The organism is Acidovorax sp. FHTAMBA (genome assembly GCF_038958875.1).
Classification (GTDB): domain Bacteria; phylum Pseudomonadota; class Gammaproteobacteria; order Burkholderiales; family Burkholderiaceae_C; genus Acidovorax.
On the sequence record NZ_CP152407.1, the window covers coordinates 4342501 to 4398713 of the forward strand.

Annotated in this window: 56 protein-coding genes (1 of these 56 running past the window's edge); 29 read left to right on the forward strand and 27 right to left on the reverse strand. The window is 63.5% G+C overall.

What is annotated here, in order from left to right; genetic code table 11:
- Positions 1 to 196: 196 nt before the first annotated feature.
- Complete coding sequence (locus AAFF19_RS20245) at positions 197 to 2095, forward strand: ATP-binding cassette domain-containing protein (RefSeq protein WP_342720888.1); 1899 nt, start codon at positions 197 to 199, stop codon at positions 2093 to 2095.
- An 83-nt stretch (positions 2096 to 2178) separates the two neighbouring features.
- On the opposite strand, the gene AAFF19_RS20250 is transcribed toward AAFF19_RS20245, so the two are convergent.
- The 7 genes from AAFF19_RS20250 to AAFF19_RS20280 all read right to left on the reverse strand — a co-directional run bounded on the left by AAFF19_RS20250 (position 2179) and on the right by AAFF19_RS20280 (position 8679).
- Positions 2179 to 3276 (reverse strand): chemotaxis response regulator protein-glutamate methylesterase, encoded by a 1098-nt coding sequence (locus tag AAFF19_RS20250; RefSeq protein ID WP_342720889.1) that lies wholly within the window; start codon positions 3274 to 3276, stop codon positions 2179 to 2181.
- Positions 3277 to 3295: 19 nt separating this feature from the next.
- On the reverse strand, positions 3296 to 4045 hold the full coding sequence (gene cheD / locus AAFF19_RS20255) for a chemoreceptor glutamine deamidase CheD (RefSeq protein ID WP_342720890.1): 750 nt from the start codon (positions 4043 to 4045) through the stop codon (positions 3296 to 3298).
- 29 nt (positions 4046 to 4074) lie between these two features.
- Positions 4075 to 4971, reverse strand: a complete 897-nt coding sequence (locus AAFF19_RS20260; protein ID WP_008904370.1) for a CheR family methyltransferase — start codon at positions 4969 to 4971, stop codon at positions 4075 to 4077.
- Positions 4972 to 5070: 99 nt separating this feature from the next.
- Complete coding sequence (locus tag AAFF19_RS20265) at positions 5071 to 5559, reverse strand: chemotaxis protein CheW (RefSeq protein WP_008904371.1); 489 nt, start codon at positions 5557 to 5559, stop codon at positions 5071 to 5073.
- Between the two features lie 53 nt (positions 5560 to 5612).
- Complete coding sequence (locus tag AAFF19_RS20270; protein ID WP_182120209.1) at positions 5613 to 7781, reverse strand: chemotaxis protein CheW; 2169 nt, start codon at positions 7779 to 7781, stop codon at positions 5613 to 5615.
- Positions 7782 to 7820: 39 nt separating this feature from the next.
- Positions 7821 to 8183, reverse strand: a complete 363-nt coding sequence (locus AAFF19_RS20275; RefSeq protein ID WP_008904373.1) for a response regulator — start codon at positions 8181 to 8183, stop codon at positions 7821 to 7823.
- 49 nt (positions 8184 to 8232) lie between these two features.
- Positions 8233 to 8679 carry a hypothetical protein gene (locus tag AAFF19_RS20280; protein WP_008904374.1) on the reverse strand — a complete coding sequence of 149 codons (447 nt, stop codon included), beginning with the start codon at positions 8677 to 8679 and terminating at the stop codon, positions 8233 to 8235.
- 170 nt (positions 8680 to 8849) lie between these two features.
- Between AAFF19_RS20280 and AAFF19_RS20285 the strand changes: the two genes are divergently transcribed.
- Positions 8850 to 9962, forward strand: a complete 1113-nt coding sequence (locus tag AAFF19_RS20285; RefSeq protein WP_008904375.1) for an ATP-binding protein — start codon at positions 8850 to 8852, stop codon at positions 9960 to 9962.
- Positions 9959 to 10588, forward strand: a complete 630-nt coding sequence (locus AAFF19_RS20290) for a response regulator transcription factor (protein ID WP_008904376.1) — start codon at positions 9959 to 9961, stop codon at positions 10586 to 10588. The genes AAFF19_RS20285 and AAFF19_RS20290 overlap by 4 nt, the downstream gene beginning before the upstream one ends.
- Before the next feature lie 25 nt (positions 10589 to 10613).
- On the opposite strand, the gene fliR is transcribed toward AAFF19_RS20290, so the two are convergent.
- From fliR to fliF, 13 genes are all read right to left on the reverse strand, one after another.
- A complete protein-coding gene (fliR, locus tag AAFF19_RS20295; protein WP_008904377.1) occupies positions 10614 to 11384 on the reverse strand; it encodes a flagellar biosynthetic protein FliR in 771 nt (256 codons plus the stop codon).
- 77 nt (positions 11385 to 11461) lie between these two features.
- The gene (fliQ, locus tag AAFF19_RS20300) at positions 11462 to 11731 is read right to left on the reverse strand and encodes a flagellar biosynthesis protein FliQ (RefSeq protein WP_008904378.1); all 270 of its coding nucleotides are present in this window, start codon (positions 11729 to 11731) and stop codon (positions 11462 to 11464) included.
- Between the two features lie 11 nt (positions 11732 to 11742).
- Entirely contained in the window at positions 11743 to 12513 is a 771-nt protein-coding gene (fliP, locus tag AAFF19_RS20305; protein ID WP_008904379.1) for a flagellar type III secretion system pore protein FliP, read from the reverse strand.
- Positions 12506 to 12868: a flagellar biosynthetic protein FliO gene (locus AAFF19_RS20310; protein WP_182120208.1), complete on the reverse strand. Its 363-nt coding sequence runs from the start codon at positions 12866 to 12868 to the stop codon at positions 12506 to 12508. The genes fliP and AAFF19_RS20310 overlap by 8 nt, the downstream gene beginning before the upstream one ends.
- A 7-nt stretch (positions 12869 to 12875) precedes the next feature.
- Positions 12876 to 13313, reverse strand: a complete 438-nt coding sequence (gene fliN / locus AAFF19_RS20315; protein ID WP_008904381.1) for a flagellar motor switch protein FliN — start codon at positions 13311 to 13313, stop codon at positions 12876 to 12878.
- Positions 13303 to 14307 (reverse strand): flagellar motor switch protein FliM, encoded by a 1005-nt coding sequence (fliM, locus tag AAFF19_RS20320; protein ID WP_008904382.1) that lies wholly within the window; start codon positions 14305 to 14307, stop codon positions 13303 to 13305. The genes fliN and fliM overlap by 11 nt, the downstream gene beginning before the upstream one ends.
- 18 nt (positions 14308 to 14325) lie before the next feature.
- Complete coding sequence (locus AAFF19_RS20325) at positions 14326 to 14895, reverse strand: flagellar basal body-associated FliL family protein (RefSeq protein ID WP_342720891.1); 570 nt, start codon at positions 14893 to 14895, stop codon at positions 14326 to 14328.
- A 199-nt stretch (positions 14896 to 15094) separates the two neighbouring features.
- Positions 15095 to 16285 carry a flagellar hook-length control protein FliK gene (locus AAFF19_RS20330; RefSeq protein WP_342720892.1) on the reverse strand — a complete coding sequence of 397 codons (1191 nt, stop codon included), beginning with the start codon at positions 16283 to 16285 and terminating at the stop codon, positions 15095 to 15097.
- Between the two features lie 119 nt (positions 16286 to 16404).
- Positions 16405 to 16869, reverse strand: coding sequence for a flagellar export protein FliJ (fliJ, locus tag AAFF19_RS20335; RefSeq protein WP_182120206.1), 465 nt, complete (start codon positions 16867 to 16869; stop codon positions 16405 to 16407).
- Between the two features lie 17 nt (positions 16870 to 16886).
- Entirely contained in the window at positions 16887 to 18281 is a 1395-nt protein-coding gene (gene fliI, locus AAFF19_RS20340; protein WP_008904387.1) for a flagellar protein export ATPase FliI, read from the reverse strand.
- The gene (locus tag AAFF19_RS20345) at positions 18271 to 18993 is read right to left on the reverse strand and encodes a flagellar assembly protein FliH (RefSeq protein WP_182120205.1); all 723 of its coding nucleotides are present in this window, start codon (positions 18991 to 18993) and stop codon (positions 18271 to 18273) included. The genes fliI and AAFF19_RS20345 overlap by 11 nt, the downstream gene beginning before the upstream one ends.
- A complete protein-coding gene (gene fliG / locus AAFF19_RS20350) occupies positions 18977 to 19972 on the reverse strand; it encodes a flagellar motor switch protein FliG (protein ID WP_008904389.1) in 996 nt (331 codons plus the stop codon). The genes AAFF19_RS20345 and fliG overlap by 17 nt, the downstream gene beginning before the upstream one ends.
- Before the next feature lie 24 nt (positions 19973 to 19996).
- Positions 19997 to 21688: a flagellar basal-body MS-ring/collar protein FliF gene (fliF, locus tag AAFF19_RS20355; protein WP_342720893.1), complete on the reverse strand. Its 1692-nt coding sequence runs from the start codon at positions 21686 to 21688 to the stop codon at positions 19997 to 19999.
- A 172-nt stretch (positions 21689 to 21860) separates the two neighbouring features.
- Here fliF and fliE point away from each other — a divergent pair, with 172 nt between their 5' ends.
- Complete coding sequence (gene fliE / locus AAFF19_RS20360) at positions 21861 to 22172, forward strand: flagellar hook-basal body complex protein FliE (protein WP_008904391.1); 312 nt, start codon at positions 21861 to 21863, stop codon at positions 22170 to 22172.
- 192 nt (positions 22173 to 22364) lie between these two features.
- On the opposite strand, the gene AAFF19_RS20365 is transcribed toward fliE, so the two are convergent.
- The 4 genes from AAFF19_RS20365 to AAFF19_RS20380 all read right to left on the reverse strand — a co-directional run bounded on the left by AAFF19_RS20365 (position 22365) and on the right by AAFF19_RS20380 (position 26293).
- On the reverse strand, positions 22365 to 22664 hold the full coding sequence (locus AAFF19_RS20365; protein WP_008904392.1) for a flagellar protein FliT: 300 nt from the start codon (positions 22662 to 22664) through the stop codon (positions 22365 to 22367).
- Positions 22665 to 22666: 2 nt separating this feature from the next.
- Positions 22667 to 23122 carry a flagellar export chaperone FliS gene (gene fliS, locus AAFF19_RS20370; RefSeq protein ID WP_008904393.1) on the reverse strand — a complete coding sequence of 152 codons (456 nt, stop codon included), beginning with the start codon at positions 23120 to 23122 and terminating at the stop codon, positions 22667 to 22669.
- A gap of 61 nt (positions 23123 to 23183) precedes the next feature.
- Entirely contained in the window at positions 23184 to 24620 is a 1437-nt protein-coding gene (fliD, locus tag AAFF19_RS20375; protein ID WP_182120203.1) for a flagellar filament capping protein FliD, read from the reverse strand.
- 197 nt (positions 24621 to 24817) lie between these two features.
- On the reverse strand, positions 24818 to 26293 hold the full coding sequence (locus tag AAFF19_RS20380) for a flagellin (protein WP_008904395.1): 1476 nt from the start codon (positions 26291 to 26293) through the stop codon (positions 24818 to 24820).
- Positions 26294 to 26615: 322 nt separating this feature from the next.
- Here AAFF19_RS20380 and AAFF19_RS20385 point away from each other — a divergent pair, with 322 nt between their 5' ends.
- The 17 genes from AAFF19_RS20385 (at position 26616) to AAFF19_RS20465 (ending at position 49004) form a co-directional block, all read left to right on the forward strand.
- On the forward strand, positions 26616 to 28094 hold the full coding sequence (locus tag AAFF19_RS20385; RefSeq protein ID WP_182120202.1) for a flagellin: 1479 nt from the start codon (positions 26616 to 26618) through the stop codon (positions 28092 to 28094).
- A gap of 97 nt (positions 28095 to 28191) precedes the next feature.
- A complete protein-coding gene (locus tag AAFF19_RS20390) occupies positions 28192 to 28902 on the forward strand; it encodes a WbqC family protein (RefSeq protein ID WP_008904397.1) in 711 nt (236 codons plus the stop codon).
- Positions 28899 to 29549 (forward strand): class I SAM-dependent methyltransferase, encoded by a 651-nt coding sequence (locus AAFF19_RS20395; RefSeq protein WP_008904398.1) that lies wholly within the window; start codon positions 28899 to 28901, stop codon positions 29547 to 29549. The genes AAFF19_RS20390 and AAFF19_RS20395 overlap by 4 nt, the downstream gene beginning before the upstream one ends.
- Positions 29550 to 29560: 11 nt before the next feature.
- Complete coding sequence (locus AAFF19_RS20400; protein ID WP_008904399.1) at positions 29561 to 30340, forward strand: class I SAM-dependent methyltransferase; 780 nt, start codon at positions 29561 to 29563, stop codon at positions 30338 to 30340.
- A gap of 13 nt (positions 30341 to 30353) precedes the next feature.
- Positions 30354 to 31145, forward strand: coding sequence for a TylF/MycF/NovP-related O-methyltransferase (locus tag AAFF19_RS20405; RefSeq protein ID WP_008904400.1), 792 nt, complete (start codon positions 30354 to 30356; stop codon positions 31143 to 31145).
- A gap of 10 nt (positions 31146 to 31155) precedes the next feature.
- A complete protein-coding gene (locus AAFF19_RS20410; RefSeq protein ID WP_008904401.1) occupies positions 31156 to 32622 on the forward strand; it encodes an FAD-dependent oxidoreductase in 1467 nt (488 codons plus the stop codon).
- A gap of 13 nt (positions 32623 to 32635) precedes the next feature.
- A complete protein-coding gene (gene rffA / locus AAFF19_RS20415) occupies positions 32636 to 33790 on the forward strand; it encodes a dTDP-4-amino-4,6-dideoxygalactose transaminase (protein WP_034693786.1) in 1155 nt (384 codons plus the stop codon).
- Positions 33774 to 39038 carry a glycoside hydrolase family 99-like domain-containing protein gene (locus AAFF19_RS20420; protein ID WP_182120201.1) on the forward strand — a complete coding sequence of 1755 codons (5265 nt, stop codon included), beginning with the start codon at positions 33774 to 33776 and terminating at the stop codon, positions 39036 to 39038. The genes rffA and AAFF19_RS20420 overlap by 17 nt, the downstream gene beginning before the upstream one ends.
- 265 nt (positions 39039 to 39303) lie before the next feature.
- Positions 39304 to 40164, forward strand: a complete 861-nt coding sequence (gene motA / locus AAFF19_RS20425; protein WP_182120200.1) for a flagellar motor stator protein MotA — start codon at positions 39304 to 39306, stop codon at positions 40162 to 40164.
- Between the two features lie 33 nt (positions 40165 to 40197).
- A complete protein-coding gene (gene motB / locus AAFF19_RS20430; RefSeq protein ID WP_342720894.1) occupies positions 40198 to 41130 on the forward strand; it encodes a flagellar motor protein MotB in 933 nt (310 codons plus the stop codon).
- A 72-nt stretch (positions 41131 to 41202) separates the two neighbouring features.
- The gene (gene cheY, locus AAFF19_RS20435) at positions 41203 to 41589 is read left to right on the forward strand and encodes a chemotaxis response regulator CheY (protein WP_008904405.1); all 387 of its coding nucleotides are present in this window, start codon (positions 41203 to 41205) and stop codon (positions 41587 to 41589) included.
- Positions 41590 to 41593: 4 nt separating this feature from the next.
- Positions 41594 to 42217: a protein phosphatase CheZ gene (locus AAFF19_RS20440; protein WP_008904406.1), complete on the forward strand. Its 624-nt coding sequence runs from the start codon at positions 41594 to 41596 to the stop codon at positions 42215 to 42217.
- A 236-nt stretch (positions 42218 to 42453) separates the two neighbouring features.
- A complete protein-coding gene (locus tag AAFF19_RS20445) occupies positions 42454 to 43608 on the forward strand; it encodes an EscU/YscU/HrcU family type III secretion system export apparatus switch protein (RefSeq protein WP_008904407.1) in 1155 nt (384 codons plus the stop codon).
- Positions 43605 to 45686 (forward strand): flagellar biosynthesis protein FlhA, encoded by a 2082-nt coding sequence (gene flhA, locus AAFF19_RS20450; RefSeq protein ID WP_008904408.1) that lies wholly within the window; start codon positions 43605 to 43607, stop codon positions 45684 to 45686. The genes AAFF19_RS20445 and flhA overlap by 4 nt, the downstream gene beginning before the upstream one ends.
- On the forward strand, positions 45683 to 47194 hold the full coding sequence (gene flhF, locus AAFF19_RS20455) for a flagellar biosynthesis protein FlhF (protein WP_342720895.1): 1512 nt from the start codon (positions 45683 to 45685) through the stop codon (positions 47192 to 47194). Before flhA ends, flhF begins: the two co-directional genes overlap by 4 nt.
- Positions 47187 to 47993 (forward strand): hypothetical protein, encoded by an 807-nt coding sequence (locus tag AAFF19_RS20460; RefSeq protein ID WP_342720896.1) that lies wholly within the window; start codon positions 47187 to 47189, stop codon positions 47991 to 47993. The genes flhF and AAFF19_RS20460 overlap by 8 nt, the downstream gene beginning before the upstream one ends.
- A gap of 294 nt (positions 47994 to 48287) precedes the next feature.
- Positions 48288 to 49004: an RNA polymerase sigma factor FliA gene (locus AAFF19_RS20465; protein ID WP_342720897.1), complete on the forward strand. Its 717-nt coding sequence runs from the start codon at positions 48288 to 48290 to the stop codon at positions 49002 to 49004.
- Between the two features lie 226 nt (positions 49005 to 49230).
- Here the strand turns inward: AAFF19_RS20465 and AAFF19_RS20470 are convergent, their stop codons facing one another.
- From AAFF19_RS20470 to flgA, 3 genes are all read right to left on the reverse strand, one after another.
- A complete protein-coding gene (locus AAFF19_RS20470) occupies positions 49231 to 49605 on the reverse strand; it encodes a hypothetical protein (protein WP_008904412.1) in 375 nt (124 codons plus the stop codon).
- A 62-nt stretch (positions 49606 to 49667) separates the two neighbouring features.
- Entirely contained in the window at positions 49668 to 49988 is a 321-nt protein-coding gene (gene flgM, locus AAFF19_RS20475) for a flagellar biosynthesis anti-sigma factor FlgM (protein WP_342720898.1), read from the reverse strand.
- Positions 49989 to 50081: 93 nt separating this feature from the next.
- Positions 50082 to 50813, reverse strand: coding sequence for a flagellar basal body P-ring formation chaperone FlgA (flgA, locus tag AAFF19_RS20480; protein WP_182120215.1), 732 nt, complete (start codon positions 50811 to 50813; stop codon positions 50082 to 50084).
- Positions 50814 to 51054: 241 nt separating this feature from the next.
- Here flgA and flgB point away from each other — a divergent pair, with 241 nt between their 5' ends.
- The 8 genes in view from flgB to AAFF19_RS20520 are tightly spaced (at most 34 nt apart) and all read left to right on the forward strand, a layout consistent with a single transcriptional unit that may run on beyond the window.
- Complete coding sequence (gene flgB, locus AAFF19_RS20485) at positions 51055 to 51489, forward strand: flagellar basal body rod protein FlgB (RefSeq protein ID WP_342720899.1); 435 nt, start codon at positions 51055 to 51057, stop codon at positions 51487 to 51489.
- Positions 51490 to 51523: 34 nt separating this feature from the next.
- Positions 51524 to 51928, forward strand: coding sequence for a flagellar basal body rod protein FlgC (gene flgC, locus AAFF19_RS20490; protein ID WP_008904416.1), 405 nt, complete (start codon positions 51524 to 51526; stop codon positions 51926 to 51928).
- Between the two features lie 15 nt (positions 51929 to 51943).
- Complete coding sequence (locus AAFF19_RS20495) at positions 51944 to 52603, forward strand: flagellar hook capping FlgD N-terminal domain-containing protein (protein ID WP_182120190.1); 660 nt, start codon at positions 51944 to 51946, stop codon at positions 52601 to 52603.
- A 24-nt stretch (positions 52604 to 52627) separates the two neighbouring features.
- Positions 52628 to 53887 carry a flagellar hook protein FlgE gene (flgE, locus tag AAFF19_RS20500; protein ID WP_342720900.1) on the forward strand — a complete coding sequence of 420 codons (1260 nt, stop codon included), beginning with the start codon at positions 52628 to 52630 and terminating at the stop codon, positions 53885 to 53887.
- Positions 53884 to 54057, forward strand: a complete 174-nt coding sequence (locus AAFF19_RS20505) for a hypothetical protein (protein ID WP_342720901.1) — start codon at positions 53884 to 53886, stop codon at positions 54055 to 54057. The genes flgE and AAFF19_RS20505 overlap by 4 nt, the downstream gene beginning before the upstream one ends.
- A gap of 15 nt (positions 54058 to 54072) precedes the next feature.
- On the forward strand, positions 54073 to 54813 hold the full coding sequence (gene flgF, locus AAFF19_RS20510; RefSeq protein ID WP_342720902.1) for a flagellar basal-body rod protein FlgF: 741 nt from the start codon (positions 54073 to 54075) through the stop codon (positions 54811 to 54813).
- A gap of 18 nt (positions 54814 to 54831) precedes the next feature.
- A complete protein-coding gene (gene flgG / locus AAFF19_RS20515) occupies positions 54832 to 55605 on the forward strand; it encodes a flagellar basal-body rod protein FlgG (protein WP_008904421.1) in 774 nt (257 codons plus the stop codon).
- Between the two features lie 11 nt (positions 55606 to 55616).
- Positions 55617 to 56213, forward strand: the 5' portion of a protein-coding gene (locus AAFF19_RS20520; RefSeq protein WP_342720903.1) for a flagellar basal body L-ring protein FlgH. The gene runs 117 nt beyond the window's last position; the window shows 597 of its 714 coding nt (coding positions 1-597); the start codon lies at positions 55617 to 55619; its stop codon lies off the right edge, out of view.

Here is a 56213-nt window from a genome sequence, read left to right on the forward strand (position 1 = left end):
CTGCAGCATCGCATCGGTAGCGAAGCCCTCGACTATAGCACTGTTTTGGTGACAAGAAGGACGACCTCGCAGAAAAATCAAGGACGCCGCTGCCCTGACATGTACCCCATCAGCAGTACCCCATCAGCACGCTGCGTACTCTCACAGCGAGTGTAGTCGCAGCTTGCCCCCCGGGGCGACTGATAATTCAGCCCCTATGGCACTTATCACCTTACTGGACGCCCAACTCGCATTTGGGCATGTTGCATTGCTGGACCACGCCGGCTTTTCTCTGGAATCTGCAGAACGTGTGGGTCTCATCGGCCGCAACGGAGCAGGCAAATCCTCGCTACTCAGGATTCTCGGCGGCCTTGCGAAGCCGGACGATGGTTCACTGCAGGTTCAACAAGGGGTGCGGATCGCTTTTGTGGCCCAGGAGCCTTCTCTGGACCCGGACTCGACCATATTCAAAGCGGCCTCGGAAGGACTGCAAAGGGTGATTGCGATCCGTGACCAGTACCTGTCGGGTGATGAAGGGCTCGACCTGAATGCGCTGCAGTCAGAGATTGAAGCCTACGATGCATGGAACTGGGAGCAAAGGGTTGAGGAGACGCTGCAGCGACTGCACCTCGACCCGGACGCGGTGGTAGGCACGCTCTCGGGCGGGACCAAGAAACGCGTAGCTTTGGCACAGGCCCTGGTGGCCCGCCCCGATGTGCTGCTGCTGGATGAGCCCACCAACCATCTGGATCTGGATTCCATCGAATGGCTGGAGGACCTCTTGCTCGACTTCCCTGGCAGTGTGGTCACCATCACCCATGACCGCTCGTTCCTCGACCGGGTGGCCACGCGCATTGTGGAACTCGATCGGGGGCAACTGCGCTCGTACCCGGGCAATTTTGCGCAATACCAGATCCAGAAAGAAGAACAGCTGGCACAGGAAGCCGTCATATCGGCCAAGGCCGATAAGCTTCTCGCGCAAGAAGAAGTCTGGATCCGGCGCGGCGTCGAAGCGCGACGCACCCGCAGTCAAAGCCGCATCACCCGCCTTGAGCATTTGCGGGCGCGGCGCGAAGCGCGGCGAGAGGTGGTCGGCAGCGTTCGCATGGATGTAGCAACCGGCGGCTCCAATGGCTATCAGGGCAAGATCGTGGCCGAGCTGACAGGCGTTGGCAAAACGTTCGGAGACAAGACCATTGTCCGTAACTTCACCGGAACCATCCTGCGCGGGGACAAGGTGGGCCTGATCGGCCCCAACGGGGCGGGCAAGACGACGCTGCTCAAGATGATTCTTGGTGAACTGGCGTCTGACGAGGGCACCATCCGCCAGGGAGCGAACCTGCAGGTTGCATATTTCGACCAGATGCGCCACGCCGTCAATCTGGATGCAACGCTGGAGGACTTCATCAGTCCAGGCAGCGAATGGATTGAAATCGGCAACCAGCGCAAGCATGTCAAAAGCTACCTCAGCGATTTCCTCTTTTCGCCGGCTCGTGCGCACTCTCCCGTGCGTTCGCTGTCTGGCGGGGAGCGCAACCGGCTGCTGCTGGCACGCCTTTTCGCACGCCCGGCCAATGTGCTGGTGCTGGATGAACCCACCAACGATCTGGACATTGATACGCTGGATCTCCTGGAAGAACTGCTGGAAAACTATGAAGGCACCGTCTTCCTGGTAAGCCATGACCGCACGTTCCTCGACAACGTGGTTACCAGCACCATTGCGTTCGAAGGTGATGGGCTGTGGCGCGAGTACGAGGGTGGCGTACAGGACTGGTTGCTGCAGTCGAAACGCAGCCGCACCCTCGGCGCATCCGCAGGCACTCCCAAGAAAGCGGAGTCGGATAATGGCAACAAAAAAGCCCCTCAGGGCTTATCTAGCAAGCGCGAGCAGCTATCAAAAAAGAAGCTTAGCTACAAGGAGCAGCGCGAGCTGGAGCAATTGCCCGTGCAGATCGCCGCATTGGAGACCGAGCAACAGGCGCTGCAGGACGCGCTGGCTGATGGGAGCCTCTACAGCACCGACCCTGCCCGCGCCGCCGCCATGACAGCACGGGCGGGAGCGATCGAAGACGAGCTCATGACGGCCCTGGAGCGCTGGACAGCCCTCTCCGCCTGACCGACCGGGCCACGCGGTGAACTCCCTGCAGCCTGCCTTCGTCATGGAGTACCCGCTGGCTTGGCATGCTGAACCGCCGTGCGTCAGATGCGGTGGTGCAGGCGGTCTGTCGCACCGCGCAGGCGCGCTATCAAAGCGGGCGCAATCTGACCCAGAGGCAGTACTTCATCCGCGGCGCCATGGGCAATGGCCTCGCGCGGCATGCCAAAGACAATGCAGGATGCTTCGTCCTGCACGTAGTTGTAGCTGCCCGCATCTTTCATCTCCCGCATCGCAGCCGCGCCATCGTTGCCCATCCCGGTGAGCATGATGCCGAAGGCATTGCGCCCCACCACAGCAGCAGCGGACTTGAAGAGCACTTCCACCGAAGGTTTGTGGCGATTCACAGCTGGACTATCGTCGACCACCGCCACATAGTTCGCCCCACTGCGTGCGACCCGAAACTGGGTGCCTCCCGGTGCAATGTAGGCGTGGCCCGGCAGAATCCGCTCGCCATTGGCCGCTTCCTTGACCGTGATCTGGCACAGCCCGTTCAACCGCGCGGCAAAGCTGGTGGTGAAACCTGGGGGCATGTGCTGGGTGATGACAATGGCCGGCGAATCCGCGGGCATGTGCACGAGCACTTCCTTGATTGCCTCAGTGCCACCCGTCGAAGCCCCGATACAGATCAATTTTTCGGTAGACAAGCGCCCCAGGAGGGCTGAGGCAGGCGGGGCCACCGCCACGCCCGCGGCACTCGCGCCAGCGGTGGCCTCGCGTGAAGGCGCACGGCGCACCTGGGCCACAGCGGCCACCCGTATCTTCTCCACAATCTGCGTCGCAAGCTCGTTCAGACCGCTGGCCAGACCCACCCGAGGCTTGGCCACGAAATCCACCGCACCCAGTTCCAGCGCCTTCATGGTCACTTCAGCGCCGCGCTCCGTCAGGGTGGAAATCATCACCACAGGCATAGGACGCAGCCGCATCAGCCGCCCCAGAAAGTCGATCCCGTCCATGCGCGGCATCTCCACATCGAGGGTGATGACGTCGGGATTGAGCTCGCGAATCATTTCGCGCGCCACCAGCGGATCATTGGCCGTGCCGATGCACTCCATGTCCCGCTGCCGGTTGATGATCTCGGACAGCAGACTTCGGACCAATGCCGAATCGTCCACCACGATCACCCGGATTTTCCTGCTCATTTTTTAACCCACGCTTTCCTCAAAACAGATCCACAGAGCCGCCCGAGGTGGTTTTTGCCACGGTCACCGCATTGCCCCGCACCTCCTGGGCCACCAGGGCTTCGGGGTGCGCGTGGGCAAGCCGCTTGACCATGGCCTTGCCGGTTACCGGGAAGAACACCACCTTGCGCGGATAGATGTCCAGCACGTCCTCGGAAACGATAGGGATGCGCTCCGTGTGCAGGTAGTTCAGTACAAAGTTGGTATTGCGCTCGCCCACGTTCATCGTGGTGAAGTTGTGCATGACCTGCGCTCCACCAAAAATCTTGGCCTGCATCGTCTCGCGCCGAGCCCCCAGCTTGAGCATTTCATTGATCAACAACTCCATGGCGTACGAGCCATAGCGCCCCGATGCATCCGCCATATCGCCATCGGGAAGCATGAAATGGTTCATGCCACCTATTCGCGCACGGCTGTCCCACAGGCAGGCCGCAATGCACGACCCCAGCACGGTCATGATGATCATGTTCTCGTTGGCAACAAAGTACTCGCCAGGAAGCACCTTGACCGCGTTGTGCTGGAAGTGGTGGTCCAGATAGAAGAACGCAGCTTCTCCAGGCTTTCTGCTCCCGGCCTTGAGCTCCTGCAAGGAAGAATCGCGCGCGGGTCCGGGGCCGACAGCATAGATGTCTGCACTCAAGGGGGCGATGCGCGGCGCTCGGCGGCGCTCGGGCGTGCCTGGCGAGGCATTGTCTTTGGGCGGGAAGGAGCCTGGAGGAGTTTGCGTCATGGATGCTAGGTGCTATGCGACATGGCAACTCAGCGGCGCTCGTAGACCGTTTTGCCGCGCAAGGTAAACAAGTCTCTGGATTCGCTAAAGTTTTCGGCATGACCCACAAACAGCATGCCGCCTGGCTTGAGGACTCGATGAATCCTTTCCAGCACGCGCCGCTGTGTGGGTGCGTCAAAGTAGATCATCACGTTGCGGCAGAACACAACGTCGAAAGGCTCCTTGAACGGCCAGTCGTCACGGATGAGATTCACACTCATGAAATCAATCACCCGGCGCAGCTCGGGTTTGACCCGCACCATGCCCAGGTTACCGGCTTTCCCACGCAGAAAAAACTTCTGGAGGCGTTCCGGACTCAGACCCTTGAGACTGTCCAGGCGATACACCCCCTGTGCCGCCGTCGCCAACACCCGGGAATCAATATCACTGGCCGTCAGCTTGAAAGACGTATTGGGGCCGAGGGCCTCGAACGCTGTCATGACAATGGAATAGGGCTCTTCCCCCGTCGACGCAGCGTTGCACCACACCCGCCAGCTGGCCGATGGCTTCGTTCGAAGATGCGACGCAAAGATCTCGAAGTGGTGCTGCTCCCGGAAAAAGGCCGTGAGGTTGGTGGTCAGTGCGTTGACAAACTCCTGCCACTCCGGGCCGTCATGTGTCTCCAGCCACCCCAGGTAGTCATGAAAACTGTTGTGCCCGGTGTCTCGCAGCCGACGGGACAGGCGGCTGTACACCATCGCATGCTTGCCATCGTGCAGGCTGATGCCCGCGCGCTGATAGATCAGCGCCTGAACGCGGGCGAAATCCGCATTGGTCCAGACGAACTCGCGCCCCTGCGCCAGTGGCCCGGGGGGCGTGGGGCCATCCGCATCCGCACGCGAAGCGGAATTCCTGACAGTAGTTGATGCACTCGGGGGTTGGGCCATATTGATCGTACGACGGGATATCCTGTTCGCTCCTAGAGATCTTCAAGCCACACCTGCATATCTGCAGGCCGTGAATCCACCACGGTCGTCAAACAGGCCCTATTCGTTCGACGCCACCAATCCCATGTCGAGACCGGACATGAGTTTCTCGATGTCGAGCAGGATCAGCATGCGCTCGCCCACCGAACCCAGCCCCAAAATGCAGCTGTTATCAATGGCGCTTTCAATGTCGGGGGCGGAACGAATGCTTTCCGGCGTGAGCTCCATTACGTCACTGACGGAGTCCACCACGATGCCGACCACACGATTGCGAAGGTTCAGGATGATGACCACCGTAAAGCTGTTGTAGTCAGCCTGCGCACAGTTGAATTTGAGGCGCATATCCACAATGGGCACGATCGTTCCACGCAGATTGACCACCCCTTTGATGAAAGGAGGGGCGTTCGCAATCCGTGTAGGAGGCTCGTACCCCCGGATCTCCTGCACTTTCAGTATGTCGATCCCGTACTCTTCCTGATCGAGACGGAATGTCAGATATTCACGGGTGCCCGTGGGTACCGCTGCTGCGGTGTTGGCCATCACACTCATGGTGCATCTCCTTTCATGACAGCGCTGCGCTATGGAGCCGCAGGCGCCTAAACTCAATGGCGCGCACGACGCACCAGCCCGCCCGTATCGAGAATCAGCGCCACGGTCCCATCACCCAGTATGGTGGCGCCTGATACGTTGGGAACCTTGCGGTAATTCGACTCCAGGTTCTTGACCACCACCTGGTGCTGGCCCAGCAACTCATCGACCAGCAGCGCAACGCGGCTACCGTCGGCCTCCACCACCACCATGATGTTGCTGGACTTGTTGGGATCGAAGCGCGGCACCTGAAAAATCTTCTCCAGCGCAATCACCGGCATGTACTCGTCGCGGACTTTGACGAGCTGCGAGCCCTGCGCCACCGTGCTGACATCGTCGGCATTGACCTGGAACGACTCCACCACCGAAGACAGCGGAAGAATGTAGACCTCGTCACTGACGCCTACTGACATGCCGTCCATGATGGCCAGTGTCAGCGGCAGCCTGACGGACACTTTCATTCCGTAACCTTCCGCCGAATCTATCTCCACGGTGCCGTTCAGGGCAGCGATGTTGCGCTTGACGACGTCCATGCCGACGCCGCGTCCGGAAACATCGGTCACTTCGTCCGCCGTGGAGAAGCCCGGCGCAAAGATCAGCTGCCAGACTTCCGCATCGGTCATCTGCTCGGACACTTCGATGCCGCGCTCCTGCGCCTTGCTGAGAATTTTCTCGCGCGACAACCCCCGGCCGTCGTCGCGCACCTCGATCACGATGGAGCCGCCCTGGTGGGAGGCAGACAGTGTGATGGTTCCATGCTCGGATTTACCCTTGGCCAGTCGGTCCGCAGGCATTTCAATTCCGTGGTCGCAGCTGTTGCGCACGAGATGGGTAAGCGGGTCGGTGATTTTTTCAACCAGGCCCTTGTCGAGTTCGGTTGCTTCACCCAACGTCACGAGTTCCACCTTTTTGCCCAACTTGTTGGCCAGATCCCGCAGCATCCGAGGGAAGCGGCTGAAAACGATGGACATGGGGATCATGCGGATCGACATGACCGATTCCTGGAGGTCGCGGGTATTGCGATCGAGGTCGGCAAGCCCGGCCAGCAGCTGCTGGTAGGCGCCCGCGTCCAGGCCTCTGCTGTTCTGCGCCAGCATGGCCTGGGTGATGACCAGTTCACCCACCAGGTTGATGAGCTGATCCACTTTCTTGACGTCCACACGAATCGTCGTGGATTCCATCTGCGCCTGCATCGCGACCTTGGGCTCACCGGCCTTGGGTGCACTGGCGGTTTTCACCGCCTGGGCCGGGGCGTTGCCTGCGCCTTGCGGCCCGCCTGCACGTGGCGCACCCGGCGCCTCGCTGAAGAAGCCGTAAGCTTCTCCTTCAGGCACCACGGCGGTGGCGATACCCTCTTCCGGATCCACCGAAGCGCTTACAGCGTTTGCCGTGTCGCGGATGCGCACTTGCTCCTTGGATACGTGGAATGCAAACAGATCCAGCAGGTCATCGTCAGTAGATGTTGTTTCGACCCCAAACAGCCGGGTGTCCGGTTGCGCACACTCCATGTCCCGGATGGTGCCAAGGCCAGGGATATCGCGAAACAGTTCCTTGATGGCATCCGCCTGCGCAGGCCGCTCCAAAGGACCAATCTGGATCTCCAGCGTACGGGGCTGTCCCGCCACCGGTTTGGGTGTTGAAGGGGATGGCTGAATTGCCGGTGCCACTGCTGCCTGAGGGACTGGTGCAGATGGCGCGGGAGCCGGAGCCGGAGCCGGGGGCGGCGTTGACGCCGCAGCCTGATCTTCACCAGGTACACGCCCCGCGGCAAGTTCACTGATACGACGAACCAGCGAGGCAGTGGAGACAGCCTCGCCCTGACCGCCCGCCTGATGGCGCGCCAGCAAGCTGCGGGAAGCGTCTGCGGACTCCAGCAGCACGTCGACCATCTGAGGGATAGGTTGCAGCTCGTGGCGGCGCAGGCGGTCCAGCAGCGACTCCATCTGGTGCGTGAGTTCCGCAACATCCGCGAATCCGAAAGTCGCTGATCCGCCCTTGATCGAGTGCGCGCACCGGAAAATTCCGTTGAGCTCCTCGTCGTTGGCACTGCTCAAATCAAGATCCAGAAGCATTTGCTCCATCTGGTCCAGATTTTCGCCCGCTTCCTCGAAAAAGATCTGATAGAACTGGCTCAGGTCGAAGTCAGCGCCTGCACCTGATCCTTCTTGGTAGGTTTCCGCCATCGTGGGCTCCTGTGTATTGGTGGTCCCGAACAACCCGACTCAGCGGATCACTTTCTGGATGACTTCAATAAGCCGGTTGGGATCGAAAGGCTTGACCAGCCAGCCCGTCGCCCCTGCAGTTCGACCCGCCTGCTTCATCTGATCACTGGACTCGGTTGTGAGGATCAGGATGGGAATGGTCTTGAATTTGGGGTTTTCTCTCAGCTTGCGGGTGAGGCCGATACCATCGAGACGCGGCATGTTCTGGTCCGCCAGCACAAGATGGATCTCATGGCTCTCGGCCTTTTCCAGGGCGTCCTGCCCGTCCACCGCCTCCACCACGTGGTATCCGGCACCCGTGAGAGTGAATGACACCATTTTTCGCATGGACGGTGAATCATCTACGGCAAGGATCGATTGCATGTAAGGCTCCAACTGACTTGAATAGAGAGGTTAACCAGTTACTTGATGTTCAAAACAGGTCGATAGAGCCTGCATCCATCTCGCTTTGAGTGACGGGATTGGGCCGGTCGGGGGCCATTTCTGCAAATGGCGCGGCCTCTTCGCCATCTTCATTACCCATGGCCTCGGAGGCCAGCCGGAACGCGCACCCCTGCAATACCTTGGTGGTGTGCCATATCAACTGCGACGCCATGTCCTGGAACTGCAGTTCGGTCACCGCACTGCGCAGAGCCGCACGGGCGGCAATCAACTCGGGAGAATCGGCGACAACGGTATCAGTCAGCACGGCATTGGCTTCGCCAAAACGCTCCAGCAGATTGTCTGTAGCGTGGTTGAGCAAACCCTCGAGGCGATGCAGATCATGCATGACAACCAGCAATGAATCCTGCAGTTCTGCCGCCACCATGACAGGAACCTGGACAGCAGGTCCTCCAGATGTTGTTAGCGTAGATTGCATCGTTTCTCCATCGCAGCACGCAGCAGCAAAGCACGCAAAATTGACCCGCCCAAGATCCCCAGGCCCGTGTGCACCGTGGTGTCACCATCCATTGGACGCCGACGCCGAAACCCTCCCAATCGGACAAACACCCTTGTTTGTTCCAATTTGTATCCTATGATAGCGCTCCTATGGTCACCATAGCACCAGACCGGCATCTGAGAGTTCTGCATCTTGAAGATTCACCGGCAGACCACGAGCTGACCACACTGGTTCTCCGCAGGGCCGACCTGCGGTGTGATTTACGGCGTGTAGACACGCTCGCCGAGTTCCAGCATCTCATCGACGCTCATATTTTTGATGTCATCCTGGCAGACTACCGGCTGCCAGGCTTCACCGCGCTGGACGCTTGGGCGTATGTAGCGCAAAAGCCGCAACACCCACCCTTTATCCTGCTTTCGGGCGCGATCGGCGAAGCCGCAGCCGTTGATGCGATTCGCTTGGGTATTGCCGACTATCTGCTCAAAGACAACCTTCAGCGCCTGCCGCACGTAGTCGCGCGCGCGCTGGAGGTGCATGAGGCACGCCAGGCGCGGGAGCAAGCCTCGGCCGAGCTGGAGGCTTCCCAGCGCTGCCTGGCGGAACTGACGGAACACCTGCAAACATCGATTGAGCAGGAACGTGCATCCATCGCCCGCGAGATCCATGACGACATTGGAGGCGCGTTGACTGCCGTGAGGTTCGATGTAGCCTGGATCGGCCGTCACAGCACCGACCCGGAAATGCGGGAACACGCCGCTTCGGCGGCCGAGATGTTGCAACACGCCATTGGCGCCAGCCAGCGCATCATGATGAACCTGCGCCCCCCGATCCTGGAGCAAGGGCTGGTGGCAGCAGTGCAGTGGCTTGCTGCAGGATTCGAGCGCCGCTCGGGGGTCGCTGCACGCGTTATCAGTAGCAGCGAAACCATTGAAGCCACCGCCGCTGTCCAGCTCGTCGCGTACCGAACGGCGCAAGAGGCCCTGACCAACATTTCCAAGCACGCAGAATCGAGCGCGGTGCGCATTGATCTCTCGGACAGGGAGGGCGTGCTGACACTGGAAATTACCGATGACGGCAAGGGTATTGATCCCGCAATGCTCAATAAGCCCAAGGCCTTCGGGCTGAAGGGCCTGCAAGAGCGCGCCCGTACCGTCGGAGGCTGGCTCGATATCAGCAGCCGGCCCGGCCAAGGCACCTCCGTCATCCTTTCCATACCGCTAACATCAGCACCCACCCAACCCGTCTCTGGAGATGCACATTGATACATGTGGTCCTGTGCGATGACCATGCCGTGTTGCGGCGCGGGATACGCGACACGCTGGCCGACGCGCCTGATATCCAGGTGACCGGCGAGGCCGGGGGCTATTCCGAGCTGCGCGAAGTGCTGCGCTCTGCGCCGTGCGACGTCCTCCTCCTGGACCTGAACATGCCGGGCCGAAGCGGCCTGGAGGTGCTGACCAGCCTGCGCGAAACCCACTCGGCCATCAAGGTGCTCGTAGTATCGATGTACCCGGAAGACCAATACGCCTTGCGGTGCCTGAAGGCTGGTGCCCAAGGGTATGCCAACAAGGCGGGCGATCCCGTCGAGCTGATCTCCGCCGTGCGCACGGTCATGCAAGGGCGCAAGTACCTCACGGCGGAGGTGGCACAAATGCTGGCCGACAGCCTCGCGCAACCTGCGCTGGAGGCTCCACACACCGCCCTGTCCGAGCGGGAGCTTCAGACACTGGTGAAAATTGCGTCCGGACGCAGGTTGTCGGATATCGCGGAGGAGTTGATGCTCAGCCCCAAGACGGTCAGCGTGTACCGCGCGCGCGTTCTGGAAAAGCTCAAGCTCTCCAACAACGCAGAACTCACCGTTTACGCCATTCGCAACCAATTGGTCTGACTGCGCACCCTGATCCAGTCCCGGCTCAACGCTGGGCGGCAAACAGGTCAACGGCCTGCTGCATCAGCGCCAGCACCGGCTGTTCAAGCAAAGGCAGTGTGGCCGCAATGCCAAGCATTCCCACCGTCAGCGTCACCGGGAAGCCCACGGCATAGATGTTCATTTGTGGCGCTACGCGCGAAATGATGCCAAGGGTCAAATTGACAAACAGCAGCAAGGCAATCATCGGCAAGGCAATCCACAATGCACTGGAGAACAGTGACGAGCCCAGCTCGTGCAGACGCATTTGCCCAAGGGATTGTAAAAAGTTACCGTCGACCGGAAAACGATCAAAGCTCTTTACCACGGCCATCAGAATCAACAGGTGGCCATTGATCACGATGAACAGCAGCATGGCCATGTGCCCGAAAAATCGTGCGACCGCACTGATCTGGGCATTGGAGGATGGGTCGAAAAAGGACGCGAAGTTCAGGCCCATCTGCAAACCGATGATTTCCCCCGCCAGCTCCACCGCCGCGAACACAAGCCGGACAGAAAAGCCGATCGCAAGCCCCACTGCGACCTGCTGGGCCACCGCCCCGAACGCCTCGCGCCCATTGACACTGATCACAGGCTGGTCACCCAGAACCCCTTGCGCGCAAAGCGCCACCAGGAATGCCAAGCCGATCTTGAGGCGCATCGGGATGGTCCGCATGGAGAAGATCGGAGCGACCGAGAACACGGCGAGCACGCGCAAAAACGGCCAAAGGATGGGAGACAGCCAAGCCATGAGCTGGGCCTCAGAAAACGTGATCACGTCATCCTCACAGGTGCGCGGAATCCAAGCCGAGGGACCATCCGGCTGTAAAAACCCGTTGCTCCCCAGTCACGGTGCTAGCCGATCATCGAAGGGATGGATTCGATGGTCCTGCGGATGAAGTCCACCAGGGTACTGAGCATCCATGGCCCTGCAATGGCAAACACGACCATGGCAGCAATCAGCTTGGGGACAAAGGCAAGCGTCGCTTCATGGATCTGGGTGACGGCTTGAAATATGCTCACCAGCAACCCCACCGCCATGACAACCCCCAGCACGGGCATGGCGATCATTAGAAGCAATGTGAGCGCATCGCGCCCGATGGTCAGCACCATTTGTGCAGTCATTGACAGCTCCTTCAGGGTACAAAACTGGCCGCCAGCGAGCCGATCAACAAATTCCAGCCGTCTGCCAGCACAAAAAGCATGAGTTTGAACGGAAGTGCCACCAGCACAGGAGACAACATCATCATGCCCAGCGACATGAGAATGCTCGACACCACCATGTCGATCACCAGAAACGGAATGAAAATCATGAAGCCGATCTGAAATGCAGACTTCAGCTCGCTCGTGACAAATGCAGGCACCAGAACCCTCAGGGGTGCGGTTTCCGCAGTCACACTGGCATCCAGCCGGGCCAGTCTGGAGAAGAGTGCAAAGTCCGATTGGCGGGTCTGCTTGAGCATGAAGCTGCGCATCGGCGCCTCGGCCTTGTCCAGCGCCTCTTCAAAACTGATGGCGTTGTTGGTGTAAGGCACATACGCATCCTGGTACACACGGTCCAGGGTCGGGCCCATCACAAAAAAAGTGAGAAACAGCGACAGCCCGATGATGACCTGATTGGGGGGCGCTGACTGGGTGCCCAGCGCCTGGCGCAACAAGGACAAAACAATCACGATGCGGGTAAAGCCCGTCATCATGAGCAGCACTGCCGGGAGGAAAGAAAGCGCCGTGAAAAACAGCAGCGTCTGGATAGGCACCGAATAGCTGTTGCCCGAAGGCCCGCTCCCCACCACCAGTGGCAGGGTCCCCCCCGAGGCCTGCGCGATAGCGGGCCCATGCGCGGTGAAGCCAACAGCAGCCAGCACCCCCAGCAACGCCCAACGACGGATGAGCATCCATTCACCCATTGGCACGGCTTCCTGGGGCCCCCACAGCAGAGGCGATCTCCTGCGCAAAAGAAGGTGCAGTATCCAATTTGGGCACTGCAAGCGAAGCACCTGAAGGACTTGCAGGCAGCACATGCAGACAACTGACCTGCTGTGCCGTAACGCCCAATACCAGCCATGTGCGCGCGTGCTCAGGCCCCACCTCCACCGTCACCACGCGCTGGTGCGGGCCCACCGCCACCGCAGACAAAACCTTGGACGCTCCCCCCACTCCCGCACCACCTGCTGCCTGACGCTGCTGCAAGCGGCGAACGAGCCATGGCAGCAGAGCCATGGCCCCCACAAACAGGACCACGACGACCAAGGTCTGGGTCATGCTGCCACTATCCACGGCTGACCCGCCGCAGGCGCTCCGAGGGCGTGACCACATCGGTGAGGCGAATACCAAATTTGTCGTTCACCACCACCACCTCACCTTGGGCAATGAGATATCCGTTCACCAGAACGTCCATGGGCTCCCCCGCAAGCGCGTCCAGCTCGACCACAGAGCCCTGGGCCAGTTGAAGGATGTATTTGATCGGCACCTTGGTGCGTCCCAGCTCCACGGACAACTGGACGGGAATGTCCAGCACCATATTGATGTCGTTGACCGTTCCGTCACTCCCGCCAGAGAAAGGTCGTACGGGCTCGCCGGACAGCGGCCCGCCCTGCTCCGCATCGCCAGGCTTCTCGTCGGTGCGTTTTTGCTCCTCCAGAGCCTCAGCCCAACCTGCAAACGGGTCATCCGCGCCGGCATCCTTGTTATCTTCTTCAGTTGACATCTTTTTCTCCCAGCCAGCTCATGTCGGCATTGCGCAGGCATTCTTCGATACGAATGGCGTACTTGGAATTGTGCGTTCCGTACTGGCATTCAAAAATGGGGACCCCTCCGATCGAGGCGCGAATCCGGGGCTCGCGGTCAAGTTCGATGAAGTCGCCGGGCTTCATGGCCAGCAATTGCTCCACGGTAGCATCAGCGCGCGCAAGCTCGGCCACCAGAGTCACTTCAGCAGCCTGGATCTCACGGGTGAGCACGCGGACCCAGCGCCGGTCCACCTCAATGGAATCGCCCTGGGTGGACGAATACAGCACATCACGAATGGGTTCCAGCGTCGCATACGGCATGCAGATGTGGATAGCACCCGACAGATCGCCGATTTCGAGTTGAAACGCGGTGGAAACCACAATCTCGCTGGGTGTGGCGATGTTGGCAAACTGGGGTTGCATCTCCGAGCGCTGGTACTCGAGTTCCAGCGGGTAGATCCCTTGCCACGCTTTTTTGTATTCGGCGCAGATGACATCCACCATGCGGTTGATGACCCTTTGCTCCGTGGGCGAGAAATCCCGCCCTTCAATTCGCGTCTGGAATTTTCCGACTCCGCCATACAGGGTGTCGATGATGCCGAACACCAACGAGGGTTCGCACACGATCAGTCCGCTGCCGCGCAGCGGGCGAATGGCCACAATGTTGAAGTTCGTAGGCACCGCCAGCTCGCGCAGAAAGGCGCTATAGCGCTGCACAGACACAGTCCCCACCGAAATTTCGGGGCTGCGTCGGATAAAGTTGAAAAGCCCGATCCGGAAATTGCGCGCAAACCGCTCGTTGACGATTTCCATGGTCGGCATGCGCCCACGGACGATGCGTTCCTGGCTGGAAATGTCATAGTTGCGTACCGAACCCGCCTCCGCCACTTCCTCGACAGATTTCTGGCTCTCGCCCGTCACACCCTCCAGGAGGGCATCGACTTCTTCCTGGGAAAGAAATGAATCACTCATGATGGATCCTTGCCCGGGTCACTGAATGATGAAGCTTGAAAAAAGCACACGGCGCACCGGGTTGCGCTCTGCGCGCCGATGCGACGGGCGATCTTGCGCGTCATCGTCCGCATCATCGGCAGCGGCGGGTGCGCGCTGCGCAGGGACTGCGTAACCCAAGGGGCGGGACACCTCCCTGAGGATGTCGGTCGCCAGTTTCTCCTTCCCCTCCCTCTGCAGAAGTTCGGTGGAAGTGCGCTGGGAAATCAGCATCAGTATGCCGCTGCGTATCGCCGGCAGATACGGCTTGACCTGATCGGCCGTCTTTGCATCTTCCAGCTCCAGGGTGATTCCTACCTGTGCAAACCGGTCACCGCCAGGGTCCGCCAGATTCACCACCATGTTTTCCATCGGCAGGAAGGTAGGAACCACCTTCACCGCCTCTTTGCGTGCCGGGGCCCCATCCTCGTCGTCCGCCTGAGCGCGGCTGGAAATGAGCCACGCCGCTGCGCCGCCGCCGATCACCAGCACTGCCAGCACAATGCCGACGACGATGATGAGCATCTTCTTGCTCTTGGCCGGGGCCGCTGCGGGGGTATTGGCTGACACGTTGCGGATCCTTGGGAATGGAGCGGGCGGTGTCCGCACAGTTCAAGGACTGGCAACACCGGAGAACCCATTATTGGGCGAAGTCGAAATCAATAATAGCCAGAATAAAAGCCCAAAACCATGGCATTCAGCAAGCTCGTCGGAGTATGGGCGCACTTGCAAAAAAGTGCCGCGCTTGCGACTGCAGTGCCGCGCAGGCTCACACGAAAACGTCAATTGCGCGGTCTGATGCATGTCCACGTGGCACGGAGGCCGAACCGGCAGGAGCCGAGACGGCCACCTGCGCCTGTCGGGAGCCCTCGCGCTGTCCCTGGCGCTCGGTGTCTTTCGGGCTTGGGTGCTGGCCTCCCGATGTGCTGACCGACATGCCCGAAAGGACGAGTCCTTCATTCTGGAGCAATTCGCGCAACTGCTCCATGCTGCGGTCCAGCAGCTCACGGGTCTGCAGTTGATCACTGCGGAACGTCACATGCGCCTCGTTGCCGGACAGGGAAACCAGAACCTCCACCGGCTGCCCGTCCCGGTTGATCGATAGTTCCGCGTTCTGTGTCTTCTGATTCACCCAGTACGCCACCTGCTCGGCAATCTGCTCTTCGGCTCCCGCAGGGGCGGACTCGGCATACATCGTGGCCCCATCCAGTGCGCCCGGTTCCACCGGAGCTGCGGCACTGCCGCTATCCAGCGCAGCTACCGTGGCAAAGCGGCCCTCCCCCGAGCTGCTGCCGCCAAAAGCCCCGCCAGCCTGGCGGGCATCCCCCCCAGATGACAGCAGTTGCTCTGTCCCCGTAGCGATAGCGCCACCCGCTTCCAACCCGGGTACTTCTCCTGCCACACGGCTCGGGGTGCCCATGGCCGTTGAACCAGCTGCAGCCGGAGCGCCCAGCGCCTGAAAGGCCGCGGCCGATCCAGCCTGAGGGCTCGCCGACGCCAGGCTCGCAACGCTGCTCTGGGAACGCGCAGAAGACGATTCGACGACATCTGCCTTCTGGGTCAACGCATTGTGCAAGCGGGAAAATGTCCGGCCAAAGGCCGTGCCCCCGCTTTGCAGCGCCCCCGGCCTCAGGTCAGCGGAGGTATCCAGCATCGCCGTTTCAGCCACGAGCCCGCCGGGCAAAACATTCGCGCCGTTCAGCATGGCGGTGGCAAGTTCTCCGCCCATCTGGATACCCAAGGCGCCCTGCGCACCAGCACCAGCCACGTCAACTGGTTGCGGTGCAGCTGCCACCGCGGGCGCCAAAAGGCCCTGCCATGCGGCCAGCTCCGAAACCTCCAAGGCCTCTTTCGCTGCATCGGTCGGGGCCAACAAATTCGGGTCGCCGGCACTACCGGCCTGGTCAAACGGAGCGCCGCCATCCTGACCCTCGGTCATGTCGCCCAGCGCAGCCAACAATGCGAGAAATCCACCCGCACCAGCATCGGCGGCCTCAGGTGCCTGCGACGCGGCACGGGACCGCACGGAATGGCTTGGCGGAGTGCCCTGGGGCGAAGAAATTTTCGGGGATTCCATCATCAATACTCCCGGCCTGCTGAGCCATCCATTGCACTGCGGTACTGCAAGGCAGCCCGCTCGTCCGTTTGTTTCTGATCTCTTCGCATCTGGACCAAGTCCAGATCTGCCTTGCGCTTGTCCATCACCTTGCGCAGACTGGCCAGGCGCAGCTCGGCTTCCAGCAAGGTTCGCCTGGCCCTGTCCACGCGGCCGGCATGGTCGCCAACCACCGTGGTTTGAACACCTGCCGCATGACCGAGACGATCCATGAACTGGTAGTGGTGGTACATCACCTCAGGCTTCATGGTGGTATCGGCCTTTGCGCCCCACCGCGCCTGAATCTCGTCCGCATAGTCTTGCAGTTGGTCCAGCTGGGCCCGCGCTGCCTGTTGCGCTGCCAAGACGTCCTGCAACACCTTGCGTGCATCGTCACGTTTGCGCGACGCGGCCTCCACGGCAACGGCAAGAGAGTTCAGGCTGGACATGACACGTTACCCATCACTCAGTGGTCAAGCACAGCTGCCATGTGCGCCACGCTGTCATCAAGGGACGCGGCCTCAAACATGTCCTGCTGCAAATACGCAGCCATCTGGGGCTGCAGCCGGATCGCTTCATCCAGGGCAGGGTCCGAGCCGCTCATGTACGCGCCCACCTGCACCAGGTCCCGGCTCTTCTGGTAGCGCGAATACACCGCCCGGAACCGCCGCGCCAGGTCAAAGTGCTCGCGCGCAACCACGTTGTGCATCACGCGGGATGCCGACTGTTCGATATCGATGGCCGGAAAGTGCCCTGTTTCGGCCAGAGCGCGGGACAGAACGATGTGCCCATCCAGAATGGCGCGCGCGGCATCGGCGATAGGGTCCTGCTGATCGTCGCCTTCCGACAACACGGTGTAAAAAGCAGTGATCGAGCCCACACCGTGAAGCCCGTTGCCACTGCGTTCCACCAACTGGGGGAGCTTGGCAAAGCACGATGGCGGGTAACCCTTGGTGGCGGGCGGCTCACCAATGGCCAGCGCGATTTCCCGTTGTGCCATGGCGTAGCGGGTCAGTGAATCCATGAGCAACAGCACATGCTTGCCCTTGTCCCGAAAATGCTCGGCCACGGCGGTGGCATAGGCAGCCCCCTGCATGCGCAGAAGCGGCGGCGCATCAGCGGGTGCCGCCACCACCACCGAGCGTGCGCGGCCATCTTCACCCAGGATGTCTTCCACAAACTCCTTGACCTCACGCCCCCGCTCTCCGATGAGCCCCACCACGATCACATCGGCCCGTGTGTAGCGCGCCATCATGCCCAGCAAGACGCTCTTGCCCACACCCGAACCGGCGAACAGGCCCAGCCGCTGGCCCCGCCCCACCGTGAGCAAGGCATTGATGGCACGTACCCCGGTGTCCAGTGGTTCGCGCACAGGATCACGGTCCATGGCATTGATCTGGCTGCGCCCCATGGGCTCCGACACCACGTCCTGCACCGGCCCGCCATGGTCCAGCGGAAACCCCTGCGCATCCACCACCCGCCCGAGCAGGCCTTCGCCCATGGGCAGACGCAGTACTCCAGCTCGCTGAAGGGGCCGAGGCGGCTCGCCAAGGCGCGGAACCGGAATGTAAGGCGCTGCGGGCACCACGCTGGCACCGCTGGACAGACCATGGATGTCCCCTGCCGGCATCAGAAACGCGCGGTCTGCGGAGAACCCGACCACTTCCGCCAGCACCGGTGCATGGCCCGGCATCTGCACCATGCACTGCGATCCCACCGGGACGCGAATGCCCACAGCCTCCAGCACCAGACCGGTGAGCCGCGTCAGCGTGCCTCGCGTCTCCAGGGGCGTGCCCTCAGCCACACGCGCACGCGCATCGTCCATCAGGCGTGTCCAGGCAGAAGGGGCGTCAATGCTCATCGCCACCCTCCTCGTCCCACGGAGACTGCAGTCCAAGGGCTGCGATGGCGCGCTGCCAACGCTTGTCCAGACTGCCATCCACCACGGTACCGGCAGACTCCACCAGGCACCCGCCCGGCGGCACGGACGCATCGGCCATCCATTGCACCCCGGGGGAGTCCATTTCTTCCCGCAGAGGCTGGGCCATCGCCTCCATGTCGTCGGGGTGAAGACGCACCAGCGCCGGGCGCCCTTCTGTCACGAGCATGCCCACCGCTTCCCGTACCACGGGTTGCAACGCGTTGGGGTTGACGGACAGCTCCTGCCGCACCACCTGGCGCGCTATATCGCAGGCCAGCTCCAGCAGCTGCTGGGCCATGTCCTGCTGCATGTCTATCAGGCTTGCATCCAGCGTCTGCACCACACCTTGCAGGCGCTGTGCCATCTCACGCCCTTGCTGGGCGATGTACGCGTCCAGGCGCTGCTGCCACTCAAGGGCCGTCTGGGCCTGGCCTTGGGCAAAACCCTCGGCATAGGCATCGTCACACGCCTGCTGAACCAACGCCTGCTGCGCGGCCTCGTCCACCTCAACCGGAATCTCGACCTCGGGCTCCGGCTCGGGTTCGATCAGATCGGAGCCGTCTACCGCGCCAAACTTCCACTGTGTGAAGTCACCCACTTCCTCACTGGGAATGAAGCGCGAATACGAACGCTGGCTAGACGAAGGCATCATCACCGCCAGATCCAATCACGATCTGCCCCTCGTCGGACAGGCGCCGTACCGTCTTCAGGATTTCCTTCTGCTGCGCCTCCACCTCGGACAGACGCATCGGCCCGCGCGATTCCAGATCCTCGCGCAGGGCCTCTGCCGCGCGCGAAGACATGTTGGACAGGAACTTCTCGCGCAGTTCCGGCACCGCGCCCTTGAGCGCCACGATGAGCGTCTCGGACGCAACCTCCTTGAGCACCGTCTGGATGGCCTTGTCGTCGAGCTTGAGGACATCCTCAAACACGAACATCTTGTCCATGATCTTTTGTGCCAGATCGGGGTCGTAGCCACGGATGGACTCCAGCACCACCGTATCCATGTTGCCGCCCAGCAAATTGATGATTTCCGCCGCAGCCTTGACACCGCCCAGCGAGCTCTTGCGGATCTTGTCTCCGCCCGCCAGCACCTTGAACAGCACCTCGTTCAGGTCCTTGAGCGCCGTGGGCTGGATGCCCTCCAGCGTGGCCACGCGCAGCAGGATTTCGCTGCGCTGGCGGTCGGTCAGGTGCATCAGGATGCCTGAGGCCTGGTCTGCGTCCAGATGCACCAGGATGGCAGCCACGATCTGCGGGTGTTCGTTGCGCAAGAGCTCTGCCACCGACAACGGGTCCATCCACTTGAGACTCTCGATACCCGATACATCCCCGCCCTGCAGGATGCGATCAATCAGCAGCCCGGCCTTGTCATCGCCCAGCGCACGCCGCAGCACTGCCCGCACGTAGTTGCCGGTGTCCGACACCAGCAGGCTCTGCGCTGCGGCGGCATTGGAGAACTTGTTGATGACCTGGTCCACCTTGTCGCGCGACACCGAGCGCATGCGCGCAATGGTCTCGCCCAGCTTTTGCACCTCTTTGGGCGAAAAATGCTTGAAGACTTCGGCTGCCTCTTCCTCGCCGAGGGACATCAGCATGATGGCTGCGTCGTTGAGTCCTTGGTCGTCCATGGTTGTCGTCCGGGGTGTCGGTGATCAGACGGGGTCGCCGTTCAGCCAGGTTTTCAGGATGTTGGCCACAGCCACGGGGTTCTCCTTGGCCAGCACGCGCGCTTCTTCCAGGCGCAGTTGCTCTGGCGTGGCGGGCAACACTTCGTCCTTCTTGGAGGGCGCTGGCAGCGCAGGGCGCTCGGGGGTTTCCGACTCCAGGGCGTCCAGCTGGCCGCCCGCCACCGGGATGGCGCGGGGCTTGGGCGCAGCGCCACCCTTCAGGGCAGGCCGCACCATGAAGATCAGCACCAGCGCGGCGAAGAGCACCGCCCCCACAGGCCATGCAAAGGTCTTCGCCAGCTCGATCATTTCAGGCTGCTTCCACAGCGGCACCTCCGTGTTGGGCGCCACGTCCACCTGGAAGGGGGTGTTCATCAGATTGACAGAGTCACCGCGCTCACGGTTGAAGCCGATGGTTTCGCGCACCAGCGCGGTCATCTGCTCCAGCTGCTCCGGCGTGAGTGCCTTGGACACGGTCTTGCCCTTGTCTTCGGCAGACTGGTAGTTCACCACCACCGCAGCGCTGACCCGCTTGAGGCTTCCGCTCCCACCCCGCGTCACGCGTACCGTCTTGTCCACCTCGTAGTTGGTGATGGACTCGCGCTTGCCGCCCGCGGCCAGCGCGCCCTGGGCCTGCTGTCCGGCTGCCGTGGGCGCAGGGTTGGCGCCATTGACCGGTGCTGCCGCCGCAGCGGGAGGCTGGTTGGTGGTGGCACCCGGCACCCCGGTGGGCAGGGCGCTACCTTGGGCGCCCATGCTTTCCACCACCTGCTGGCTGCGGATGGCGCTGGCGTCGGCCGCCAGGTTGGGGCGGTGCTGCTCGGACGTGGACTCGGTCTGGGTAAAGTCCACCTCGGCGGTCACCTGGGCCTTGACGTTGTTGCGGCCGACCACAGGCTCCAGAATGTCCAGAATCCGGCGGGTGTACTGCTGCTCGATCTGCTGCACATACAAGAGTTGTTGCGCGTCTACACCGGCTCCAGCCGCGGTATCGGGCGACTGGGACAGCAGCTTGCCCGTGTCATCCAGCACGCTCACGGCAGAAGGCGCGAGCTCTGGCACGCTGGAGGCCACCAGATGCACAATGCCCGCAAGTTGCGAGCGATCAAGAATACGGCCGGGGTGCAGGCTCACCAGCACGGATGCCGAAGGCTTTTGCTGTTCGCGGAAAAAACCGTTCTGGTTGGGCAGCGCCAGATGCACACGCGCCCCCTGCACCGACGACAGCGCCTGGATCGAGCGGGTGAGCTCCCCCTCCAGCCCGCGCTGGAAATTAAGCCGCTCCTGGAACTGCGTCATCCCGAATTTGCTGGCTTCCATCAGCTCAAACCCTGCCACCGAACCCTTGGGCAGGCCCTGGGTGGCCAGGCGCAGGCGCACGTCATGCACCCGGTCTGCAGGAATCAATATGGCGCCACCGCCGTCGGCATGCTTGTAGGGCACGTTCATCTGCGACAGCTGGGCCACGATGGCACCGCCATCCTTGTCGTTCAGATTGGCGAACAGCACCCGGTAGTCCGGCTGGCGCCCCAGCACAATGGCCGCAATGGCCACCGCCACCAGCAGCGCCACGCCCACACCCAGCCGCATGCGCTGCGCCCTGTCGAGGGCAGACAGCCGCTGCAGCCAGTTCGGGCTGGCAGGGGGAGTGAGAGGAATTTCGGCAACTGCAGACATCTTGCTTTCCAGTAGGGTGGCCCGGCAAGGACCACAGCGTGGGGTCGATTATTCGGTCACGCCCCCGAAATGTTCGCTGGATAAGCCGCGCGTTTGGCCATCAATTCAGGGGGATGAACCGCGGCGCGATGGCTAGGATACGCAGCATACCGCCATTCCCACGGACACCGCCATGGACCTTCGCATCTCAAGCTCTACCACCCCGCTCACGGGTGCCGGCCTGGCGCGCCGTGCTGCAGCGCCGCAAAACGACGCCAATGAAGTGGGATTCTCGGGCGCGCTCAAAGGCGCGCTGCAGTCCGTGAGCGCCGCGCAGAACCGCTCCACCAACCTGCAAAACGAAGTACAGATGGAAAACCCTTCTGTGAGCCTGGAAGAAACCATGGTGGCCATCCAGAAGGCCCAGATCGGGTTTCAGGCCACGCTGCACGTGCGCAACCGCATGGTGCAGGCCTATACCGACATCATGAACATGCAGGTGTAGGGGTAATGCCACCAGCCTGAGCGGCGCCGCCCCATCTGCCCCTTCTACGGCCTGTCACTCCAGTCGACGCCAGGGCGCTTTTACTCCTGATTTTGTAGCTACTCGCGCTTTATGGATAAGCGCTAGAGGCATTTTTGATCATAAAAAAACCGACCCCATGGGTCGGCTTTTTTTGCGTGCCTGGTCCCGCCCTCAGTGCACCATCTGCGGCTGGCCATCGAACATGTGCTCAAACTGCGCCAGCCAGGGCTCGGCCAGGCAACGGATCTGGGCATCGTTGCGCAGAATGCGCTGCATGATGCGGGTCTTCTCGCGTTTGTGCTCGGGCAGCAACTCGTGCTCTTGCGACTTGAAACGCAACTGCTCGATCAGCACCGCGCAGGCGCCTTCGTAGCGCACCACACCATCCCAGTCTTTCAGGCGTGCAGCCTCCAGCATTTTCGAGCTGCTGTCTTCAATGGCTTTGTAGTAGTCAATCAACATGTGGGACATGGTTATGCCTCCACCAGCACAGGCTGGCCAGTGGTGGCTGGCACAGCGGCAGATGCCGCAGCGCCGTTTTTCTTGATTTCATTCCAGCCCTGTGCCACGGGCTCAATCAATCGCATGACTTCCTGCATCATGGCGTCATCGTTGCGGGCGTTGGCCAGAATCAGGCGACGCATGCAGTAGTCGTACAGGGCGCCCAGGTTTTGGGCCAGCTCGCCGCCATCCACCTTGTCCAGCGAAGTGCTTAAACCCTCTTCCAGGATTCGAATGGCCTTGGAAATGGCGTTGACCTTGCCCAACACGTCGCCACGTGCCATGGCGCCGCGGGCTGTGGCGATGGAATTGAGCACACCCTCATACAACAGATTCACCAGCTGGTGCTGGTCAATCGTGTGCATGCTGGTTTCAACATTGATGCGCTGGTAAGCGTTGGCTGCACGGGGGCTGTAGGCGCTGAACATGCTGACAATCCTTCCGAGGTATTACTTAAGTTATCGGCTGGCGCCAGAAAAACTGAAGCCCTTATCCACCCGTCGATTTGTTCCACGCAGACACCTGCTGCGAAATATAGGCATTCAGTCCGTTCAAGCTACTCAACTGCGTATCCAGAGCGTTGTACCGTCTGGTGATCCGCTTTTCAAAGGCATCCACCTTCTCGTTGACCCGCATCTGGTCCTGGCTGTTGCGTTTCAGACTCAGCTGCAAGGAATCGTCCTTGGACTTGAAGAATCCATCATTCGACAGAAGGTTGGTGGCAAGCGCCTTGATCTTGACTGCGACCCCGTCTGCGGCACCTCCGCCGGTACTGCGAAAGAAGTTCTTCACATCTTCTGGGTTTTCGGTGAGCGCCTTGTTCAGCTTTGCACTGTCGACTGCCAGATCGCCGCCCCGCTGCTGGGTGATCCCAAGATCCACCAAGCGCTGAAATGGCCCCCCGGAGGAGGTAACCGACTGGATCGCGTTGCGCAGAGAGTTCTGAAGGGCCACAGTCGTGGAGTCACCTTGAAACAGACCGGCAGAGTTCGTTTTGGGGTCGAACTTCGTGGCCTCTTGCAACAGTTGGTTGATGTCGTTGTAAGCCTTCACAAACGCATCGATATTGGCCTTGATAGCCGAATCGTCTTTGCTGACAGTGATATCCACAGCCGCAGTCGTAACCTGCTCGGCCTTGAAGGTAACGCCCGAAATCGTGGAGGCAAACGTGTTGGTGGCAGACGTGACGGCAATGCCATTGACGGTTGCCTTGGCGTTGGCCGCCACCTGGGTCATGGTGCTACCAGCTACCAAACGCGACAAACCTGAAGCATCTGTGTTACCAGGACTGGTGATATCTGTATCACCGCCTTCCATGACACTGAGACGAAAGCCAAACTCCTCGCCGGTGGATTTGCTGCGCAGCAACAGGCGCTCTCCGGAGGCATCCGACAAGATCGAAGCAGTCACCCCGGCATTGGCGCCGTTGATTTTGCTGGCCACATCCGACAGCTTGTCAGTGGCGGTGATGGCAATGTCCACGGGCTGGCCGCTGCTGGGGGTGAACGAAGCGGGTGCCACACTCCACTTGCCCAGCTCAAGGCGCAGTGTGCCTGCGCCCAGTGCACCACCTACCGGTAGCAGCGCCGCAGAGGCTGTTGCCTGGGCCTTGGCCAAGCCCTGCACCTCCACACTGAAAGTGGTGGGCAACGTGCCCCCAATAGCGGTGGCCGATACAAACTTAGAGTCTGAAGACGTAGTTGAAACGCCGTTCCAGCCCGTCAGGCTGGCCAGTTTTCCAGCAGCGTCTGAGAAGGCGGAGACCAGCGACTTGATCTGACCAAAGGCAGAAATTTTGGTGCTAACCGTGGCAGCCTGGAGTTTCAGTGTGTCCAGGGGCTTTTTTTCCAGAGCGACCAGCTGGGTGATGATGCTTTTGACATCAAGCCCGTTTGTGCCTACGCCTGGGGATGAAATGGTTGCCATACAAACCTCCTGAACTGGTTCAACGGAAATTATGGCGCCGAATGGCGTCAACGAACATCCGTAACACGCCAGGAAAACCTGTCTTATCCAGCGGTCCTGGCGCCCGCCTTCCAAAAAGCCAAATGGCGGCGACAGAAATCTGCCGCCGCCTGAGGTTCGCCAGGGCGCTGCAACGCCCTGGCTGCCATGCCCGCCGCTTAACGCAGCAGGGCCAACACACCTTGGGGCAGCTGGTTGGCCTGGGCCACCATTGCCGTACCGGCCTGTTGCAGGATCTGCGAGCGCGAAAGGTTGGCGGTTTCTGCAGCGAAATCAGCATCCAAGATGCGGCTGCGCGAAGCAGCAAGGTTTTCAGAGGTCACTTGCAAATTGGCAATCGACGTTTCGAAGCGCGACTGTAGGGCGCCAAGCTTGGCGCGCTCGCTGCTCACATACGAAAGCGCCGAATCCACGGTCTTGAGCGCCTCTGTAGCTTTCTTGAAGGTGGTGACGTCCAGGTCGGAGACCTTCTGCAGCGACGAGCCCGCATCCGTGAACGCGTTGGAAGTGGTCACGTCCGTCGAGAAGGACTTTGCCGAATCCAGTACCACATAACCGCTGGTGAGCGAGTTATTGGCGACGGTGTCGGCTGCCAGGACGACATCACCCGCTACAGCGGTGCCGTCGGCCTGAAGCTTGGTGACCGTCACAGCGCCAGCGTTTTGGACTGCGGTATCTGCCACACGGATGTCATTGCCGGTCGCGTTCGTCAGCTCGATCGCGGTTCCTGCGGCATTCACCGTAGCCGTCACGCCGGTCTTCGACGACTGCTCGTTGATCGCCGAGACCGCAGCAGTAAGCCCCTCGGAAGTATTGGACGCCGAAAGCGTGAACGACACGTTCAGGTCAGCACTGTTGTCCGAGCGCAGTGCCAGGGTATAAGAGCCAGCAGCGCCGAAGCTCACTTGCGCAGTCGTGCGCGCGGTGGCGCTCACCCCGGTGTCTGCCTGGACGGCATTAATGTTGCCGGCGATGGTCTTGGCCGTAGCGTTGTCCGCGATGTTCACCGTCTTGCTGCCGAGGGAGCCGTTGATAGCCACCGTGCCCGACGTCGTGCTGTTGGCACCCCACGCCGCGCCCGAGGCGGCACCGCCCGCACCGTTGACTGACGTATTCTGGTTGTTACCGTACGTGGTGGTGCGCATGTTCGCAGTAGCAGCCGTGATGGTCTGGTTGGCATTGGCGCCGACCTGGAACTGCTGGGTGCCGAAGCTGCCGTCCAGCAGCTTGGAGCCGTTGAATTCGGTGGTCTGCGAAATGCGGTCCAGTTCGGATACGAGTTGCGAGACTTCCTGCTGCAGGGCTTGGCGGTCGCTGGCGCTGTTGGAGGCGTTGGCCGATTGCACCGCCAGCTCACGCACGCGCTGCAAGATGTCGCCGGACGCCTTCATTGCACCTTCTGCCGTCTGGGCCAGCGAAATTCCATCGTTGGCATTGCGCACAGCTTGGTTCATGCCACGGATCTGGCCCGTGAAACGTTCAGAGATGGCCAGGCCTGCCGCGTCGTCCTTGGCGCTGTTGATGCGCAGCCCCGAAGACAGGCGCTGGATGGATGTATTGAGCGAAGACTGGCTGGTGCCGAGGTTGCGCTGGGCGGTAAGCGATGCGACGTTGGTATTGATGGTGGAAGCCATTGCAAATCTCCTGAAAGAACTGACTGAATATGGCGTTGCCGCCAGCCGGGGCGCCAGCACCACGCTGGCCTCCTGGGTTCGCCGGTGCCTTCAAGCAACCTGGTGAACGGCGGGCCACTGAGGGACCGTTGCAATTGTTTTCGGACCACATCCGGAAAACTTGAGGGGCAAACGCACAAGTTGCGCGACTTTTTTGCCGCTTATCTCCCCTACACCAGAAATCGGCGTCTCCACAATCCAACCATCGTTCCCCCATTGACAGCCGGACGGGTGCGCTTGAACCGGCAAACAGATCCGTCTCGCGACGTTAAGGAGTTTCGCCATGGCCGCAACTATCAACACCAATGTCAGTTCGCTCACCGCGCAGCGCAACCTCGGCACCAGCCAGTCTTCGCTCAATACATCCATCCAGCGCCTGTCTTCGGGCCTGCGCATCAACAGCGCCAAGGACGACGCGGCAGGCCTGGCCATCTCCGAGCGATTTACCAGCCAGATCCGCGGCCTGAACCAGGCGGCCCGCAATGCCAACGACGGGATCTCCCTGGCCCAGGTGACGGAAGGCGCCATGAAGTCCGCCGGCGACATCCTGCAGCGCGTGCGTGAGCTGGCGGTGCAATCGGCCAACGCCTCCAACAGCGCCAGCGACCGCCAAGCCTTGCAGCAGGAGGTCGGCCAATTGGTGGCAGAGCTTGACCGGATTTCGCAAACCACCGAGTTCAACGGCCAGAAATTGCTGGATGGCACCTTTGGTACTGCTCAGTTCCAAGTGGGCGCCAATGCCAACCAGACCATCATCGCCGCCACTGCCAACTTGCGCACCAATACCTACGGCAACAACCAGAACACCTCGGCCAACGGCGCGGGCGCTCCGACCTCGGGCGCGGCCTGGGGCGCCAACAGCACCACCTCTGGAAGCGTGGTCATCAATGGCTCACGGGGTTCGGCCACGGTGAACATTGCGGCAAACCAGACAGCCAAGACCATTGCCGACAATATCAACCTGGTGGGCGCCACCACCGGCGTGAATGCCACTGCCCGTACTGAGACGGAAGTAGCATTTGTTGCCGCCGGGTCGTACACCCTGGCGTTGCGCTCCGACAACGGTGCAGACCAGACCGTGTCTTTCACACTGTCGGCCGCTACTGGCGCCGATGGACTCTCGGCGGGTATTGCCTCCATCAACGAACAGTCCTCCAAGACCGGCGTGACCGCTTCGCTCAACGCGGCGGGCACGGCGATTGTGCTGACCAACGCCACAGGCAACGACATCCGGGTGGGCGACACGACGGTGACCAACGCCGGCGACGTTTCTGTGACCAAGCTGCAGGCCGACGGCACCGCCGTGACTGGCACCGTTACCCTGACGGCAGACACCACTGCCGACAACTCTCTGACCAGCGGCTACGTGGTGCTGGACTCCGACAAGTCCTTCTCCACGGATGTGACCACCTCCAACGCGTTTACGGACGCCGGCTCCTCGCTGCAAAAAGTCTCCGACCTGGACGTGACTACCTTCAAGAAGGCGACCGAAGCGCTCAAGACCGTGGACTCTGCCCTGTCTTTTGTCAGCAGCGAGCGCGCCAAGCTCGGTGCACTTCAATCACGCTTCGAAACCAGCATTGCGGCTCTGAACATCACCTCCGAGAATCTGTCGGCCTCGCGTTCGCGCATCCTGGATGCCGACTTCGCAGCCGAGACGGCCAACCTGTCGCGCGCGCAGATCCTGCAACAAGCCGGCACGGCAATGGTGGCCCAGGCCAACCAGATTCCGCAGGGCGTGCTAGCACTCCTGAACGGCTAAGCCGCGCGGCGGCCGGCGCGGATACCGCACAATAGACGGCTTCACAGGCCAGCCCAGCTTATTCCGGCAGTGCGCGCCCGCCAGTAGAACACCGACCATGCCGCTCACCGTCGCCATCGTTCAGTCGAACTACATTCCTTGGAAGGGGTATTTCGACCTCATGCGCGCGGTAGACATCTTCGTTCTCTACGACGACGTGCAATACACCAAGCGCGACTGGCGCAACCGCAACCGCATCAAGACCTCCCAGGGCGTGCAATGGCTGACCCTGCCCGTGCGAGTCAAGAGCCGCTATCTGCAGCAGATCCGCGAGGTGGAAATTGCAGAGCCGCTCTGGCATGAGCGGCACTGGGCCAGCTTGCATGCAAACTACCGCGCGGCGGCGCACTACGACACCGTGGGCCCGCCGCTCGCAGAGCTGTATGCCCGCTGCGCTGGCCTTACGCACTTGTCTCAGGTCAACGCCTTGCTGCTGCGCGGCATGGCCGACCTGCTGGGTGTGCATACTCCGTTGGTGAACTCATCCACCCTGGGCCGCTGCCCGGGCCGCACGGAAAATCTGGTGCACCTGTGCCAGGCCCTGGGGGCGACCACGTATCTCACCGGCCCCGCTGCACGAAGCTACCTGGACCAGCACCTTTTTGAAGAGGCCGGTATCGCGGTGCAAGAGTTTGACTACACAGGCTACCCCCCGTATCCCCAGCTCCACGGCCCGTTCGATCACCACGTGAGCGCGGTGGATCTGCTGATGAACACTGGCGCCCAGGCAGTACGCTACCTGGATCGACCAGCGCCCGCAGCCCCATGAACAGTCCCATCGCCGCTACCCGCACTTATTACGAGGACAAGTTCCGCGCCCACGGCCCCGTTCCGAACGGCGTCGATTGGGGCCACGCGCGCGCCCAGGCATTGCGCTTTGAACAACTGTGCAAACTCCTGCCTCAGAGCCGCGCCCGTGCATCGCCCCCCTCGCTGAACGACTTGGGTTGCGGGTACGGGGCCCTGCTGGACCACCTGGGTGCTGCGGGTGAGCTGGTCGACTACCTGGGCATCGACCTGGTGCCGGACATGGTGGACGCGGCCAGGCAGCGCCATGGCGCGCAGGGCGCGTTCGCTGTAGGCAGCGGATGCCCCCGCGTGGCGGACTACGCGGTCGCCAGCGGCCTCTTCAACGTGCGCGGCCAGGTGCCCGAGGCGGCGTGGCAGGAATTCATCCTCGGTGTGCTGGACGACCTGAACACGCACAGCCGGCTGGGCTTTGCCTTCAATGCGCTGACCCGGTATTCAGATCCCGACCGCATGCGGCCCGACCTGTACTACGCCGATCCGCTGTGGCTCTTTGACTGGTGCAAACGGAAATACGCCCGGAATGTCGCGCTTTTGCATGACTATGATCTTTATGATTTCACGATCATCGTGCGCAAGGATGCGGCTTTTTCCGAGCCCGCAGATTGAGAAGGAAACGCATGAAAGTCTGCGACATCGATCGCAACCTGATGTACTCGGTGCTGCAGCATGGTTTCCGCGCCCTGCAGGTACAGCCCCATGTGGTGGAGTTGGGGGTGTGCAAGGGCGACAACGCCCAGCAGTTGCTGCAGCGCCTGAACCCCGCGCAGTTGGTGCTGGTGGACAGCTGGAGCACGGCGTCGAACCGCGACTATTGTCCCTTCGACCCCCTGCCCTCCTGGATCGACCCGCCTGAGGCCTACGACTTTTATTTTGGTGGCCCCACCTGGGAGCAAGCTACCTGGGACCGGCTGCACGATGGGTGCCAGCAGCGTTTTGCCGCAGAACCCCGCGTGTCCATCGTGCGCTCGCCCACGGCAGATGCCCTGCCCGCCGTACGCCAGCTCAACCAGGGTGCGCCCTACGACCTGATTTACGTCGATGCCAGCCACCAATATGAATATGTGCTGCGCGACCTGATGCTTTACCAGGAGCTGGTGGGCGCCAACGGCGCTTTCATGCTCAATGACTGCTGCTTCAGCGACGCTGGCCTGCGCCAGAACCTCGGCGTGCTGGAGGCGGTGGGAAACTTTCTCAAGCGCAGCGATTTCACACCCGTGGCCATCACCAGCACCGATTGGTCCGACGTCATCCTCGCGCGCAAAGGCAGCCTGCTGGAGCAGGCACTGCACTGGAGCCTGGTGAATTCCGACGTCGCGTTTGTCGATATTCCCGCCCAGCTGCTGCCCGCCGCCCGTCTGGTGCACGGCGACCAGCGCGCCCACCTGAGCTTTGTCTGAGCCTTCGCCCGCTATGCCCTCTCCCACCTCCACTGCCAGCCACGCGACCCACGAGTCGTCGGCGCTCACATACTCCAACAGCGACAGCCTGGCGGCGCGCGAGCAACTCTTCGGCATGCTGCAAGACTACCGCGCCACGCCCGAGGAAAAAGAGCGCTCGCTCGGCCTGTTCCTGCGCGGATCGCTGCTGGCGCGCATCCTCGCCATCGATGGGATCTACCGGCAGATCGTGGACATTCCGGGCTGCATTCTGGACATAGGCACCTGGCGCGGGCAGACCGCCGTGCTGTGCGAGAACCTGCGCGCCATCCACGAGCCCCTGCACTTCACGCGGCGCATCGTGTGCTTCGACACCTTTGAGGGCTATGCCGGCTTCTCCGACTCCGACCGAGCCAGCACCACCCATACGGAGGGCACCTACGCCGTGGGCGGGGACTATGCCCAATACCTGACCGAGTTGCTGACGGTGCACGAGCGCTGCAATGCCATGGGGCAGAACCATGGCAAGCACCGCGTGATCGCTGGCGACTGCCGGCAGACCCTGCCGGACTTCTTTGCCCAGCATCCCAACGAGTTCGTGGCCCTGGCGTTCTTCGACGTGAACGCGTACGACCCCACCCGCCAGGGCCTCGCACAGGTTTGGGACCGCCTGGTGCCCGGCGGCATCGTCGCCTTCTGGCAGCTGACGCGCGATGCCATCGTGGCCGAAGGGCGCGCGTATGCCGAGCAGTTCCTGCACGGGCGAGCCCACACGCTGCATCGCGCCGCCACCTACCCTGGCCTGTGCTACGCACGCAAGGCCTGAGCCACGCCCCATGCACACCGTCGTCCTCGGCAATGGCATCGTCGCGCTGAGCACCGCCTTCCGGCTGGTGCAGCGCTGGACCGCACAATCCACCGACACGCTGACCATCGTGGGCCGCTTCGCAAGGCCTGGCTCCGCCACGCTGGCCGCCGCGGCCATGTTCAATTCCTTTGCCGAAATCGAGGCCGGATCGCTGGACCACCCCCTGGACCTGTACCGCTTCGAACTCAGCCACCTCGCTACACAGATGTGGCCGGATTTCGAGCGCGCTCTGATCGCGGCTGCTGGCGAGGCCCTGCCGGCCGGCTGCCAGGGTTGCCAGGGCTTCAACTGCGGTGGATGCATCACCAGCGGCACCTATGTGGTCAACAACAACGCCGCCGACGACCTGGACGACGAGAACTTCGACGCCATCGTGCAGGCGCTGCGCGACTTCAACGAACCGCACTCGCTGGTGTCGCCGCGCGACATCCCCAACTACGCACCCGAACAGCGCCAGCGTGCCACCCGGGCGGTGTACATCCCTGGCGAAGGCTGGGCCAATCCCCGCCTCATGCTGGAGAAAATCGACGCCATTCTGCGGCGCGATGCACGGGTGCGCTTCCTGGATACCAGCGTCGACCGGCTGGAGGCCAGCGCCCCGGGTGCGGCCATCGCGGCCGCCGTGCTGGCCGACGGTACGCGCGTGGAAGGCGACCGGTTCCTGCTGGCCACCGGCGCCAGCGCCACGGATGTGCTTGCGCGCAGCCAGCTGGGCCTGCCCGTGCAGCGCATCTTCTATGGTGTGGGGGTGTCGCTGGAACTGGACAGCCCCGAGCACCCGCACACGCACTGCATCCGAACGCCCAACCGGGGCCTGGCCTGCGGCGTGTACAGCGTGCCCTACTACACCGGCCCCGAGGTTCCCCGCGGGTCGCGCATCCTCGTCGGCGCCAGCAACTTCACCTCGCCCACGCCCGTGCACCACGGTCGTGTCGGCAGCGTGGAAGCCCTGCTCAAGGCGAGCATGGAGCAGATCAACCGCAATTTCTATCGCGCCGGCCTGGTCCGCGTGAACGTGGGCTGGCGCCCTACCAGCCAGGACACCTACCCGCTGCTGGGGCGCACATCACTGCCCAACCTGCTGGTCGCCACCGGCACCAAACGCGACGGCTTTCATCTGGCGCCCGTTATTTCGCAGTACATGGCGGCACTGCTGCATGGCGAGGCCGTGGACGAGCGCTTCGCAAGCTTCGCGCCGGAACGCGCTCCCCTGCGCCTGCTCACGCGCGAGCAGGCGGTGGACAAAGCCGTGCGGCACCAGTTGAGCGCCGCGTACCAGCATGGCTTTTCGCCCGCGAAGAGCCGCATGCCCGAACAGGTGGCCCAGATGCTGCGCGACCAGGTAGAGAGGTTGCACGACGAGGTCGGTGCCATAGACTGGGGCATTCCCCCTGAAATGCTGGACATGTACCGCTACGGCCATGCCCGCGCCTGAACCGACATACCTCATGCAGCCACACGACCACGCGCCCATCCCCTTTGGCAAGCCCTTCATCGTCGGCAAGGAGCTGTTCTATATTGCCCAGGCCGTCATGAACGGCTCCATCGCGGGCGACGGCGCTTTCACCCGGCGCTGCCAGGAATGGCTGGAGGAGCACCTCGGCTGCTACAAGGCCTTGCTGACCACTTCGTGCACCACGGCCCTGGAGATGGCGGCCATCCTGGCCGACATCGGCGCGGGCGACGAAGTGGTGATGCCTTCGTTCACGTTTGTGTCCACCGCCAACGCCTTTGTGCTGCGCGGCGGGGTGCCGGTCTTCGTGGACGTCCGGCGCGACACGCTGAACATCGACGAGACACTGATCGAGCAGGCCATCACACCGAGCACCAGGGCCATCGTGGCGGTGCACTACGCGGGCGTTCCGTGCGCCATGGCGGTGATCAAGACCATTTGCCAGCGGCACGGCCTGCTGCTCATCGAGGATGCCGCCCAGGCGATCCTCGCCCACGACGAAGGCACGGCGCTGGGCACCATTGGTGACCTGGGCTGCCTGAGTTTCCACGAAACCAAGAACGTGATCAGCGGCGAGGGCGGCGCGCTGCTCGTCAACAACCCTGCGTTGGCCGAGCGCGCCGAAGTCATCTGGCAAAAGGGCACGAACCGCAAAGCGTTCTACCGCGGCGAGGTGGACAAGTACTCCTGGGTGGACGTGGGCTCGTCTTTCCTGCCCAACGAGCTGACGGCGGCCTTCCTGTATGCCCAGCTGGAACACGCCAAGCGCATCAACGCCCACCGGCGCGCGTTGTACGAAAAATATGTGCAGCTGCTGCGCCCGCTCGAAGAAGAGCACCTCGCCATGCTGCCCGCGGCCACATCCCAGCGGGCCAACGGACACATCTTCTACATGCTGTGCCGCTCTGCCGAAGAGCGCGCCGCCCTCATGGCGCATCTGCGCGCGCACCAGATCCATGCGGTCTTCCACTATGTGCCATTGCACGACGCGCCCGCAGGCCGCCGCTTCGGTCGCGCGCACGCCGAACTGCCCGTCACGGTGGACATCTCCGCACGGCTGCTGCGCCTGCCCATGTATTCGAGCATGGGCAATGAGGATGTGCGGGTGGTGGCAACGGCCGTGAAGCAGTTCTATGGCCTCCACAAGTAACGCGACCGACCTCCTCCCCGGCTCCGCCCCGGCCGACGGGGCCCAAGCCCACCCTCTGGCAACACGGGTTGCCGCGAACCACGACGCCTTTGCCGCGGCCCTGGACCAGGTGCGCCAGCGCATCGCCGAGGGCGACCTTGAGGCCGCTTTGCAAGCTGCCAGCGACTGCGCCCACGGCGCCTGGATGCGGCACAGCGGCCTGTTCGCTTCGCCCGCCCTGGAGTCGCTGCTGGCGCAGGTCGGGCAGGCGTTACCGGCGAGCGAACACGCACCGCCGCCAGGGGCAACCGCCACGCCACGCCGCGTGTTGACCGTGCTCACCAGCGTGCACGCCGTGGGCGGCCACAGCCGCATTGCCTGGCGCTGGATTGGCATCGACACGGGTTCGCAGCATACGCTGGTGCTCACGCAGCAGGAAGGCCGCCCGCTGCCCGAACCGCTGCAGGCGCTGGCGCAGGCCGGACGGGTGCGCATCGTGCAACTCGACGCTCCCTCCTGGCTGGGGCGGGCCGTGGCGCTGCGGGATCTGGTGACCCAGGCAGACCAGGTGGTGTTGCTCACCCACCCGCACGACGTGCTGCCCTGCACCGCTGTGCCCGCCGTGCGCAACGCACCACCGGTGCTGGCCATGGACCATGCCTCGCACGTGTTCTGGCTGGGTGTGGGCATTTCCACACTAGCCATCAACACGGCCACCATGGTGCTGGAGCACCGCCGGGGCATTGCGCGCGCGCACATCGGCTGGGCCTTGCTGCCCATGGACTTCTCGCGGCTCGAACACCCCTCAGGGCTCGACGTTCGCGCGGCCTTCGGCATTCCGGCCGAGGCGCCGCTGCTGCTGTCGGCGGGCTCCCCGTTCAAATACTGGCCCATTGAGGGCACCGATCTGGCGGCACTGCTCACGCCCGTGCTGGAACAACACCCCGACGCCCATCTGCTGGTAGTGGGGGTGGCCGAAGCACCCTTCTGGCAGTCCTTCCTGCAACACTTTGCCGGGCGCGTGCACCTGTCGGGCTACTTGCCGGAGTCCGACCTGGCCGCCTGCTACCACGCCTGCGACGTATATGTAGACTCGGTCCCGCTGTCTTCGCCCACCACCGTGCTGGAGGCCGCAGCGCTGGGCAAGCCCATCGTCCGCTATGCACCCGCCGATTGGCGCGGCACGGGCTTCTCGCTGGAGTTCGACTGCATTCCGGCGGATTTCTACCTCTGGTCCACACCCGAGGCCTACGCGGCAGACATCCACCGCCTGCTAAGCGACGCCGAACTGCGCAGCTGGCGCGGCAGTTTCGGCCGCGCCGCCGTGCGGCTGTATTACTCCGACGACACCTTCCGCCACAGCATCGAAGCACTGTACGCCAAGGCGGCCACTTTGCCGCGCATCGCCCCCGACGCGCAGGCTACTGCGGCACGCTGCGAGCGCATCGACACCCTGCTGGTGCAGCTGGCCGACAACATGGCGGCACAGCAGGCGCTCGAGGCCGCCCGCCCGCGGCCCAGCCAGCGCCCCCGCGTGCTGGCCTTCCACTTGCCGCAGTTCCACGCCATTCCCGAGAACGACGCCTGGTGGGGCGCCGGCTTCACCGAATGGGACAACGTGCGCGCCGGGCAACCATTGTTTGACGGCCATGCCCAGCCCTTTGTGCCCACGGAACTCGGCTACTACGACCTGTCCTCGGTCGATGTGCTGGCGGCCCAGGCGCGCCTGGCACGCGAGCACGGCCTGCATGGGTTCTGTTTCCACTACTACTGGTTCGACGGCCGCCGCCTGCTGGAAAAGCCAGTGGACCAGCTGCTGGCCCACCCCGAGATCGACCTCCCCTTCTGCCTGTGCTGGGCCAACGAGAACTGGACGCGCCGCTGGGACGGCGGGGAGCACGACGTTCTCATGCAGCAGTCCTACGCCCCTGGCCTGCACGGGCGCTTCGCCAGCGATTTGGCGCGCTACTTCGCCGATCCCCGCTATGTCCGCATCGGCGGCCGGCCGGTGCTGCTGGTCTACCGCACGGACGTGATTCCCGATCTGGCCGAAACCACCGCCGCCTGGCGCGACGCCTGGCGCGAGCTGGGCGTGGGCGAGGTGTACCTGGTGGCGGTGGAGAGCTTTGTGCCCATCGACCCCACGGAGCACGGTTTTGACGCAGCCGCAGAGTTTCCACCGCACCAGGTCCATGCCGCCACCCTGCCGCCCAACAGCCCGCCCAATCTGCTGGCCGACCCGGATGCCCGCGTGGGCGACTACGGCAAACTGGCCCACACCTGGCTGACGCGGCCGCGCCCGAACTACAAGCGCTTCCATGGCCTGCTGCCGGGCTGGGACAACAGCGCCCGCCGCCGGCGCGGCGGTGCCACCCTGTTTGTGGGGGCAAATCCAGACGCTTATGAAGACTGGCTGGGCCAGGCCGTAGGCCGCACGCTGGACGAGTTTGAGGGCGATGAGCGCCTGGTCTTCGTGAACGCCTGGAACGAGTGGGGCGAGGGCTGCACCCTGGAGCCCGACGCCCGCTGGGGCCGCGCCTACCTGGAGGCGACCCGCCGCGTGCTGCAGCGGCCGGAAAACGAGCTGCGCGCGCTGGCACGGGAGAGCGCACCGCCTTCGGAATACGTGCGCTGGCTGGAAGGCGCCTCTGCGGCATCGGATGATGCGCTGCTGCCCGCCCTAAGGGCTGCAAGCGCCGGCGTGGTGCTGGCCGTGGCGGTGAGCGATAGTGCCGATGGCCCGGCCGGCATGGCCACTACCCGCGCGTCGCTGGCCGCACAACTGCGGCCGGCCAACCGGATTGCGACCCCAACCGCGGGCGAACCGCTGCCTGCACTCCTAGATGGGCTGGAGGGAAGCGACTGGGCGCTGTGCCTGTGCGCTGGCGACACGCTGGCGCACGATGCATTGGCCCAGCTCGCCCGCGCGCTGGCGGCAGCGCCAGACACCGCGCTCATTGCCTACCTGGACCACGATGAGCGCGACGCAGGTGGCCACCTGGGCGCACCCTGCCTGAAGCCCGCCTTCAACCAGGACCTGCTGCTCTCCTGCGCCTACATGGGCCGGGCGCTAGCGGTGCGCACGGGCTGGCTGGCAGAACATCTGGCGCAGGCGCCAGGCGCAACCCGCTTCGGTCTGGCCTTTGCCTATGGACTGGCGCTGGCTGCGTTGCGGGAACGGGGCGCCGCCGCCTTCCTCCCCGTGCCTGTGCCGGCCCTGCACCTCACGACCGCCGAGCCCGCAGTCTTCGCCACCGACAGCGCCACGTGGCAGGCCATGGCCCAGCAACTGGCCGAACATGCCGCGCAGGCAGAGCCCGGCAGCCAGGTGCTCGAAGGCCCGCTGCCCGGCAGTTTCCACCTGCTGCCGCCGCTGCCCCGCACGCCGCTGGTGAGCATCATCATCCCCACGCGGGACCAGCTGCCCTTTCTCAGCCGCTGCATCGAGTCGCTGCTCGCCAAGACAGCCTACCCCGCGTTCGAGTTGCTGGTGGTGGACAACGACAGCCAGACGGCCGAAGCGCGCGAGTTCCTGGCCGGCCTCGAAGGCGTGATGCCCGACCGCATCCGCGTGCTGCGCGCCCCGGGCCCGTTCAACTTCTCGCGCATGAACAACCTGGCGGCGCGGGAAGCGCGGGGCGAATACCTGCTGCTGCTCAACAACGATACGGCCGCGCTCCAGGCCGACTGGCTCACGCACCTGGTACGCCAGGGACTGCGGCCAGGCGTGGGCGCCGTGGGCGCGCGGCTGCTGTTCCCGGATGGGCGCGTGCAGCACGCTGGGGTGGTGCTGGGCCTGTGCGGCCCGGCGGACCACCCCCTTTTGGGGCTGCCCGGGGACCAGCCGGGCTACCAGGGGCGCGCCCAGCTCACGCAGGACTTCTCGGCCGTCACTGCAGCCTGCCTGCTGGTGTCCCGGGCCGTGTACGACGAAGTGGGCGGGCTGGACGAGGCGCAGTTCGGCGTGAGCTACAACGACGTGGACTTCTGCCTGCGCATTGGCGCCACGGGCCGGCGCATTGTCTGGACGCCCCTGGCCACCCTGCTGCACGAGGGCAGCGCCAGCCAGCGCGCCGCCGTGGAGGGCAAGACCCAGCAGCAAAAGCAGGAGCGCTTTTCTGCCGAGCAGGCGGCCTTCTATGCCCGCTGGCCCGCATGGGTGGCACACGACCCGCACTACAGCCCCCACCTTTCGCTGTCGGAGCGCAATTACGAGATCGAAACCCGCACCGTGCTGCGGCCCGACCCGCTGCAGGGCCTGACGCCGCACCATATCGCCGTCTTCGCGGCCGATGCCACCGGGTGCGGCCAGTACCGCATCCTGCAGCCCTTGGCGGCCATGCGCGATGCCGGCCTGTGCACCGGTGCGCCCTCACCCGAGTTGCTGCCCACCCACCTGCTGCTGCGCACTGGGGCGGATACGCTGGTCTTCCAGCGCCCCTACACCGAAGCCGGCCTGGCCGCCCTTGCAGCCGCCCGTGCCGTACCCGGGGTGCGCACCATCTACGAGGTGGACGACCACATGGCCCAGGTGCCCGTGAAGAGCATCCATCACCAGGACATGCCCAAGGACCTGCGCGGGCGCATTCTCAAGGGCATCGGCCTGTGCGACCGGCTTGTGGTGTCCACCGAACCGCTGGCACAGGCGCTCGGCCCCCACGCCGCAGAGGTGCGCGTGGCCCCCAACCGGCTGCCCCCGCGCATGTGGGGCAGCGCGCCGCCCGTGCGCCCGCCCGTGGACGGCGCCCTGCCCCGCAAGCCGCGCATTGGCTGGGCCGGGGGGGCGGGGCACCTGGGGGACCTGGAGATGGTTGCCGACGTGGTGCGCGAACTGGCCGACGAAGTGGAGTGGGTGTTCTTTGGCATGTGCCCCCCCACGCTGCGCCGCTACGTGAGCACCTACTACGCGGGCGTGCCCACGCTGGAGTACCCACGCCAGCTCATGGCGGTGACCCAAGGATGGGACCTGGCGATTGCCCCCCTGGAGGCCAACGCCTTCAACGAGTGCAAATCCAACCTTCGGCTGCTCGAATACGGCTGGTGCGGCGTGCCCGTAGTCTGCTCCGACGTGCTGCCCTACCAGGACGGCGGCCTGCCCGTGCGGCGTGTGCGGAACCGGTTCAAGGACTGGGTGGCGGCACTGCGCGAGCGGCTGGCCGATTTGCCCGCGGCTCGCCAAGAGGGTGCGGCGCTGCAGCAGCAGGTGGCCGCACACTGGTTGCTGCGCGGTGCTCCGCTCCAGGATTGGTACCGCGCCTGGACAGACTGAAAAGCTCTTTGTGTATGGAATTGCCCGTTTGCCCAAGTATTTCTTGACTGGCAGCTATTACTAGAGGAGCAGCCTCAAAGATGAAGGCACTGAATGATTAGACTGACCACGCCGCCAACGCTCCCTCAGACGGGCCGGAAAAGCTGGTTGTTGGCTGCTAAATGGCGCCATCGACGCCAGAGGGGCTGAAGTACATTTAAGCCATCCTTGCCCGTCGACTGCGGACCGTACCGAGAACCCAGTCTGAACCCACTCCTTTTCAACCATGCTCGTCATCATCGGTTACATCGTCGTCTTCGGGTGCATCTTTGGTGTGTACGTTCTGCACGGCGGCAACATTGCCGTGATCTTGAAGGCGCTGCCCTTCGAGATCGTCACGATTCTGGGCGGTGCGCTGGGCGCGTTTGTGGTCAACAACCAGCCCAAGGTGCTCAAGGCCACCATGGCTGCCATCCCCATGGCGCTCAAGGGCTCCAAGTACACCAAGGCGCGTTACATGGAGCTGATGGCGATGCTCTATGACATCTTGCAAAAGGCCCGCAAAGAAGGGCTGATGGCCATCGAGAAAGATGTGGATACGCCCGCCGAGTCGGAAATCTTCAAGAAATACCCGACAGTGGGCAGCGATCACCACGTGATCGAGTTCCTCACGGACTACCTGCGGATGATGGTGTCGGGCAACCTCAATTCGCACGAAATCGAAGCGCTGATGGACAGCGAAATAGAAACCCATCACCAGGAGGCCCATGCCCCGGTGGCAGCCCTTGCCCGGCTGGCGGGTGCGCTGCCGGCCTTCGGCATCATTGCTGCGGTGCTGGGTGTGGTGAACACCATGGGCTCGGTGGGGCAGCCGCCGTCGGTGCTGGGCGGCATGATCGGCTCGGCGCTGGTGGGGACTTTTCTGGGCATTTTGCTGGCCTACGGGGTGGTGGAGCCCCTGGGCGGGCTGGTGGAGCAAAAGACCGAAGATGCGGCGAAGGAGCTGCAGTGCATCAAATCGACCCTGCTGGCCAGCATGCAGGGCTACAACCCTGCTACCGCCATCGAATTTGGCCGCAAGGTCCTCTTCTCGACAGACCGGCCCTCGTTTATTGAACTGGAAGGGCATGTAAAGGGCAAGAAGTAGCGCCAGCGCAGCTTCCTGCACGGGCCCCACACCATGGCAGAAAAGAAACTCCAGCCGATCATCGTCAAGCGCATCAAGAAGGGCGGGCACAAGCCGCATGGCGGCGCCTGGAAGATTGCCTATGCCGACTTCGTGACGGCGATGATGGCGTTTTTCCTGCTGATGTGGCTGCTCGGCTCCACCGCCAAGGGGGAGCTGCAGGGGATTGCGGCGTATTTCGCATCGCCACTCAAGGTGGCGATGGTGGGCGGCGACGGTGCGGGCAACAGCTCCAGCGTGATTCCGGGCGGGGGCAATGATTTGTCGAAGGTGCACGGCCAGGTGCGGCGCTCAGACCAGGAAGAGGCCCAGCAGCGGCGCATGAGCATCGACGCGGCGCGTGCCGAGCGTGCCAGGGAGGACCTGGCCCGCATCAAGGCGCTGGAGGCCAAGATCGACGCGCTCATCACCGAAAACCCGCGCCTGAACGAATACAAGTCGCAGATCCGCATCGACATCACGCCGGACGGCCTTCAGATCCAGATCATTGATGACCAGAACCGCCCCATGTTCGACAGCGGCAGCGCGCTGGTAAAGCCCTACATGCGCGACATCCTGCGCGAGATTGGCGCCGCCTTGGGCGGGGTGGAAAACCGCATCAGCCTGGCCGGGCACACCGATGCCGTGCCATATGGCAACAGCGACCGGGGCTACAGCAACTGGGAGCTGTCGGCCGACCGGGCCAATGCCTCGCGCCGCGAACTGGTCTCGGCCGGCATGCCAGACGCTAAACTGGGCCGTGTGGTGGGCCTGGCGGCCAGCGATCTGCTGGAGCCAGACAACCCGCGCTCACCCTCCAACCGGCGCATCACCATCACGGTGCTGACCCGCGAGGCGGAAGAACGACTCATGGGCAAGGGGATTCCCGAAATCACATCCACAGAACTTCTGCAAGATTCGCGGGAGAATCCCCCTCCGGGCCGGTAGAAGTTACGACTTGTCACACTCCCCGTCACCCCTGACAATATCCCTAGCCATTTCCGACTGAAAGGGTCCCACGTGACCACAGCCCTTCGTTTTTTGATCGTTGACGACTTCTCCACCATGCGGCGCATTGTGCGCAACCTGCTCAAGGAAAGCGGTTTTGCCGATGCCGACGAGGCCGAAGATGGCGTGGCCGCATTGAACAAGCTGCGCAGCAGCAAGTTCGACTTTGTGGTCACCGACATCAACATGCCCAACATGAACGGGTTTCAGTTGCTCGCCGAAATCAAGAAGGACGACAAGCTCAAGCACCTGCCCGTTCTGATGGTGACTGCCGAAGCCCGCAAGGAAGACATCGTGGCGGCCGCCCAGGGCGGTGCAGCGGGCTACATCGTCAAGCCTTTCACCAAAGCGACCCTGGAAGAGAAGGTGACCTTGATCCTCAAGAAGATGGGGCTATGACGCCATGGATGCCACACCGGACAACAGCCAGACGCCGGCCAACGTACACCACAAGATTGGTCTGCTGACACGCCAGCTGCACGACTCGCTCAACGAGCTGGGCTACGCCGAGAAGCTGCGCGGCTCCATGGGCGAGCTGCCCGATGCGCAAAGCCGCCTGTCGTACATTGCCCGCCTGACGGGCGAAGCGGCCGAGAAGGTGCTCAACCGTGTGGAGCAGGCCAAGGCCCAGCACGACTACATCGCCTCTGAAACGCGCCGGGTGGTCAACGCACTGGTGGCCGACCCGGTGGCCGCCGTGGCCAAGGGCGAGATCTTCAACTTCCTGACCGATGTGGAGCGGGTGACCAAGGAAGCCGATACGCACCTCACCGAAATCATGATGGCGCAGGATTTTCACGATCTCACCGGCCAGGTGATTGCCCGCGTGGTGAACCTGGCGGCCACCATTGAAGACCAGCTGGTGCAGCTGCTCATCCAGACGGCCCCGCCGAACGCGCAGATTCCGGTGGCCGAGGCACCCCGCGCCCAGCACCTGCAGGGCCCGGTGGTGGACCCCGAAAGCACCCCGGACGTGGTGACCGACCAGTCCCAGGTGGACGACCTGCTGGCCAGCCTCGGCTTCTGAGGCTGAGAATATTGGTCAAAATGGGCTCCAGCGCTTATACAGCAAGCGCTGGCAGCTATCATTTTTGAATAATTTGCTTCACATTCCGTAGTGCCTGCCAAGGCGGGCCAAGCGGTGGGTGCCGTCGCCCGCAGCGTGCACCGCGGCGCGGATAAGAAGGGGCCGAGCCCCCCTTATCGCGCTTTAGATTTCCGGGTCGCTCACGACAATGGCATGACACAAGTTGTCACGCCATCATGGAATCCAGCCAAGAAAAAAGCCTTCCCGCGACGGAGCGCAAGCTGCAGAAAACGCGCCAGGACGGCCAGGGAGCGCGCTCACGCGATCTGTCGCACCTGGCGATCCTGGGCGCAGGGGCGGCCTGCCTGCTGGTGCTGGCCCCCGAGCTGATGGCGCGCATGGAATGGGCCATGGGCCAGCAGTTGGCGTTTGACGCCGCCACTGTGATGGCGCCGGGCAGCATGCTCAAGCGCCTGAAGGACATGGTCATGGTCGGGCTGATCGCCAGCGCGGTATTCGCCATTCTTACCAGCACGGCCGCCCTCGTCAGCGCGATCGGGGCGGGCGGCTGGATCTTCAGCCTCAAGCCCATCACACCGCAGTTCAACCGCCTGAACCCCATCTCGGGGTTTGCCAACCTGTTTTCCAAGCAGCAGATGGCCAACGTGGCCAAGATGGTGCTGATGACGGCGATCCTGAGCTATGTCGCCTGGAAGTTCATCGGCAGCAGCATCGAGAGCGTGGCCATGCTGGTGCTGCAACCCTCCCCCATTGCCATCCGCCAGCTGGCGGACTGGCTGACGTCGGGGATGAGCCTGCTGCTGCTGGTGGTGTTTCTGGCAGCCCTGATCGACGTGCCCCTGCAAGCCTACTTCTTCAAGGACCGGCTCAAGATGTCGCACGAGGAAGTCAAGCAGGAGCACAAGGAGTCGGAAGGCAGCCCCCACACCAAGGGCCGCATCCGCCAGAAGCAGCGCGAGATTGCCGACCGCGCCAGCGTGGGTGCCGTGCCCAAGGCCGACTTTGTGGTGATGAACCCCACCCACTATGCGGTGGCGCTCAAGTACGACGAAAAAACCATGAGCGCGCCGCAGGTCATCTCGCGCGGTACCGACCTCGTCGCCATGAAGATCCGCGATGTGGCCAAGGCGCACGACGTGCCCGTGCTGCAGTCGCCCATGCTGGCGCGCGCGCTGTATGCCCACGCCGAGCTCGACCAGGCCATTCCCGCCACGCTGTACACCGCCGTGGCCCAGGTGCTGGCCTATGTGTACCGCCTGAAGGCCGCCCTGCGCGGCGAAGGCCGCATGCCCGACAGCCTGGTGGAGCCTTTTGTGCCGCCTGAGCTCGATCCGTTGAACCGCACTCCTGCACAAGGCGCTGCCGTATGAACACCTCCGTCAAGTCCCTTCAGCAATGGGCGGGCAGCCACTCGGGCGCCTTGCAGGGCCTGTCGGCCCCGCTGCTGGTGGTTGCCATCCTGGCCCTGATGGTGCTGCCCATCCCGCCATGGATGCTCGATGCGTTCTTCACGCTGAACATCGCCGTGGCCCTGATGGTGATGATGGTGGCCGCCTACATGCTGCGGCCGCTGGATTTTGCGGCGTTTCCTTCGGTGCTGCTGCTCACCACGCTGATGCGCCTGTCGCTGAACGTGGCCTCCACGCGCGTGGTGCTGCTCGAAGGCCACCAGGGCCCGGGTGCTGCGGGCGCGGTGATCGAGGCCTTCGGCCACTTCCTGATCGGCGGCAACTTTGCCGTCGGCCTGATCGTGTTTGCCATTCTGGTGGTGATCAACTTTGTGGTGATCACCAAGGGCGCCGAGCGCATTGCCGAGGTGTCGGCCCGCTTCACGCTGGATGCCATGCCGGGCAAGCAGATGGCCGTGGACGCCGACCTGAATGCCGGACTGATTGACGAGAAAGAAGCCAAACGCCGCCGCGCCGAGGTGTCGGAAGAAGCGAACTTCTTCGGCTCGATGGACGGCGCCTCCAAGTTTGTGCGCGGCGATGCGATTGCCGGCATCCTGATCCTGATCATCAACATCGTGGGCGGCTTCGCCATCGGCATGCTGCAGCACGGCCTGTCTGCCGGGCAGGCTGCCGACAGCTACATCCTGCTGGCCATCGGCGATGCGCTGGTGGCGCAGATTCCGGGCCTCCTGATCTCGGTGGCGGCCGCCATGGTGATCTCGCGCGTGGGCAAGGAACACGACATGGGCCGCCAGATCGTGCAGCAGCTTTTCATGTCGCCCCGCGTACTGGGCGTGACGGCGGGCATCCTGATCTTGCTGGGTGTCATTCCGGGCATGCCGCACGTGGTGTTTCTGACCATGGGCAGCCTGCTCGGCTACGTGGCCTGGGTGCTGTACGAACGCCAGAAGGTACCCCCCGAAGTGGAGGCCCCACCTGCCCCCGTGAGCGACGGCGAAGCCACCTGGGACGACCTGCAGCCGGTGGACCTGCTGGGCCTGGAGCTGGGTTACCGCCTGATCAGCCTGGTGGACAAGAGCCGCCAGGGCGACCTGCTCACCCGCATCAAGGGTGTGCGCCGCAAGTTTGCGCAGGAGGTGGGCTTTTTGCCGCCCGCCGTGCATGTGCGCGACAACCTCGAACTGAAGCCCAGCGGCTACCGCATCACGCTGCGTGGCGTGGTGGTAGGTGAAGGCGAGGCCTTCCCCGGCATGTTCCTGGCGATCAACCCCGGCGGCATCAGCACGCCGCTGATTGGCACGCCCACCACCGACCCGGCTTTTGGCCTGCCTGCGCACTGGATCGACGACCGGCAGAAGGAAGCGGCACAAATGGCGGGTTTTACGGTGGTTGATTCCGAAACCGTGATGGCCACCCATTTGTCACACTTGATGCAAGTGCAAGCCGCCAAGCTTCTGAGTCGTACCGAGACCCAGCAACTGGTGGAACACGTGGCCAAGCTGGCCCCCAAGCTCATCGAAGAAGTGGTTCCGAAAATGGTTTCCATCGCAACGTTCCAGAAAGTCCTGCAGCTGCTGCTGGAAGAGTCTGTGCACATCCGCGATATCCGCACCATCATCGAAACGCTGGCCGAGTTTGCCGGTGGCATCAGCGACCCGGTGGAGCTGGCCCGCCGCGTGCGCATTGCGCTGTCGCCCGCCATCGTGCAGCAGATCTACGGCCCCACCCGCGAACTCAACGTGATTGCCATCGAGCCCGGCCTGGAGCGCCTTCTGGTGCAGGCGCTGGGCAATGCGGCCGGCCCTGCGCTCGACCCTGGCGTGGCCGACATCCTCACGCAAAAGGCCGCCGAAGTGGCCTTAAAGCAGGAAGAGATGGGCCTGCCCGCCTGCCTGCTGGTTCCCGACCAGATCCGCAACGCCATCTCCCGCCTGGTGCGCCGCGTGGCGCCCCGGCTGCAGGTGCTTGCGCACAGTGAAATCCCCGAGACCCACACCATCCGTATTGGGCCGATCCTTAAAGGTGCATCAGCATGAACATCAAACGCTTTACCGCCCCCACCTCCCGGGAGGCTCTGGCCAAGGCGCGCATGGCCTTTGGCGACGGCACACTGATCCTGTCCAACCGCCCCACGGCCAACGGCGTCGAGGTGGTGGCCACGGCGGAAGACACCCTGTCGGCACTGGATGGCGGGGCCGCACCGTCCAGCAACCCGCCCCTGCTCGCCCCCAAGCCTGCCCGCACCGCAACGCAGCGCGCCAGCCAGCCCGCCGCCAGCAGCCTGGACCGCAACCCGGTGGAGGAAGACACCGAGCAGCTGGCGATGAGCACGCTGTCGTTCCAGGACTACGTGCGCGAGCGCATGCTGCGCCGCCGCCACGAGGCGCTCAACGGCCCGGCCGAACCACAAACCTTGTCGGAGCGCAGCCGCGACCAGGAGCCCGAGCGCGAACGCATGCCAGCACCCGCCGTGGTGCGCCACAACCCGCTGCGCAGCATCCCCATGGACATTCCACCGGAGCCTCCACGCCGCCGGCAGGAAGCCGCCAGCGCCCACCTGGCCCAGTCGAACAACAACCAGCAAAGCGTGATGAACGAACTCCATGCCATGAAGGAGTTGATCGAAGACCGCTTCAACACGCTGGCCTGGCTGGGCCAGGCGCGCCAGAACCCGATCCAGTCCAACCTCATGCTCAAGATGATCCGCGCGGGCTACTCGCCCTCGCTGGCGCGCGCCGTGCTCGAGCGCATGCCCGAAGACCTGTCGGCCGCCGAATCGGTGCGCTGGCTGATGGAAGTGCTGGAGCGCAACCTCAAGACCGACCAGGCCGAGCCCCCGCTGTATGAGCAGGGTGGCATCTTCGCCATGGTGGGCTCCACCGGCGTGGGCAAGACCACCACCACGGCCAAGCTGGCCGCGCTGTGTGCGCGCATCCATGGCCCCGGCAGCGTGGGCCTGATCACCCTGGACACCTACCGCGTGGGTGCCCACGAACAGCTGCGCAGCTATGGCCGCATGCTGGGCATCGTGGCCCACCTGGCGCATGACCGCGCCGCGCTGCAAGACCTGCTGGGCCTGCTCAGCGGCAAGAAAATGGTGCTGATCGACACCACCGGCGTGGCCCCCCGCGACCCGCGCAAGCGCGACATGCTGGACGTGCTGGACCTGCCCCACGTCAACCGCCTGCTGGTGCTCAACGCGGGCTGCCATGGCGACACGCTGGATGACGTGCTCACCGCATTCAAGACCGAAGGCTCGCAGCAGGCCATCCTGTCCAAGGTGGATGAGGCCGTGAAGCTGGGCCCCGCCATCGACGCACTGATCCGCCACCAGATGGTGCTGCGCGGCGTGACCAACGGCCAGCGCGTGCCGGAAGACTGGGAACGTGCCGACGCGCACAAGCTCATCAGCACCTCGATGCGCGCGCCCGCCAAGTCGGCCTTCGACCCCAAGGCGACCGACCTGAACTTCTTCTTCTCGCATTCGCCCGACAGCGTGGGCGTGAACATGAACATGAACGAGCGGGGGCTGGTCGATGCTTGATATCGGCTTTCACCAGGCGGCCGGCCTGCACAGCTTCACCCCGCAGTCAGAGCTGCGCGTGGTGGCTGTTGCCAGCCAGGACAACGCGGGCACTGGCCTGGAGACGCTCTGGCAGATCTGCGCGAGCCTGCAGCGCCTGGGCTACCCGGTGGTGGTGCTTGACGGCACCGCGCAGGAGACGGACGAGTACCCGGGCCTGCTGCACCTTCTGCAACAGGCGCCGTGGAACGAGGGCGTGAGCCTGAACATGGGGGCCATGGCCTCATCACTGGCGGTGATTCCCGCAGCCAAAGGCCTGCAGCGCATCAGCCGCGAGGCCAGCCGCAACGAGACCGCGCCCCTGCCCAGCCTGCTGCCCTACTTCCGAACCTATGGGTTGATCGTGCTGCACGCGCCTGCTGCCACGCTCGGGCCGCTGCTGACGCACACCGCCACCGTGCCGCTGGTGGTGATGGGCGACGGCTCGGCCGGGGTGCTGAGCAGTTACAAGAGCCTCAAACAGATCGCTGTCCACACCGGGCTGCCCTGCATGGTGGCCGCTTTGCTGCGGGGCAACACGCCCGCAGAGCGGCGCAAGACCCAGCATGCGCTGATGACGCTGCAGGACTGCGCGGAGCGTCACCTGGGCGGCCCCGTGCGCACCACCACCATCGCCACGCAGAACCCCCAGGACGTTCAGCGCCTTGCCTTGCAACTGCTGGAGAATGCGGGCACTATCAGTGAACCGCTGACTGCGCTGACTGCACTGCCTGCCGGCAACTTGACAGGCATGCCTGCGCATTTTGTCCGGAGCCATTGAACTGAACCGTCCGGAGCTTTTGACCAGAGCGTGTTATGCACTTATACGTACCCACGTTGACCCCAGAGGCCGGTGATCGCAAGGCGCAGTGCGCAGCCAGGGCCGTTGCCCTGGCAAGTGCTGCAACGCGGCGAGTGCCTGCCTCTGGGGTCAGCCCGGAGGGAAAGCCGGGGCAAGGCCCGGCCACGTCGTTGCAGGCCGCTGGCAGTATGGATACTGCGACGCGTCCTGCGTCTCGTTGTCGGGCCTTGCCCCGGCTTTCGTGGGCACGTATAAGTGCATAACACGCTCTCTATGTACACCTCCAAAGGCCAGCTCGATCGTGATGCGACCATCCGCCAGCACGTGCCGCTGGTGCGAAGGATTGCGCACCACATGATCGCCAAGCTGCCCCCCAATGTGGAGCTGGACGACCTGATCCAGGTGGGCATGATGGGCCTGGCGGAAGCCCTGTCGCGCTACGAAGTGACCCAGGGTGTGCAGTTCGAAACCTTTGCCACCCAGCGCATCCGGGGCGCCATGCTCGACGAGTTGCGCGAGGGCGACTGGATGAGCCGCAGCTCGCGCAAAAGCCAGAAAGACATCGAGCACGCGGTGCAGCGGCTGGAGCAAAAACTCGGCCGCAGCCCGCTGGAGTCGGAAATCGCCAGCGAAATGGGCATGGGCCTGCCCGAATACCAGAGCCTGCTGGGCAAGGTGCGGGGCACGCAGCTGGTGTACCTGGAAGACATGACCCGCGGCAACGAGGACGATGACGGTTTCCTCGACCGCCATGTGGCCGACAGCGACGCCGACCCGATGGAATTGCTGCGCGACCAGCGCCTCAAGATATCGCTGGTCAACGCCATCAAGACCCTGCCCGAGCGCGAGCAGCACATCATGGGCATGTACTACGAGCACGACATGAACCTCAAGGAGATTGCCGCCGTGCTGGGGGTCACCGAATCCCGCGTGTGTCAGCTGCACAGCCAGTCCATCGCCCGCCTGCGGGCCAAAATGCGGGCGCACTGAGCGCGACCCGTCTCCCGGCTGCGCCGGGTGGGCATTCAGAAGCACTCACGAGTACTTTTGAGTCGGCACGAACCCCATTGAACCGTTCGGGCTTTTAAAGCATCAACAGGGTGCCGACTCCATAAAACAATAGCTGCTTGCGCTTGTCAGTCAATGGTTTCAGACCGTTATCTATCTGAAACTCAATAACGACAAGCGCAAGCAGCTATCTTTTTTGGGTTTGAGCTTATCCCGCCGACTTGTAGATGCGTGCCACGCCCGCTTTGCCGGGCTGCACCGCCCTACCGTCACCATAGGTGGCGGGTGTGCCGGCCTCGGGCAGCAGGCCTGCAACCTGCCGGTCGGCGTTGGCGGACAGCCTTGCCAACCCTTCGCGCTGGTTGGCCAGCATGGCGCCAATGGCCTCTACACGCTGTTGCAGCGGCGCGGGCAAGGGCTGGCCCCGCTGCGCAGACTGCTCCAGCGCGTAGGTCAACTGCGCCGCCGCGTCACGCAGCGCGGTGCTGCTCTTTTCCAGGGATTGGGGATCTGCCGCCAGAAGGGCGGCAGAGACTTTTTCGATCAGCTGCTCAACAGCCGAGAGGGATTCTTCCAGTGGCATGGCGCATTGTGCGGTGGATGGCGCCTGCCTGCCAAAAAAGTTGCGATGCGATGGGGGATCAATCAGCCACGCGAGCGGGCCAGGATTTCTGCGGCGTTGGAGAGCATCTTGTCGGCAATGGCGTCCGCGTTCACCGAGAACGTGCCTTTCTCGATGGCGGTGCGCACGGCCTGGACCTTGCCAGCATCAAAATCGGCAGTGGAGCGGGCCGTCTGGTTCAGCGCACGCGCAGCAGTGGAAACGGTGACAGGCACACCGGCGGATGACACCGCCGCAGCATCTTTGGCAGCCCCTTCAGCAGCGCTGGGGGGGCTTTTGGCTTGCTTGGCAAGCCCCGTCTGCGCCAAGGCGCCCGGGAGTTCCGGTTGTTGACCAATCTTCATCGCTCTCTCCACCACCCCGTTTGATGTGGGGCACAGTAGCAATGTTTTCGACCCATTTGGCCGGGACTTTAGCGATTTATCGCGCCAACGTCATCACAGCGCGACCACAACAGTCCCAGATTCGTTCACAGTACCGCTAATGATTCGACCATTGTCCATGCGAATGCGAACAATCTGCCCTGCGACACCGGCCGACATGGCCTGCCCCGCCGAGGCGACCGCATAGCCCGGGCCCTGCGCCAGCACCTTGACCTGGGCCCCGGCCCGGAACAGCTGGGGCGCCCGGACCATGCTTTGGCGCAGCGCCTGGCCCGCAACCAGCGGGCGCGCTGCCACCTGCCCCACCCACATTTCCGGGTTGGCCATGACGGGCGCCGATTCCTCGGCCCAGTCCACCTCGGCCTCCATGGCGTCCTGGGCGGAGAGCACCGTGCCCGTCGCCACCGGGCCGGTCAACACCCACGCCGGGCCGAAGGCCTTGACGGTGACCGGCAGGAACACGTTCCAGGCGGTGGGCCCTTCGACACACCGCAGCCCCAGCCGGGTACGCCCCCAAAGCTTGGCGCCCGTTGGCAGATAGGGCTCGACCCGCGCGCACGGCGCCAGCCGCAGGCGCGAATCCAGCGAGCCAACGCTCACTTCCATGCGCAGGGGCAATCCAGCGGCCTGGTTGCGCGACATGGCGTCGTCCAGCCAGCGCTGGGTCAGTGGGCCGAGATCGGTGCCCGGGTCTGGAGCGGCCTGGGCCAGAGCGGCGCCGCTGCCCGCCAAGGCCAGCACACCCAGGGCGCACGCGCGAACCAGGCGGGCGGCAAGGCGGGGCATTGCAGAAGAAAAACGGATTGATGGCATGGGGGCCTCCTGGGCATTGCTGCACTGCCCGCACGGGCGGCAAAGACTATTTCACGACTGGAACTATAGGCACGCCGGGCGCGGGCAAAACCCGGAACTGCGCGTGCAATGGCGCGTTCTTCGCGCTTTAGCAAAACGCACCCGCTTTCACAATCGAACCACGCCGGAACCTGCCCCCGGCTCTGTTGAATGCAACCCAGGGTGTGAGGCCAACATGCTTGACAAGATGACCAACCGGATGGACTTCCTCGGAAACGCGCTGATCCTGCGCGCCGAGCGCCAGCGCGCCATCGCAAGCAACATTGCCAACGCAGACACCCCCGGTTATGTGGCCCGCGACTTCCGTTTTGCAGATGCCATGCGCGAGGCCACCGGCTCCGGCGACAGCCGCATGGCGGCAGGCACTTCCGTCGGCACCCAGGGCGCCACCGACCCCCGCCACATCCCGCTGCCCGCTGCCAGCTCAGGCACAGGCGCCCCCGGCACACTGGGCTACTCCGTGCAATCACAGCCCAGCCTGGACAACAACACGGTCGATCTGGACCGCGAGCGGGCCAACTTTGTCGACAACGCGGTGCGCTACGAGACCACGCTGCGCTTCATCAATGGCAACGCCAAAACCATGCTCAGCGCGATCCAGGGCCAGTAACCGATAGCCCCGCCGCGCAGAAAGCGAGTTCCCCATGTCCATGTTCTCCATCTTCAGCGTCTCTGGAAGTGCCGTCAGTGCCCAGTCCCAGCGGCTCAACGTGGTGGCCAGCAACCTGGCCAACGTCGACGCCGTGGCCGGGCCCGATGGCCAGGCCTACAAGGCCCGCCAGGTGGTGTTCCAGACCGCACCCATGGGCCCGGAAAGCTCGGCCGGTGTGCGCGTGAGCGCCATCAGCGAAAGCGACTCCCCGGGCCGCCGGGTGCACGACCCCAGCCACCCGCTGGCCGACGACCAGGGCTACGTGACCCATTCCAACGTCAACGCCGTGGAGGAGATGGTCAACATGATCTCGGCCTCCCGCTCCTACCAGAACAACGTCGAAGTCATGAACACGGCCAAGACGCTGCTCCTCAAGACCCTGCAGATGGGCCAGTAACACCAGGACACCGCCATGATTTCCAGCGTCACCTCCTCCACGGCCCCGGGCACCGCGGCTTCTTCCAAGACGGAATCCGCCACCGACCCGGCTGCCGCGCAAGACCGGTTCCTGAAGCTGCTGGTTGCGCAGCTGAACAACCAGGACCCGATGAACCCCCTGGACAACGCCCAGATGACCTCGCAGATCGCGCAGATCAACACCGTCACCGGCATCCAGCAACTCAATGACACCGTGAAGGGGCTGGTCAGCCAGTTCGCCGCCCAGCAGCTGATGCAGGGCAGCGCCATGGTGGGCCGCCAGGTGCTGGTGGAGGGCAACAGCCTGGCGCTGGACAGCGAAACCAGCAAAGCGACGGGCGCCTTCGACCTTGCAGGCTCTGCGGCCAGCGTGAAGGTTCAGGTGCTGGATGCCACCGGCAAAGAGCTGGGCACCGTGGACATGGGTGCGCTGCCTGCGGGGCGCTACAACTTTGCATGGGACGCCGCCGGCTACGAGGGCGACAGCGCAGGCCTGCGTTTCAAGGTGCTGGCTGCCAATGGGGAGGTGCCTGTCGCCTCCTCGGCCCTGACCATCGACACCGTGTCCGCCATCAGCATGGACAACGGCACGCTGCAAATGCAGCTGGCCCGCGGCGGCATGACCACCCAATCCGGCATCAAGGCCATTCTGTAATTCGATTCCTCTCAGGAGCACACCATGGGTTTCCAACACGGCCTCTCGGGCCTGAACGCCTCCAGCAAGAACCTGGATGTGATCGGCCACAACATCGCCAATGCCAATACCACCGGTTTCAAGGCCTCGCGCGCCGAGTTTGCCGAGATGGTGGCCGCCTCGATGGGCGGCGGTGGCGGCAACTACGGTATCGGGGTGGAGGTGGCTGCTGTGGCGCAGCAGTTCTCCCAGGGCAACGTCAACGTCACGGGCAACAACCTGGATGTGGCCATCAACGGCAATGGCTTCTTCAAGGTGATGCAGACGGATGGCACCCCCGCGTACACGCGCGCGGGCAACTTCAAACTGGACAAGTCCGGCGACCTGGTGACCAACAACGGCGCGCAGGTGATGGGGTTCCGGGTGGACCCGGCAACGGGTCTGAGCACGTCGGAAGCACAGCCGCTGAGCTTTCCCACCGGTGCGCCCATCGAAGCCAAGCAGACCCTGAACATGACCGCCACGCTGAACCTGGATGCGCGCGCCAAGGACGCAGCAGGTGATCCGGCCGCCACTCCGCCCGTTCCACCCACACCGCGCTCCACCTATGGAACGTCCATCAATGTGTACGACACGCAGGGTGTGCCCATTCCCGTCAACCTGTACTTCGAGAAGAATGGCTCCAACAACTGGGACGTCTATACGCAGCTGGATGATCCGACCGCTGTTCCGCCAGTCGTGGCAACCCCCATTGGCCAGCTTGCCTTCGACGGAAACGGAAAGTACGACCCGGCCGCCAGCACGGTCCCCATGGTGGTCAATGTTGATCCCGCCACCTCCAATCCGAACAACCCGCCCGCTCCCTGGGACGTGAACATCGATTTCGACAGCGTCACCCAGTTCGGCAGCAAGTTCGCCGTGGCCGACCTCACGCAGGACGGCTACGCCTCGGGCGACCTCACCAGCATCAACATCTCCAACAACGGGATGGTCATGGCCAGCTACTCCAACGGCGTGACCCGGGCCGAGGCGCAGGTGGCTCTGGCCAACTTCCGCAACCCGCAGGGCCTGCTGGCCGTGGGCGGCAACAACTGGGTGGAATCGTTTGACTCCGGCCCGGCCGTCATGGGCAAACCGGGCGATGGCAACTTCGGCGCACTGCGCTCCGGCGCACTCGAAGACTCCAACGTGGACCTCACGGCAGAGCTGGTGAACATGATGACCGCCCAGCGCGCCTACCAGGCCAACGCACAGACCATCAAGACGCAGGACCAGGTGATGTCCACCCTGGTGAATCTGCGATGAAGCAACACCCCCCTGTGGCGCTGCGCGCCTTCCCCCCGCTCTCGCAACGCTGCGCGCTGCGGGCGAGGGGACGCAGCCAGCGCGGCGGGGCGGCCCTTGCGCGGCTGCCCTCGCTCGGGGCGCGCCAGTTTCTGGCGTCGCGCGCACAGGGCGACCGGGTGAAAAACTAAAAGGAAAGCACGACCATGGACCGCATCATTTACACCGCGATGACCGGCGCCAACGCGGCCGCCCACCGGCAGGCCGTGCTGTCCAACAACCTCGCCAACGCCTCCACCCAGGGGTTCCGTGCAGAGATGTCCACCTTCCGCTCCGTGCCCATCCAGGGCGATGGCTCCACCACCCGCGTGTTTGCGCTGGAGGCCACGTCGGGCCATGTGAGCACACCCGGCCCCGCGCAGACCACGGGCCGCAACCTCGATGCCATGGCCCAGGGCAATGCCTGGTTCGCGGTGCAGGGGCTGGACGGCACGGAGGCCTATACACGCGCGGGCCAGTTCGAAGTGTCGAACAACGGTCAGCTGGTGACGCCCCAGGGCTTGCCCGTGCTGTCGGACGGTGGTGCGCCCATCGACGTTCCCCCCAACGCCACGGTCACCCTGTCACCGGATGGCACCGTCTCGGCCCGGGTGGGCAACGAGCCGCCCGTGGCAGCCGGCCGCATCAAGCTGGCCACGGCGAACGCGGAGAACCCGGTGCGCCGCGGTGACGACGGCCTGTTCCGCGCGGCCAACGGCAACGCCCTTGCCGCCGACCCCAATGCCCGCATGCAGCCGGGCGCGCTGGAAGGCTCCAACGTCAACGCGGTGGAAAGCATGGTGGGAATGATTGCGGCCTCGCGCCAGTTCGAGCAGCAGATGCGCCTGTTGCAGACCGCCGAAACCAACGACAAGTCCGCCGGCCAGCTGCTCAGCCTCAACGGCTAAAGGAAAGGAAACCCTGCCATGATGAATTCCCTCTGGATTGCCAAGACCGGCATGACCGCCCAGCAGACCAACCTGGACGTGATCTCGCACAACCTGGCCAACGTCTCCACCACCGGTTTCAAACGCAACTTCGCGGTGTTTCAGGACCTGATGTACCAGAACCACCGGCAGGTGGGCGCACAAACCGGAGACGACACGCAGCTGCCCACCGGCCTGCACTTGGGCCTGGGGGTCAATGTGGGCTCCACCTCGCGCAATTTCATGCAGGGCTCGCTGGCCAACACCGGCAACGCGCTGGACATTGCGGTCAACGGTCAGGGCTTCTTCCAGATCCAGATGCCCGACGGCACTACCGGCTACACGCGCGCCGGCAATTTCACGCGCAACGGCAACGGCGACGTGGTCACGAACGAGGGCTATCCGCTCATTCCGGCCATCAACCTGCAGATTGGCGACACCCTCGACATCGGCCCGAACGGCCAGGTCTCGATCACCCGCGCCGGCGTCACCACGGCGGGGCCGCAAATCGAGCTGGCCAATTTCGTGAACCCGGCCGGGCTGGAGCCGCTGGGCAACAACCTGTATCGCGAAACCGTGGCGTCCGGCGGCCCCGAGGCCGGCAACCCCCTGACCAATTCGCTGGGGGAAATCCGGCACAAATTTCTGGAAAACTCCAACATCAACGTGGTGGAAGAGCTGGTCAGCATGATCCAGACCCAGCGCGCCTACGAGATGAATTCCAAAGCCATCCAGACATCTGACCAGATGCTGGCCAAGCTGTCCCAACTGTAAGGAGCGCCAAGATGACCTCCCTCCTGCGACTGACCGGCTCCGTGGCCCTCGCCCTGCTCGCTACCGGCTGCGCCACCCTGAACCCGCCGCCACCCGTGGACGTGCTGTCCACCGCGCCGCCGGTTCTCGCCCCCGCCCAGCCGCGCAACGCCGTGCCTGCCACAGGCAGCCTGTTCCATACCGCCAGCTACCGGCCGCCACTCGAAGACCAGCGGGCACGCTTTGTGGGCGACATGGTCACCATCCGGGTTTTCGAGAAAATCAAGGCCAGCCAAAACAGCCGGTCGAACGTTGACCGCGACGGCAGCGTTGGCGGCGGTATCACAGCGCTCCCTCTGCTCGGTGCTTCCACAGCAGCAAAGATCGCCGGGCGCTCGGCCATGAAAGCTGGTTACGACAACGATTTCAAGGGCGGCGGCAAAACGACCAGCGAAAATGAATTCGACAGCAAGATAACCACCATCGTCACCGAAGTGCTGCCCAATGGTCACCTCGTCATCACGGGTGAAAAGCAGGTGGGCGTGAACCGCAGCGTGGATGTGCTGCGGTTCTCGGGCATCGTCGATCCTCGCCATCTCAGCCGCGAAGCACAGCATGCAGGCAGTGTC

What these genes read in the sequence shown, in the direction of transcription:
- rffA (WP_034693786.1), top strand. Translation starts at nt 32,636, where the DNA reads ATGCAGCCACACGACCACGCGCCCATCCCCTTTGGCAAGCCCTTCATC.
- fliF (WP_342720893.1), bottom strand. Translation starts at nt 21,688, where the DNA reads ATGTCTGCAGTTGCCGAAATTCCTCTCACTCCCCCTGCCAGCCCGAAC.
- fliM (WP_008904382.1), bottom strand. Translation starts at nt 14,307, where the DNA reads ATGAGTGATTCATTTCTTTCCCAGGAAGAAGTCGATGCCCTCCTGGAG.
- AAFF19_RS20270 (WP_182120209.1), bottom strand. Translation starts at nt 7,781, where the DNA reads ATGGCGGAAACCTACCAAGAAGGATCAGGTGCAGGCGCTGACTTCGAC.
- AAFF19_RS20410 (WP_008904401.1), top strand. Translation starts at nt 31,156, where the DNA reads ATGCACACCGTCGTCCTCGGCAATGGCATCGTCGCGCTGAGCACCGCC.
- fliD (WP_182120203.1), bottom strand. Translation starts at nt 24,620, where the DNA reads ATGGCAACCATTTCATCCCCAGGCGTAGGCACAAACGGGCTTGATGTC.
- fliN (WP_008904381.1), bottom strand. Translation starts at nt 13,313, where the DNA reads ATGTCAACTGAAGAAGATAACAAGGATGCCGGCGCGGATGACCCGTTT.
- fliG (WP_008904389.1), bottom strand. Translation starts at nt 19,972, where the DNA reads ATGGACGACCAAGGACTCAACGACGCAGCCATCATGCTGATGTCCCTC.
- flhF (WP_342720895.1), top strand. Translation starts at nt 45,683, where the DNA reads ATGAACATCAAACGCTTTACCGCCCCCACCTCCCGGGAGGCTCTGGCC.
- flgF (WP_342720902.1), top strand. Translation starts at nt 54,073, where the DNA reads ATGGACCGCATCATTTACACCGCGATGACCGGCGCCAACGCGGCCGCC.
- AAFF19_RS20250 (WP_342720889.1), bottom strand. Translation starts at nt 3,276, where the DNA reads ATGAGCAGGAAAATCCGGGTGATCGTGGTGGACGATTCGGCATTGGTC.
- AAFF19_RS20345 (WP_182120205.1), bottom strand. Translation starts at nt 18,993, where the DNA reads ATGATGCCTTCGTCTAGCCAGCGTTCGTATTCGCGCTTCATTCCCAGT.
- cheD (WP_342720890.1), bottom strand. Translation starts at nt 4,045, where the DNA reads ATGACGCAAACTCCTCCAGGCTCCTTCCCGCCCAAAGACAATGCCTCG.
- flgB (WP_342720899.1), top strand. Translation starts at nt 51,055, where the DNA reads ATGCTTGACAAGATGACCAACCGGATGGACTTCCTCGGAAACGCGCTG.
- AAFF19_RS20365 (WP_008904392.1), bottom strand. Translation starts at nt 22,664, where the DNA reads ATGTCCCACATGTTGATTGACTACTACAAAGCCATTGAAGACAGCAGC.
- fliJ (WP_182120206.1), bottom strand. Translation starts at nt 16,869, where the DNA reads ATGTCCAGCCTGAACTCTCTTGCCGTTGCCGTGGAGGCCGCGTCGCGC.
- fliI (WP_008904387.1), bottom strand. Translation starts at nt 18,281, where the DNA reads ATGAGCATTGACGCCCCTTCTGCCTGGACACGCCTGATGGACGATGCG.
- AAFF19_RS20260 (WP_008904370.1), bottom strand. Translation starts at nt 4,971, where the DNA reads ATGGCCCAACCCCCGAGTGCATCAACTACTGTCAGGAATTCCGCTTCG.
- AAFF19_RS20280 (WP_008904374.1), bottom strand. Translation starts at nt 8,679, where the DNA reads ATGCAATCTACGCTAACAACATCTGGAGGACCTGCTGTCCAGGTTCCT.
- fliE (WP_008904391.1), top strand. Translation starts at nt 21,861, where the DNA reads ATGGACCTTCGCATCTCAAGCTCTACCACCCCGCTCACGGGTGCCGGC.
- motA (WP_182120200.1), top strand. Translation starts at nt 39,304, where the DNA reads ATGCTCGTCATCATCGGTTACATCGTCGTCTTCGGGTGCATCTTTGGT.
- fliQ (WP_008904378.1), bottom strand. Translation starts at nt 11,731, where the DNA reads ATGACTGCACAAATGGTGCTGACCATCGGGCGCGATGCGCTCACATTG.
- AAFF19_RS20380 (WP_008904395.1), bottom strand. Translation starts at nt 26,293, where the DNA reads ATGGCTTCCACCATCAATACCAACGTCGCATCGCTTACCGCCCAGCGC.
- AAFF19_RS20405 (WP_008904400.1), top strand. Translation starts at nt 30,354, where the DNA reads ATGCCCTCTCCCACCTCCACTGCCAGCCACGCGACCCACGAGTCGTCG.
- AAFF19_RS20265 (WP_008904371.1), bottom strand. Translation starts at nt 5,559, where the DNA reads ATGAGTGTGATGGCCAACACCGCAGCAGCGGTACCCACGGGCACCCGT.
- flgA (WP_182120215.1), bottom strand. Translation starts at nt 50,813, where the DNA reads ATGCCCCGCCTTGCCGCCCGCCTGGTTCGCGCGTGCGCCCTGGGTGTG.
- AAFF19_RS20275 (WP_008904373.1), bottom strand. Translation starts at nt 8,183, where the DNA reads ATGCAATCGATCCTTGCCGTAGATGATTCACCGTCCATGCGAAAAATG.
- AAFF19_RS20310 (WP_182120208.1), bottom strand. Translation starts at nt 12,868, where the DNA reads ATGACCCAGACCTTGGTCGTCGTGGTCCTGTTTGTGGGGGCCATGGCT.
- AAFF19_RS20285 (WP_008904375.1), top strand. Translation starts at nt 8,850, where the DNA reads ATGGTCACCATAGCACCAGACCGGCATCTGAGAGTTCTGCATCTTGAA.
- AAFF19_RS20505 (WP_342720901.1), top strand. Translation starts at nt 53,884, where the DNA reads ATGAAGCAACACCCCCCTGTGGCGCTGCGCGCCTTCCCCCCGCTCTCG.
- AAFF19_RS20465 (WP_342720897.1), top strand. Translation starts at nt 48,288, where the DNA reads ATGTACACCTCCAAAGGCCAGCTCGATCGTGATGCGACCATCCGCCAG.
- AAFF19_RS20395 (WP_008904398.1), top strand. Translation starts at nt 28,899, where the DNA reads ATGAACAGTCCCATCGCCGCTACCCGCACTTATTACGAGGACAAGTTC.
- AAFF19_RS20445 (WP_008904407.1), top strand. Translation starts at nt 42,454, where the DNA reads ATGGAATCCAGCCAAGAAAAAAGCCTTCCCGCGACGGAGCGCAAGCTG.
- AAFF19_RS20400 (WP_008904399.1), top strand. Translation starts at nt 29,561, where the DNA reads ATGAAAGTCTGCGACATCGATCGCAACCTGATGTACTCGGTGCTGCAG.
- fliP (WP_008904379.1), bottom strand. Translation starts at nt 12,513, where the DNA reads ATGGGTGAATGGATGCTCATCCGTCGTTGGGCGTTGCTGGGGGTGCTG.
- AAFF19_RS20420 (WP_182120201.1), top strand. Translation starts at nt 33,774, where the DNA reads ATGGCCTCCACAAGTAACGCGACCGACCTCCTCCCCGGCTCCGCCCCG.
- motB (WP_342720894.1), top strand. Translation starts at nt 40,198, where the DNA reads ATGGCAGAAAAGAAACTCCAGCCGATCATCGTCAAGCGCATCAAGAAG.
- flgG (WP_008904421.1), top strand. Translation starts at nt 54,832, where the DNA reads ATGATGAATTCCCTCTGGATTGCCAAGACCGGCATGACCGCCCAGCAG.
- AAFF19_RS20245 (WP_342720888.1), top strand. Translation starts at nt 197, where the DNA reads ATGGCACTTATCACCTTACTGGACGCCCAACTCGCATTTGGGCATGTT.
- fliS (WP_008904393.1), bottom strand. Translation starts at nt 23,122, where the DNA reads ATGTTCAGCGCCTACAGCCCCCGTGCAGCCAACGCTTACCAGCGCATC.
- AAFF19_RS20440 (WP_008904406.1), top strand. Translation starts at nt 41,594, where the DNA reads ATGGATGCCACACCGGACAACAGCCAGACGCCGGCCAACGTACACCAC.
- AAFF19_RS20495 (WP_182120190.1), top strand. Translation starts at nt 51,944, where the DNA reads ATGATTTCCAGCGTCACCTCCTCCACGGCCCCGGGCACCGCGGCTTCT.
- AAFF19_RS20390 (WP_008904397.1), top strand. Translation starts at nt 28,192, where the DNA reads ATGCCGCTCACCGTCGCCATCGTTCAGTCGAACTACATTCCTTGGAAG.
- flhA (WP_008904408.1), top strand. Translation starts at nt 43,605, where the DNA reads ATGAACACCTCCGTCAAGTCCCTTCAGCAATGGGCGGGCAGCCACTCG.
- flgC (WP_008904416.1), top strand. Translation starts at nt 51,524, where the DNA reads ATGTCCATGTTCTCCATCTTCAGCGTCTCTGGAAGTGCCGTCAGTGCC.
- AAFF19_RS20470 (WP_008904412.1), bottom strand. Translation starts at nt 49,605, where the DNA reads ATGCCACTGGAAGAATCCCTCTCGGCTGTTGAGCAGCTGATCGAAAAA.
- flgE (WP_342720900.1), top strand. Translation starts at nt 52,628, where the DNA reads ATGGGTTTCCAACACGGCCTCTCGGGCCTGAACGCCTCCAGCAAGAAC.
- AAFF19_RS20385 (WP_182120202.1), top strand. Translation starts at nt 26,616, where the DNA reads ATGGCCGCAACTATCAACACCAATGTCAGTTCGCTCACCGCGCAGCGC.
- flgM (WP_342720898.1), bottom strand. Translation starts at nt 49,988, where the DNA reads ATGAAGATTGGTCAACAACCGGAACTCCCGGGCGCCTTGGCGCAGACG.
- AAFF19_RS20460 (WP_342720896.1), top strand. Translation starts at nt 47,187, where the DNA reads ATGCTTGATATCGGCTTTCACCAGGCGGCCGGCCTGCACAGCTTCACC.